The following is a 57,671-nucleotide window of genomic DNA, read 5'->3' as shown; positions in this document are numbered from 1 at the left end:
TAAAAAAGGCAATGTGTTTTTTACCGATCAGCCAAACAACAAGATCTGGAAATATGATACCAATGGCAAGCTTTCTGTTTTCCTGGATAGCGCTGGCCGCTCAAACGGGATGTATTTTGATAAAAAAGGCAACCTCATTAGCTGTGCTGATGCCGATGATCAGCTTTGGTCTATCAGCCCTAAAGGAAAGGTTACTATTTTGCTGAAAGATTATCAGGGGCATAAGTTTAACGGCCCTAATGATGTTTGGGTGCGCCCGGACGGGGGCATCTACATAACAGATCCCTACTATCAACGAGATTACTGGACCCGCAAACAACCCGACCTTGACGGGCAAAAATTATACTTCCTGGCCAAAGGAAAAGCACCGGCTGTTATGGTCGATGATAAGTTTGTACGCCCCAATGGCATCATCGGTACGCCGGATGGTAAGACTTTGTATGTAGCCGATATCGGCGATAACAAAACCTATCGTTACGATATCAATAAAGATGGTACATTATCTAACCGCACCCTGTTTATAGCTACGGGCTGCGATGGCATGACGATAGATGAGCATGGCAATATTTATATGTGCGGCAAAGGCGTTACCATTGTTAATCCCAAAGGCGAAAAGATTGGCCACATCGATATCGATGAACCATGGACTGCCAACATTTGCTTCGGCGGCAAAAACAAAGACGTATTATTTATAACCGCATCAAAGGCAGTTTACACCTTTAAAATGAATGTAAAAGGAGTGGATTGATCCGCTCACTATACTATCAGTATACCCATGACAAAATAAAGTAAGGGTCATGGGTAGCTTGTCGAAGCATGGTGGGCGGGCCTCTGCGCGCGAGTCTTCGACAAGTTCAGACTGACAGGCCTCCTTTGTCATTTCACCTTTGGAGTTCACAGGATTTAAATATTTAGCAAGACAAACACCTGGTGTTCAATTTTTAAAAGTGTGAACACTTCTTGTTTTTGCCTGGATTTTATCCATTGATAATCAATGTGTTATAAATATCAAGAAATGTCCAATGGCGAAATTTGAACATCTTAGTGCTGATACTCAATGTGTTGTAATATTTGGCTTCTGAAAGTTGAACACCCGTTTTTCAAAAATTGAACACCCGCGAAAAAGCCAACAAAAAGCCGGAAATATTTACACTCCCGGCTTTCCTTTTTCAATTACCAATTTCTTATGTTCCCGAAGCACCGGTATCTACCTTAACTTCAAGCGCTGTCCTAACCGCAGTTGGCAGGTTTGACAGTAAGGTATAACCGGTTGCTGTTTCAATATCTTTGATAGTTGTTATGTACTTGGTCCAGTCGGAGTTGATGGTGTTAACATTAGGGGTGTTTACCGCGATAACCCTGGTTGAAGCGGTAACCCTCGCAACGTCGCCGTCACCTTTGGGGATGATCAGGGCGACTTTCCAAACGTTGCTGGGTACATTTACGTGGCCATTATTGATGGTACTGGCAGTCCCGTTTGAACCTGTTCCACCTGTACCGTAACTCCCCATAATGATATAAACTTCGTTGCCGGCTGCCACTTGTTCGCGCAGGTAATTTTCAAGATTGGCCCAGGTTTGCTGGTTATTTTGCGGTGCCTGTGGTATCATATTGGTCATCAGGAAGGTTGATGAGTTAGCGTTGGCTGAACTGGTACGATCGGCCGAGGGACAGTTATGCCCCCTGTCGAACCCGCTGCCCGAATAGCTGTTGCTTTCTACCTGGTACCAGCCGGAAGGAATCCCGCTCCAGCCGGCAAAATTATCCAAACGACCAGTCGCATTGGTGGTATTGGTCGCGTCAAGGTGCCAGCTTACCCAGTTTGGTTCGCCTTTGGTGGCGTTGTATGATTCTACGTAATACTTCTGGTCTATCAGGTAGTTATCCTTAGATGCCAGTGTTGAAAGGGCATTGGAGGGGTTGCCAAAAAGCAGGTTGCTGTTATCGCCGCTTGTAGGCGGGGCGTCTGCACCGGCGGTAACGTCCCTTGGTGTTGCTGAGTTTGATGTGCCGGTAGTATCGCCGCCGCCTGTATCGGGTATGCCAACGGTGATGCCCGGATCGCCGGTACCCTTAAAGGTAATATCGTCAATATTGATGCGGGTTGTGCCAGCTTTTTTGATCTCAAACCTAACTTTACCCGTAACGCTCACTTTAAATGAGTCGGTTACCAGTGTGGTATTGGTTTCAGTAATATCGGTACCTACCTGCGTGTAATTCGCCCCGCCGTCGGTCGACATTAGCAACTGCCAGGTCGATGTGGCATCGCTGCCATATTTACCGTGTTTAATGTATAACGTAGTAAGGCCTTTGATATCAAAATTCATCGCGATATCCCCGGTACGGAGCCTTACAGATTTACTGCCATCTTTAAGGTCGGCAGCGAGATTGCCTATCAGCGCATCGCTAAAATTCCAGCTTCCGGTGCTCAGGGTTACATCGGCTGCTGCATAGGCGGTTTTGCTTCCCTGTTCAAAACCTTCGGTAATGGAATAAGGAACCGGGGCAGGAGGGCTTGCTGTAGTATCGCCGGTTTTGGGCGGGGTAGGCGAGTTTTTAAGGTCTTTGGAACATCCGGCAAAGGTTAAAGCTAAACCCAGGCCAATAAGTAGGTTGTTAATTTTCATAATGTTGTTTTTTATGATAGATAGATACAATACATAGCAAATGCGTTTACGCTGCGTAAATTTTAAAACCGGAAAGATTTAGGGGAACTAAAAGAAACAGGAATACGCATTCACATGCTCCTGTTGGGATATTATTGTGCCATTACAAGGCCGGTGCAGTGCTTGCACGCTAACAGTTAAAACTTAAATATTACCATTACCGGCTTTGGCAGTTGCCATAAGCACTATATCAACCTTTCAAAATTGAACTTTGTGTATTCAATTTAGGTTAAATCAATGTTAGTAAATAGGTTTTGAATGGTAACTTTTCAGTTGCAAAGCAGCGGCATAAATAACACCTGCAGGGTTGGTGCTAAACTGTAAAGGATTGGTTTTTTAAATAAAAATCCCTTATACCGGTTAGGGTATAAGGGATTTATCCGCTTGTTGTTAGGTTAATTTATTGCTTTGGCTTGCCATCAGCATCAAGCTCAACAATCGGGTAGCCCAGTTTTTGCAGGCCCGGATAGATCCTTGCCTTATCGCCAACAACCAAAATGATCATGTTGTCGGGATTGAGGTATTTTGAAGCAAGCCCATTGATCTCGGCGGGAGTAATGGTCGATAGTATCTTGCTTTGCTCGTCAACAAAAGTAGGTTTAAGGCTGTACTCCTGGATGCGCGATAAAAACGCCGCTTTTTGGGCGTTGGTTTCATAACGACGGGCATCACTCTGGCCGATAGAAGTTTGGGTGAACTTCAATTCTTCGGGTGTAATCCCGGTTTTTTGGTAGTTGGTGATCTCCTTCATAAACTCAACCACCGAGCTATCGGTAGCCGTAGCCAATACGCCGGCCGAAGCGGTGAAGTCGCCGCCATATTTACCCGAACTGAAAGATGAACGGGCTCCATATGTCCAGCCTTTTTTCTCACGCAGGTTAAGATTGATGTGACTGTTGAAAGCGCCTCCTAAAATGTAGTTAGCTATGTTCAGCTTATAATAATCGCCTGTTGCATCATAGTTTAGTTTATCCAGATACCCAATACGGATCTCAGATTGTGCCGCGCCTGGGATATCAACCAGGTATAAAGTGGTTTTATCAAATGTTTTACCCTCAGCAGGAGCCGGGATGGTCACCTTTTTATCCTTCCAGGTATTGAGGAAAGCGAGCGCGCTTTTTGCAGATGCCTCGCTAACATCGCCTACCACAACAATTTTGGTTAACGATGGCGAAAAGTTTTTATCGTAATAGTCCTGAACATCCTGCAATGTTATACCTGCAACAGTTTCTTCATTACCGCCCGCGGCGTAAGTGCGTACGTTATCGGTACCATAAAGGATTTTGCTGTAAACTGTGCTGGCTACGCCTGCAGGTTGGGTTTTAGCTTGTTTAAAGCCTTCCAAAGTTTGCTTCTTGATCCTGTCGAGCGCGTCCTGGGTAAATTTCGGGTGATATAACCTTTCTTCGAGCAGGGACATTGTCTTGCCCAGGTTTTTGGTAAGCGACGATACCTCAGCATCAATCTGATCTAAACTGGCATAAAAAGTGATACTGCTGCCCAGTTTATCCAGTTCGGAGTTGAAATCTTCGGCAGTGTATTTCTGGGTTTCTTCATTCATCATACGGCCGACAATACCTGCCAAACCCGCTTTTGATGGGTTGTTGATGGCAAACAAACCACCGCCTTTAATAGAGATCGACATAGATACCGATGGGATCTCGTTATTTTGAGTACCGATGATATTGATGCCATTTGGTGTATTGGCCGACCATATAGCCGGAACTTTAATGGCCGGGTTAGAGCCAACGCCCGGTTTTGCGGCACGATCAAAACTATCTTTAGGCTTGTGATAGGTTAAACCATTATAGCCATAATCCGGTGCTTTGTAACCTGTGGTATCAACAGTAAAATTATCGGGTGCTACAGGTTGCAGGTTACCGCCTTTAGGCAATACGCTTAATATTACCGCCGGTTTACCTTTAATGTACTGGTTATAAACGCGCATTACATCCTCTTTGGTTACCGCCCGGATAGCAGCAAGTTCGCGGCCAATTTGGTTGGGGTTACCGGTAAAGGTTTGTGCCTGCGCCAGTTCAGATACTTTACCGCTTACGCTCGATAAACTGTTGATATAATCGGCTTCGGCAGTGGCTTTAAAGCGGGCCAGGTCATCATCACTTACACCTTTTTTCTCAAACTCGGCTAAGGATTCATCTACCAGTTTTTTTGCATCACCTAAAGTTTGACCAGGGAAAGGTACAACCCGCATGCTGATCTCACCGGCCAGTTCGGTATTGGATGAACTCATGGTGGCCTGTGCCGCCTTACGGGTTTTTACAAAGTTTTTGTAAAAGATAGAGTTACGGCCCTGGCCGATGATGGCCGATAAAGCATCAAGAGGCGACATGTCTTTATCATAGATCTTTACGCCCGGATAGCTTACAGATAACAAGGGGAACTTGGCGTAATTATCCGTGTAGGATACATACCTGTCGGCCTTTAACACAGGTGCAGGTAAAGACATATTCTTTACCACAGGACCTCTTGGGATCCCGCCAAAATATTTGCTCACCCAGGCAAGGGTTTGTTTTGGGTTAAGATCGCCGCCAATGGTTAGCGTGGCATTATTAGGGCCGTACCATCTCAGGAAAAAGTTTTTAAGATCGTTTACGCCTACTTTATTCAGCTCCTCAATATAGCCAATGGTAAGCCATGAATATGGGTGGCCGTATGGATAAAGTGTTTTTGATGCATACTGGCTAACTAAACCGTATGGGCGGTTATCGTAGTTTTGCCCGCGTTCGTTTTTTACGGTTGCACGCTGCACCTCAAATTTTTGTTGGGTGACAGCATCGAGCAGGAAGCCCATCCTGTCCGACTCCAGCCAAAGCATTTTTTCCAGCTGATTGGCGGGTACGGTTTCATAATAGTTGGTACGGTCGCGGTTAGTTGAACCGTTTAGGGTACCGCCGGCTTCGGTGATGATCTTAAAATGATCGCCATTGGCTACATGATCTGACCCCTGAAACATCATGTGCTCAAAAAAGTGGGCGAAGCCTGATTTACCGATCTCCTCACGTGCCGAACCTACGTGATAGGTGATATCCACATGAACCAGCGGATCGGAGTGGTCTTCGGCCAAAATAACCGTAAGGCCATTAGGTAATACATATTTTTCATAGGGGATCACCAGCTCGGTTCCCTTACGGGTAACCTTTTCAATAAGCTTTGGTTGCGCGGCGGTTTGGGCAACCGCGTTAAACGCCAGTACAGCAATTGATGGAGTGATCAATGCATGCTTTAAAAGTTTGATCATTTGTGTTAATTGTTTAAGTATTAGTCAGTCAACCGGTGCTTCGTTTGGTAAACACCGGAACCACTATATTAAGCAATTTATACTACTGGTTAATATTATTGCGATGTAATTTGATTTGTGTAATGGATTTGTGACGGGTGTGGCGTGTATTTTTCAATTCCCTCCCTGAAAGTTTAAGCTCACCCGCAAAATAATGGTCAAATAGCTGTTGCCAATTTAGTAATCAGGTTAGTTGAACCCCTCTGGGGTTCGGATAAGGGTAGGATGCTATTCTACAAACCTTTTCCCCCTCTGGGGGACTTTTACTATTTAACAGACCGGTATTACTTTAGACGCGCTTAAAAACAGGTGCACCAGAGGTGCAAAAGGTTTGTAGCTGAAAAATAGAAATATCCTTTGCCCCAGAGGGGCAAAACAAACGCCTTGCTGATTATACGCAACAATTTTGTGGGCAGAGAGGCGGCGCGCAGGAAAAGAGCGACGGCAAGGGTGTTTCTGCTGCGTGTTTAGCAAAAATGCTGAAACACGCCCTACAACCTCTCAAGAGGGGAATCGCACATTTCCACGCTTTTGATGACCCATAGAAACAAAAAAGGTACCTAAATAAGTACCCTTTTTCTATTAATGTTATCTATCTATTTATCTCCAACCACCGCCCACAGCCTGGTATAAATTAACCGAGCTTAAGAAAATATCCCGCTTAATACCGGCCAGTTCAAGCTCGGCGTCAAGTACGCTGCGCTGGGCTGTGATGATCTCTAAATAATTGGCCCGGCCAACAAGGTACAGATCGTTAGCTACAGACAAGGCATTGTTTAGCGATTGCAGCTCCTGTTGTTTAAATTCAAAAGCGCGGTTAAAATTCTCTATCCCGCTCAAATTATTCTTTACTTCCTGGAAACCGGAAAGGATACTTTTTTGATAGTTGTACACCGCTATTTTCTGTTCAGCTATAGTCCGCTCATATTCGGCTTTGATTGCTTTGCGGTTAAAAATCGGAGCGGTGATGCCCCCTAAAATACCATAAGTAAACGAAGCCGGATCAAACAACAGGTTTGCCCTGAAGCTGTTATAGCCAACATAAGGAGTTAAAGTTAAAGTAGGGAAAAAGTTTGCCCTTGCCGCTTTGATATCCGCGTTCATGGCGGTAAGCTCCAGCTCCGCACTTCGGATATCCGGGCGGTTCAGTAACATTTGCGATGGAACTCCTGTACCAACAACCACCGGTAGTTTCGTTTTCATGATAGAGGTGTCCCGTGTTACCATGCCGGTATAACTTCCGGTTAAAAAGCGGAGTTGATTTTCGGTTTCGGTGATCTGCTGGCGGGTGGTAAACTCCAAACCTTTGGTACGGGCCAACTGCGCTTCAAATTGCTGCACAGCCAACTCCGTAGCGCGGCCACCCAGTTTTTGGATTTTAACGATCTCCAGGGCGTGTTCCTGCAGCCTGATGTTTTTTTTGATGATGCCTAATTCGGTATCGTAAGCCAGTAACTGGTAATAAAGCCCTGCAATTTGGGCAGTGAGGGCTGTTGTTACCAGGCGATATCCGCTTTGGCTGGCCAGGAAACGGGCAAAGGCGGCCTTTTTCTGGTTGTTTAGCTTGCCCCAAAGGTCAACCTCCCACGAGCTTTGAAAGCCCAGGAAATAGTTAGGTACAGGATTGGGGATATGCTGATCGCTATTGATGTTATTTGAAAAATTGGTGTCGTAATTACCTACGCCGTTTTGGGTATAATCACCATATTTTTCAACCCCTGCGTTGGCGGCCAGGTTTATGGTAGGTAAAAGCTTTGAGGCGTTGAACCGTAGATTGGCCCGCGCGGCTTCAACCCTTTGCAGGGCGCTTAACAAATCAGGGTTTGCTTTAAGGGCTGTGTCAATCAGGTTAACGAGCCTCTGATCGGCAAAAAACTGGCCTATTGGTAAGGCCGCAATTGTTACCGTATCAGTACTGTTATTGAATGACGATGGCAGATTAGCAGCCACTTCCTGGCCCGTGACCGGTTTGTAACTTTTACAGCCGGCCATGATCACTACCAAAAGTGCCGTATTAAATATATAGAAAATTGCTTTTTTTAGCATTGCAGATATTAATTAATTATTAACGATATCGAGCTCATGATGAGTTACTTCTGTGCCCGGCTTCTTCTTTTTATTTCGTTCGGCCAAACCGGCGAAGATGACATACAAACCCGGAATAAGGATCAATCCGAAAATAGTTCCCATCAGCATCCCTCCGGCAGCAGCGGTACCGATAGAACGGTTACCCATAGCGCCGGCGCCACTGGCTACGCAAAGCGGGATCAAACCGGCTATGAACGCCAGCGAGGTCATGAGGATTGGCCGTAAACGGGATACTGCACCTTCAATAGCGGCTTTTAGCACGCTCAATCCTTCTTTTTGCCGCTGGATAGCGAACTCAACAATAAGGATGGCATTTTTACCTAACAAGCCGATAAGCATTACCAGTGCCACCTGGGCATAAATGTTGTTTTCGAGCCCGGTGATCTTCAGGAAGAAGAACGCGCCGAAAATACCTGTAGGCAATGAAAGGATAACCGGAAGCGGCAGCAAAAAGCTTTCGTATTGGGCAGCCAGCAGCAGATAAACAAAGATCAAACAGATCACAAAGATGTAAATAGCCTGGTTACCTGAAAGGATCTGCTCGCGCGTCATACCCGACCATTCAAAGGCATAGCCTTTCGGCAGTTTTTCGGCAGCAATACGTTCAATGGCTTTAATGGCATCGCCGCTGCTGAAGCCTTTGTCTGCATCGCCGGTAACCATGGCCGACGTGTACATATTATAGCGGGTAAGTTGTTCGGGGCCAAATACTTTTTCCATTTTAATGAAGGTGGAGAAAGGTACCATCTCGCCTTTATCGTTCTTAACCTGCAGGTTAAGTACATCCTCCGGGCGCGACCTGTATTCGGGCGAGGCCTGTACCATCACTTTGTACATCTGCCCGAAACGGATGAAATTGGAAGCATAGAAGCTCCCCATCAACGTTTGCAGGGTCGACATGGCTTTATCAATCGTAATGCCCTTTTGGGCTGCCGTTTGCTGGTCGACAGAGATCATATACTGCGGGAAGTTAGGATCGAAGCTGGTAAATGCCCCGGCAATTTCCGGTGAAGCGTTAAGCGCATTTACAAAGTTTTTGGTTACATCGGCAGCTTTCTGCAAATCGCCCTGGCCGCTTTTATCAAGTACCCTTATCTCGAAACCGCTGGCGTTACCAAAGCCCGGTACGGTAGGCGGGGGAAAGAACTGAATAGATGCATCGCCGATATTCTTCGTTTTAGCGGTTAGTTCGGCGATGATATCGTCTAATGATTCACTGCGCTCATCCCATGGTTTAAGGTTGATCATGGCCATGCCGTACGATGCACCGGCAATCTCATTCACCAAGCTGTAACCCGAAAGGGTTGAAACCGATTCTATAGATTTCATCGATTTGGTTTTGGCTTCAATCTCTTTCAGCACCTGTTCGGTACGCTCAACTGTAGCACCTGCCGGGGTGGTTACGTTCACGTAAAGCATACCCTGGTCTTCAGTTGGGATAAAGCCCGTTGGCAAAATAGCACTGGTTCCCCAGGTAAGGATAAAGAAGCCCGCCAGCAATATCAAAGTAATACCCCTGCGCGGCGAAAGGTAGGTCATGAAGGTTGCATACCTGCCTTGTAACCTGTTGTATTTATCATTAAAACCGCCAAAAAAGCGCTGCATCAGGTTTTTCTTTTTAGGCGCATGGTTGTGCTTGAGCATGATGGCACAAAGGGCAGGGGTCAGCGTCAAAGCATTGACGCCCGATATCACAATGGAAATAGCCAGCGTAAGCGAAAACTGCCGGTAAAATACTCCAACAGGCCCCGACATAAAGGCGACCGGAACAAACACAGCCGACATGACCAGTGTGATAGCCACAATAGCTCCGCTGATCTCGCGCATGGCGCTGATGGTGGCATCCATGGCGTTCATGTGGTTTTCGGTCATTTTTACGTGCACGGCTTCAACTACTACAATCGCGTTATCTACCACAATACCGATGGCTAACACCAAGGCGAAGAGCGTGAGCAGGTTGATAGAGAACCCCAGCATCTGCATAAAAAACAGTGAACCGATGAGAGCTACAGGTACAGCCAGGGCGGGAATTAACGTCGACCGGAAATCCTGCAGAAAAATGAATACTACAATGAAAACCAGGATGAAAGCCTCAACCAGCGTACGTAATACTTCATGTATGGATGCATCCAAAAAGCGTGATACATCATAGTTTACGTTAAAGGTCATCCCGGCCGGAAATGAGCTTTCTTTAAGCTCGGCCATGCGGGTTTTAATGTTGTTGATCACCTCGCGGGCATTAGAACCGGGGCGTTGTTTTATCATGATTGATGCCGAAGGCTTGCCATCAGTATTGGATACCATACTGTAGGTTAGGGAACCGAATTCAACATCAGCAATTTCTTTCAATCTTAATACCGAACCGTCTTCCTCGGCACGGATCACAATGTTTTCGTATTGTTTTGGCTCAAAGAATTTACCCGGATAGCGCAATACATATTGCAGCATCTGAGGGGTTTTATCTGAGCTTTGGCCGGTTTTACCCGGTGCGGCTTCAACGTTTTGCGCACGGATGGCATCTATCACCTCATCGGTTGATACCTTGTAGGCCATCATCCTGTCTGGCTTAAGCCATACCCGCATTGAGTATTCTTTGGCGCCCATGATCTCGGCACGGCCTACACCATCAATTCGTTTAAGTTCCTGTAAAACGTTGATATCGGTGAAGTTATAGATGAATTTTTCGTCCATGCTGGTATCCTGGCTCATGATGTTCAGGTACATCAGCATACTGTTTACTTCTTTTTCTGTAGTAACACCGGCTTTGATCACTTCTTCCGGCATTTCGTCAATAATGGTGGCTACGCGGTTTTGAACGTTAACCGCGGCTTGGTCGGGGTCAACCCCAACATTAAAGTAGATCTGGATCACCGTTAAGCCATCGTTACTGCAAACGGTCGACATGTAGGTCATGCCGGGCACACCGTTAATAGCGCGTTCCAACGGGGTAGCCACAGCTTTGGCGCACACCTCGGCATTGGCACCGGTGTAGTTGGCCGTTACTGTTACCGATGGCGGTACAATATCAGGAAACTGGGTAACGGGCAGCGTTATCAACGCCAGCACACCCAGCATGGTAATTATCAATGAGATAACAAGCGACAGCACTGGTCGCTTTATAAAAGTTTCGAACATAGTTTGTTAGGGTAAGTGTACAATAAACCCGTGCCGCGCGTTTTACGCAGCCGGAAAAAGGAAACATCAGCAATAAATTATTTCATTGCCAGCAACGAATCTTTTGCCATTTTCCCTGGTTTAATGATCATGCCGTCACGTACGTTCTGCGCTCCCTGGTACAAGATTCTGTCGCCTGCCTTTAAGCCGTCTTTTACAATGTAATAGGTAGAAAAACGAGTTTGCGGCGAAAAGGCTTGCATATGTAGTTTATTATCCTTGTCGACTATGTATACGTAACTTTTATCCTGGATATCAAACACCGACTGCTGTGGCACCATGATCACGCTATCGGCTTTAGTAGAGATAAAAAGTTTACCGGTAGCGCCATGCCTTAACAGCTTGTTAGGGTTAGGAAACTTCGCCCTGAAGTTGATAGAACCTGTTTTTTGTTCAATTTCTGCTTCTACAGTTTCTATTTCGCCCTGGTAGGGGAAGTCCAGCCCATCGGCTAATACCAGTTTAACCTTATCACTTGTTTGGCCCGGTGCCGATTCTTTTTTGCGGATGTATTGCAGGTATTCATTTTCAGGGAAACTGAAATAAGCATACATCGAACTGATATCCGATAAACTTGTAAGTAGGGTTCCCTCATCAATCAAACTACCCGATTTAAGCGGTATCCTGTCGATGATGCCATCAAACGGCGCACGGATGTAAGTGTAAGCCAGTTGGTCTTCGGCGCTTTGCACCATCGAGCGTGCTTCTTCAATAGTTGCCCGGTCAGCGCTCATCTTTGATTCAGCAACTTCCAGTTCTGATTTGGAGATTACTTTCTTGTCAACCAGTAGCTTAACCCTTGCTACCTCGAGTTCAGTTGCTTTGGCAGCAGCCATGGCATTACTTAACGCGGCTTTAGCTTTTGACAGGTTTACTTTAAATTCCTGGTCGTTAAGTTTAAATAAAAGCTGGCCTTTTTTTACCTGCTTTCCTTCATCGATGTATATTTTTTCGAGGAAGCCGCGAACACGTGAACGGATCTCGATGTTTTTCTGTGCCTGGATGTCGGCAACGTATGATTTTTGAAGAACGGTATCTCTTGTATTTAAAGTAAGCACTGGTAATTGCAGTGTATCTGCCGCAGTGGCTTCGTTACTGGTTTTAGCTTTTGATGAGCAACCCGTGACAAGTATACCGGCAGCCATGGCCAGCAGGGGTATATAAATGATGATTCTTTTCATTTTTTTCCGGATAGATTATAGGCATAGCAGTGCTAATCACGTACTATTAGCCAATGTTAAAATTTGATTTATAAAACATGGATTTGCCGCAAAGGGCATCTGAAACGGAAAAGGGATCAGAACGGGCTGAGCCTGAAAAGAAAATTGTAATATGCAGGCAAAAAGCCTTTGATGGATTTATTCTGGTTTTGTCGTTTTTCGACTAATGATATAACATCTGCAAGTGAGGCCTGCTGACCAGGCATTAGTGCCGACGAATAATTTACCCGGCTGGGTAAAAAGCGTATGATGTTACGGTTATGGTGAGCTTCGTTGGTATCCGAATCGGGTGAATCATCCTGTACTTCCTGCTGCTGAATTTGACCGATGATCCTTTGATGGGTACGGGAAATTAAATCGGCAGCCGGGCCGGATTTTTTGTAGTGGGTTAAAATTGATTCGGCGTTAGCAGGGGCTACAGCTATTGCAAGCTGGAAAAAAAATAATGCGAAGAATATTTTTTTTATCGTCGGCGCCATGATTGCGAAAATACTAAAATATTTGAAGCTGTTAAAATAAGTTTGTATTTTTTTTGATATAAAATGACATTATTTTTATTTTTTATCCCTGTTTGTTAGGATTTTATCGTTTTAGAGTTCGTTTTTTATTTCAATTGCGCCCTTGAATGTCTCTGTAACAGATAAAACTATTATTTGTTCATGTTTTCTGAATAAGGGTAAAAAAGTGCGATCTAAATTTTACTCAATCAATAATTGTATTTTAGCTACATGCTGCATCACGTTATTGTTCAATGTACCTGCCTGTTAATAGTTATCCTTTTTGTGGTAATGCTGGGGCAAAAAATCAAAATAGCTTATCCTATATTATTGGTTTTAATCGGTTTACCTCTTGGTTTCGTTCCTTTTCTGAAAGGTATCGAAATACAGCCCGATCTGATCTTTGTTATTTTTCTGCCGCCTTTGTTGTATGAATCGGCGTGGAACACTTCCTGGAAGGATTTCTGGAAATGGCGCAGGGTGATCTCCAGCTTTGCGTTTCTGATCGTTATTTTAACATCATGTTTAATCGCGGTTGTGTCAAACAGCCTGATAGCGGGTTTTACCCTGCCCCTGGGTTTTTTGCTCGGTGGGATAATTTCACCACCTGACGCTGTATCAGCAAGCAATATCCTTAAAAATATTAAAATACCTAAACGCTTTATCGCCATTGTTGAGGGCGAAAGCTTGATGAACGATGCATCAAGTTTAGTGATATTCAGGTTTGCGCTTGCCGCGGTTGTTACAGGCAAATTTGCATTAGGACAAGCCACGCTAAGTTTTGTACTGGTGATTGTAATGGGTATCGTTATAGGATTGGCAGTAGGTTTGGTTTTTTATACCATACACCGATGGTTGCCAACTACTGCCAATATTGATATTATCCTTACGTTTATTACACCGTATGCCATGTATATGGCGGCCGAAGAGTTTCACTTTTCGGGAGTGCTGGCTGTAGTAAGCGGCGGGTTGTTCCTGTCGTCACAACGGCACGTGATATTAAGTTACCGCAGCCGGTTGCAGGGGGTTAACGTTTGGGAAACAGTTGCCTTTGTTTTAAACGGTTTCGTTTTTATACTGATAGGGTTAGAATTTCCGGTGATCATCAAGGCGCTTGGGCCCGAAGGTTTGAAACCGGCGATAAATTATAGCCTCATTATAACCGGTGTACTGATACTGGCCCGTTTAGCCAGTACTTTTGGTGCCTCTGTATTTACCGTATTCATTAGCCGTTACATTACCACTGCCGATCCGAGCCCGGGTTGGAAGGGGCCGTTATTGCTGGGTTGGGCAGGGATGCGGGGTGTGGTTTCACTTGCCGCTGCCTTGAGTATCCCCGAGCTTTTACCGTCGGGCGCTGCCTTTCCTCAACGTAACCTTATTTTGTTTATTACATTCGTGGTGATCATGTTTACACTGGTTGTTCAGGGCCTTACGTTGCCCTTATTGGTGAAGTTTGTAAATATGCCCGATCGCGACTATACCGTTTCGCCGGAACAGCAAAAACAGTTGGTCAGGAAAAAGTTATCGAGGTTAGCTTTACAAATACTTGAAGATAAATATGCCGATAGATTAGACGGCAACGATATGATCAAGGCATTCAGGTTAAGGTTGAGTGCCGATATGGAACTGCTGAAAGACTGGGAAAAAGATGGCAGTGAACAACGCGCCGATAATTTTTATCATGATTACCGCTTAATTTTAAATGATGTAATGGATCAGCAGCGGGCCTTGTTACTTACACTGAATAAAAAAGAAAATATCAGCGATGATATTGTAAAGCAGCAATTAGATCTGCTTGATTTGGAAGAAGAGAAATTAAGGCAGCATTTTGAGGTGGTGTAGCCTATTATTTCTTTCATGCATAATAGCTACTTTTGCCGCTCTATATACATCAAACTATAATGAACTGGGATCAACTGTTATCGGCAAAGCGCTGGGGTTACGAGGATAAATATATTGCAAACCATATCGATGCGCGGTCAGAATTTCAGCGGGACTACGACCGGATAATTTTTTCATCCCCATTCAGGAGGTTACAGAACAAAACCCAGGTATTCCCTCTACCGGGAAGTATTTTTGTACATAACCGGCTTACCCATAGTTTGGAGGTAGCCAGTGTGGGCCGTTCATTAGGGCGGATGCATTTCAACCGGATGCTTAAAGAAGATCCGGATGTAGAAAGGAAATATCCGCTGATCAGTGAGATCGGTAATATGGTGGCTGCCGCCTGCTTAGCCCATGATTTGGGTAATCCCGCCTTTGGTCATTCGGGCGAATCAGCCATTTCACATTATTTTGCGGAAGGAGCAGGTAAGGATTACAAAGACACTGTTACTGCGCAGCAATGGGAAGATCTCACTCATTTTGAAGGTAACGCCAATGCCCTGAGATTATTAACGCATCCGTTTGCCGGTAAAGGCCGGGGGAGTTTGGCATTGACTTATTCAACCATCGCTTCTATTGCAAAATACCCCTGTTCATCTGTAGCCGGGCATAAAAAGGGTATCATCTACCGAAAGAAATACGGATTTTTCGCTTCCGAGCAACAGGACTTTGAAAAGATAGCCAATGATTTGGGTTTGATCAGGGTAGAGGACGATGAACTTATTTACAAAAGGCATCCCCTGGTGTACCTGGTTGAAGCTGCGGATGATATTTGCTACAATGTCGTTGATCTGGAAGATGCCCATCGCCTTAAAATACTCTCCTATGAGGAAGTGAAAGCATTGCTAATACCGTTGTGTACTATTCCCAGGATGGAAGAGCGACTGGAAGAGTTTGATGATACAGATGCCAAAGTTGGCTATTTGAGGGCAATAGCCATAAATACTTTGGTAAACCAATGTTCAAATCTGTTTTATGACAAACAGGAAGAGATCATGAACGGTGATTTTAATTCGGCGCTGATGGATGCGATTGAAGAACCGCTCCGGTCTGCCATGAAAGCAATCGAAAAGGTTTCTGTAAAAAAGATCTACAACTATAGTTCGGTAGTGCAAAAGGAAGTTGCTGGTTATAAGGTAATGGGTGGTTTATTGGAAGAGTTTGTCCCTGCTTATTTAAAAAATAATTCAAAATACCACGAGAAACTGATCGAACTGATCCCTAAACAGTTTTTAACCAAAGCCAATGACGATTATTCAAAGATCCAGACCGTTCTTGACTTTGTTTCGGGCATGACCGATCTGTATGCGGTTGAGTTGTTCAGAAAAATTAAGGGGATTTCGTTCCCGTCAATGAGCTGATATACACGAATGCCCGGACGAGGCGTAATAATTCGTGCAAATAATAGTTATTATTGCCCTATGCCGAAAGATATCCGACCTGTACAGATGCATACCATGGAGCAATTGCTTGCTCCGCTTGGTGTTACCAATCAGTATAAAGGCCTGCATATTATGTCGTTTAATCCGGGGGATATTGAGGTGCCTATTTTGCATCCCTTCCGGTCAGACCATTTTTTTTTAACGCTTGTTCATGAAGGTGAGCTATCAATTAATGCCAACCTTTTGGAGTACAACTTAAAAAAGAATAACATCCTGATGGTAGCGCCCAATACCGTTCGCCAGTTTCTGAATGTTTCGCCAGATTGCAGGCTTACCTCGATCATATTTACCTCGGCTTATCTATCTGCTACCAGTATCCACACAAAAAATGTGGAAGCGTTTGATTTTTTATCATCGCAGGTAAATCCGTTACTGGTTATTGATCAGGAGCCGGCCGATAATCTTATATCAATTATGAAAATCCTTGAAAGTAAAATGGATAATCGTAATGATCTGGCATTCCAGGATGAAGTTGTGCTAAGCATTTTTACCGGTTTTATTTATGAGATCGGTGCACTATATCAAAAGCAACAAAAAATAGCGGAAGTAAAAGGTACGCGTAAGGAAGAACTGACCTTTAGGTTTTTAAAAATCCTTCCGCAGCATTTTAAGGAAGAAAGAAGCGTACAGGCTTACGCTGCCATGCTGAATATCACCCCTAAATACCTTTCGCAAACTGTAAAGGAAATAACCGGCAAAACCGCCGGCGAGTTCATTGACGAGATCGTGATCCTGGAAGCTAAAGTTGCCCTTAACGACCCCTCGTTAACCATAGCCCAGATTGCTGCCTATCTCAACTTTGCTGATCAATTCTTTTTTAGCAAGTTTTTCAAAAAACAATGCGGTACCAGTCCCAGTAAATACCGTCAAACGCCTTTATAAGCCTGTAGCCCTCCCTGGAGAAATTCTTCTCAGCCCAATCTCAAAGATCCATTAAATAATATATTCCGTTATAATTTTAATTGCAAATGAAAAGTATCGTTGCAACACTGTAACTATTATTACCATTTCATTACAATGTTTTTAGTAAAAACGACTTTTTGACATATTGCGCCATCCTTTAAACATTCTGCAAAAACGATAATTGAGCCACTTTTGCCCTGTCATCAGTTGTTGATGCAGCCGGGCGTAATAGTGTGCCCGGTTAAACGCCAGGTTTGTTTATGCCGATAAGGGACACAGGTGCCGAGCAATTAATTAAGGACACCGCAAAACACATTTTTTTTGCCGAGGGGCGGCTCCACGCCAATACCCAGGATATTGCCGACGCGGCCGGTGTAAGCCGCACCTTGTTAAATTACTATTTCCGCACTAAGGATGTTTTAATTGAGCAGGTGTTTAAGGAAGCTATGCTTGCTTTAACAACCCGCCTTGATGCTGTTATGGCATCCGACATGCCATTTAAAAGCAAGGTTGAAAGTTTTATAGAATTGTTTTTAACTGAGGCCAACAATTACCCTTACCAGGAAACTTTTTTGATCACCGAGATCAATTCAAACATCTGTAAGTACACAAACGAGGCCAGGCCTCACCATATCAATAAGTTCATGGAGCAGATCAGCGCCGAAATGGAAGCGGGTAATATTGAACGGATGAACCCCATGCATTTTGTGCTGAACCTGTTTTCGCTGATGTCATACCCGCTTATCATGGGGCCCATATATAAAAAGGCCTTTAACCTGAGCAATGAAAGTTATACCTGCCTCATTAATGAGCGAAAGAAGATGATCTGTAAAATGATTTTCCAGTAAAAAATTTATCCGGTGATTAACGTAATCGTCAAACAAAATAATTTAACACACATCACAATGTCTTCAATATCAATTCACTCCAATAACTACAAGTTTATATTTATGAAAAATACAGTTCAACTGCTAACCGGCTTTGGGGCCGCCTTAATTCTACTGTCGTCATGCGGCGGCAGCCAAAATCAGGGCGGTGCCATGGCTGCGGGAGCTCCCCAGCCACCACAAAGCTACCCGGTTTTTAAAATCAGTTTACATGACGCTACGCTGAACAACGAATACCCTGCCACGCTCCAGGGGCAGCAAAATATAGAGATCCGTCCTAAAGTTGATGGTTATGTAGATAAGATCTACATTGACGAGGGCAGCGTTGTAAAAAAGGGCCAGCTGCTTTTTAAGCTCAGCGCGCCGCAATATGCCCAGGACGTAAACACCGCCACCGCGGCCATCGCTAGTGCCGAAGCTGATGTAAGTGCTGCCCAATTGCAGGTTAACAAAACCAGGCCGTTGGTTGAAAAAGATATCATCAGCCACTATGAGCTTGAATCGGCGGAGTATACATTAAAAGCCCGCAAGGCTACCCTTGCCCAGGCAAAAGCCAGTTTAGCAAACGCCAAAACCAATTTAGGTTATACGGTCATAACCAGCCCGGTTGATGGCGTGGTAGGGGCCATTCCTTATAAATTAGGTAGCCTTATCACCGGTTCAACCGCGCAGCCTTTAACAACAGTGTCCAATATCGGTAAGGTGTATGCTTACTTCGCGCTGAATGAAAAGCAGCTGCTTGATTTTTCGAGAACGGTAAAGGGAAAAACCATGAATGAAAAGCTGGCCAACACGCCTCCTGTTTCACTGGTATTGCCGGATGGCAGCACTTATGCCGAAAAAGGTAAGGTGGAAACCATCAGCGGTTTAATTAATACCGAAACCGGATCGGCAAGTTACCGGGCCGCATTCCCAAACCCTGTTGGCCTGATCCGCAGCGGCGGAAGTGCTACTATACAGATCCCCCAGACTGTAAAAGATGCCGTGCTGATCCCTCAAAAAGCCGCTTATGAGCTGCAGGGAAAGCATTTTGTTTATGTGGTTGACGGCAAAGGAGCGGTTAAAAATACCGAAGTGAGCGTTATGGAGCTCACCACAGGCCAATATTATGTAGTGACCGAAGGCCTTAAGGCAGGTGATACCATTGTTACCGATGGCGCAGGCAGTTTAAAAGACGGCATGGTTATCAAACCGGAAGTACAGGAAAACGCCGCGGTATATAAGGATCTAAAATAATTTTCACAACACCGGCCGGATTCCTTTTTACCCGGCATCAACATAAACAATATGTTACGTACATTCATTGAACGACCAGTACTATCTACCGTAATATCGGTAATTATAGTCATACTGGGTATCCTGGGCCTTACAACCTTGCCCATATCAGAATACCCCGATATAGCACCGCCTACCGTGCAGGTATCCGCATCATACCAGGGCGCTAATGCCGAAGTGGTAATGAAAAGTGTTATCGTACCGCTCGAAGAGCAAATTAACGGCGTGGAAAACATGACCTACATGACCTCTACTGCAAGTAATGACGGCAGCGCTGTTATCACTGTTTATTTTAAACAAGGCACCGACCCCGACCTGGCGGCGGTAAATGTGCAGAACAGGGTGTCAAAAGCCACCAGTTTGCTCCCTGCCGAGGTTACCAAGGCGGGCGTTACCACCAGTAAACGGCAAAGCAGCATGGTGATGGTATTTTCCCTTTCGAGCGATAATAAAAGTTACGACGAGAAATTTTTGCAAAACTACGCCAACATTAACGTGCTGCCGCAGATCAAGCGTATCAGCGGTGTAGGTGACGCGTCCTCATTTGGCATACAGGATTACTCCATGCGTATTTGGTTAAAGCCTGATGTAATGGCCACTTACGGCCTTGTACCGGATGATGTGAACAGTGCCCTGGCCGAGCAAAATATTGAGGCCGCGCCGGGTAAAGTAGGAGAGAACGATAATCAGTCGTTCCAGTACGTATTAAAGTACAAAGGCAGGCTTACCAGCGTGCCCGAGTTTGAAAACATTGTGATCCGCTCATCAACCAAGGGGCAGCTGTTGCGCCTGAAAGATATAGCGCGGATTGAGCTTGGCGCGCAAAGTTACGCCAATGCTACTACCATGAATGGCAAACCTGCGGTAGCTATAGCCATTTATCAAACCGCGGGTTCAAATGCGCATGAGTTAATTAAAAACTGCGAGCAGACTATTGAGGCCGCGTCGAAAACGTTCCCCGCGGGCATTAGTTATACTTCCCTTTTTAGTGTTAATGACTTTTTAGATGCTTCGATAGAAAAAGTTGTGCACACCCTGATTGAAGCATTTGTATTGGTGTTTATCGTAGTGTTCGTATTCCTTCAGGATTTCCGTTCCACACTGATCCCGGCTATCGCGGTGCCTGTGGCTATTGTGGGTACTTTTTTCTTTCTGCAACTGTTTGGTTTTACCATTAACCTGCTCACCCTGTTTGCTATGGTGCTGGCTATCGGTATAGTGGTGGATGATGCCATTGTGGTAGTTGAGGCCGTGCACGCTAAGCTCGATCATGGGGCTAAATCGGCAAAAGCGGCTACAATCAGCGCCATGAATGATATCAGCGGGGCAATCGTATCTATCACTTTGGTAATGGCTGCCGTGTTTATCCCGGTTACGTTCATTACCGGTTCAACCGGGGTGTTTTATAAACAGTTTGGTTTAACGCTTGCTGTCGCGATTTTTATATCAGCAGTAAACGCTTTAACATTAAGCCCGGCATTGTGCGCGCTGTTATTGAAACCGCATCCCGAAGGTGAGCATCATAAAACAGGCCTGTTACAAAGGTTTTATACAGCCTTTAATACCAGTTTTGATACAATTACCCGCAAGTACAAAAAATCTGTAAGCTTTCTTGCGGCCAAAAAATGGCTCTCCATTGCCGGCATTGCGGTTTTTGGGCTGATATTCTGGTTCCTGTTAAAAACAACGCCATCGGGCTTTGTGCCTAATGAAGATCAGGGTTTTATTATTGGTGATATCTCATTGCCGCCAGCCGCATCACTGGAGCGTACGACCGAAGTTATCGACAAGGTATCAGGTATGGTAAGGTCCCTGCCCGAAGTGGAATCGACTATCCGGGTTGCCGGCCAGGGCATACTGAGCGGCGCGGGTGGTTCATATGGCTTAATCATGGTTAAGCTGAAACCCTGGGACAAACGTACGGCCAAAGGATCTGATGTGAACACCGTTATCGGTAAACTATTTGGCATGACAGCCGGAATTAAAGGTGCTACCGTCCTGTTCTTTGCTCCGCCAACCTTACAGGGCTTTGGTAACAGCAGCGGCTTCGAGTTCCAGGTGCAGGACAAAACCGGCGGCGACATTGTGAAATTTGCCGAAATAAACGGTAAGTTCCTGGGCGCATTAAACCAGCGTCCCGAAATTCAATATGCTTCTACGTTTTTCAATACCAACTTCCCACAGTTTTTGGTTGATGTTAACGTGGCTAAATGTAAGGATGCCGGTATTACTGTAAATTCGGTATTAAGTGCCTTACAGGGATATTTTGGCGGTGTTTATGCCTCCAACTTTAATGAGTTTGGCAAGCAATACCGTGTAATGATCCAGGCCGATGCCGCTTACAGGGGTACTACCGGCAGCCTGAACAATATGTATGTACGGAATGCCAATAATACCATGGCGCCTATATCAGAGTTTGTTACGCTGAAAAAGGTTTACGGCCCTGAATCAGTTAACCGTTTTAACCTGTTTACTTCTATTTCGGTAAACGGCGCTCCGAAACCGGGCTTCAGTACGGGCGATGCCATTAAAGCCATACAGGAAGTAGGCGCAAAAACATTGCCTGCCGGTTATGGGTTCGAGTTTTCGGGCCTTACCCGCGAGGAGATTGCCAGCGGTAGCCAAACTATTTTTATTTTCCTGCTGTGTTTGGTGTTTGTGTACTTCTTATTAAGTGCACAGTACGAGAGTTATATCCTGCCATTTGCAGTATTGCTATCACTGCCCATAGGTTTGGCCGGCGCGTTTATTTTCGCTAAGATCTTCGGTATCCAAAACAATATTTATTTGCAGATCACCCTCATTATGCTCATCGGTCTGTTAGCCAAAAACGCCATCCTGATAGTTGAGTTTGCGGTAGCCCGCAGGCGAAACGGCGAAAGCATTGTGCAGGCCGCTATTGATGGTTCGGTTGCCCGTTTAAGACCTATTCTGATGACATCTTTCGCATTTATACTGGGTTTAGTCCCGCTAATGATTGCATCAGGAGCAGGAGCCGAAGGTAACCGCTCGATAGGTACAGGCGCTGTAGGCGGGATGCTGATCGGTACCATATTCGGTGTATTTGTGATCCCGGTACTGTTCATCATCTTCCAGTCGCTCCAGGAACGCATAAGCGGTAAACCTGCCGGGAAAGAAATAGAGATTGAAACCGAAACGGTAGCCTGACCGCAAAATTTTTAAGAACAATAAATAAGCAAAAAAATGATCCATTCATATAAACGGCAAATATTGGCCACGCTGGCAGCAACGGCGGTATTCGCCTCATGTGTTACTAAAAAATACCAGCAGCCGGTAGTAAATACCGATAAGCTATATCGCGATACAACTATCAGCGATACCACATCAATGGCCAGCATGCCGGTAAGCCAGCTATTTTCTGATACCGTTCTGGTAAACCTGATCCAGGAAGGGCTACGTGAAAACCTCGATTTAAAAACTGCCGTACAGCGCATTAATGAGGCCCAGGCAACATTTAACCAAAGCAAGGCGGCATTTTTGCCAAGCCTGGAAGGGAGCGGAACCGTTACAAGGGCAAAAACATCAGCAGCAAGCTTAAATTTTCCGCCGGAGTTTGCCAACTCGTTCAACCTGAAAACAACCACTTACCAGGCGGCGTTAAGTACCAGTTGGGAAGCTGATATCTGGGGTAAATTAAGCAGTTCGAAAAGAGCGGCGCTGGCGTCATTGCTGCAAAGTGACGCGGCAAAAAGAGCGGTTCAAACCCAGCTGATAGCCGATATTGCAAACGCTTATTATAACCTGCTGGCGCTTGATGAGCAATTGGCTATCACTCAGCAAACGCTTACTATACGGGTAAAAGATGTAGAGACCGTGAAAGCCCTGAAGGAAGGTGCTGTTGTAAACGGCGCGGCGGTTGTACAAAGCGAAGCTAACCGTTATGCCGCCGAGGTTACCATACCCGATCTTAAACAAAGCATCCGCGAAGCCGAGAATGCATTAAGCATTTTACTGGCAAGGGTCCCGGGCACTATCAAACGTACAACGCTAAGCGAGCAGAAACCCGTAGCCGACCTGAAAACGGGCATCCCATCCCAACTCTTAAAAAACCGCCCGGATGTGCAGGAGGCTGAGTTTGCCTTCAGGAGCGCGTTTGAGAACACCAACCTGGCACGTACTTATTTTTATCCGCAGCTTACCATTACCGGGCAGGCCGGTTTATCAACCCTGCAGCTGAAGAACTTTTTTGATCATTCCATATTTTACAACTTTGTTGGCGGCATTACCCAGCCCATTTTTAACAAAGGTCAAAACCGGGCGCGTTTAAGAACAGCGCAAGCCCAGCAACAGGAAGCTTATTATGCTTATCAAAAATCATTACTCACGGCGGGGCAGGAGGTAACCAATGCGTTGTTCTCCTACCAAAACGCCATTGAAAAACAAGGCTCAAGGGTTAAACAGTTGCAGGCGCTTGAAAAATCGGTTGATTATACCAAGGAGTTGCTGCGTTACAGCTCGGCAACTAACTATACCGATGTTTTAACTTCAGAACAAAACTTACTTGCTGCCCAGTTAAGCGGTGTTAACGATCATTTGCAGGAATTGCAAGCCATAGTTAACCTTTACCGCGCTTTAGGGGGCGGCTGGAAATAGACGGAATAACCTCCCTGTTAATCAAGAAGCCCGGTTTGCAATTGAGCTGCCGGGCTTTTTTTATAGCCAGTGGTGATTTTGACATATTTTGAAGTTGTTTAAACATTTATTATCTATGTCAACTAATTGATTTTTGTAAAGCCTGTTATCATACAATCATCTAAACCAAATTGATAATTTAATTATGGTTAATTATTTATTAATGAATAAATTAAAGTAAATTTTGCTTGTGATTGAGAGGTTAAAACATGGGAAGTAAAGAACGGATATTGCGGCAAAAGGATGATACCCGCCGAAAGATACTGGACGCTGCGTTGGATATGATCAAGTGTGAGGGATGTGATGCGTTAAGTATGCGGAAACTTGCCGAGCATATCGAGTACACGGCTCCCGCTATTTACGAATATTTTGAAAGCAAGGAAGCTTTGTACACCGAGCTTGCCCGCAAGGGACACCTGAAACTGGCAGCTATGGTGAAGTTGGCAAAAGAGGCACATACAGACGCCATTGAACAGATGGAGGCTATGTGGTTGGCTTACTGGAACTTTGCGATTGCCTATAAGGAGCTTTACCAGTTGATGTTTGCCGTTGGTACAGGTTGCAGCCCGGTAGAAAACCGGATAGCGGAAGCATTGGTTTTTCCGGAGATGGTTTCTGAAGTGATCCGTACGCTATACGCGCCCCGCGAAGTAAGTGACGAAGAGGTTCAAAAAAGATATTACACCTACTGGGCCGTAATTCACGGGTTGATAGCCATTAACATGATCCAGCTCACACGGGATGAAAAAATGAACCAGGAGATCCTGATCGGCGCTATAAGAGGGATCACCGCGTTGATAACTACCTAAGCTATGATTGATAAGGAGCGGGTTTTAAACGGGAGCGAAGCGCTTTTTCTTGAAGCGGGAATAAAAAGCGTTACTATGGATGATATTGCCCGGCATTTGGGGATCTCCAAAAAAACAATTTACCAGCATTTCAGGGACAAAAACGAGCTTGTTACCGCCCTTGTAAAAAAGCGGCTGGCCGATGATGAGGCAATGCTTTGCTCAATTATTAGTGACACCGGTAATATGATGGATGAGATGGTTGAGCTCACCAAATGTACAGGCGAGATCTTTTCGAGGGTAAATCCCGCTGTTTTGTTCGATCTGCAAAAGTACCATCATGAAGGCTGGATGTTATACCTGAAATTTAAAACAGGCTTCATGGTAAATATTATCGGGAAGCTTTTAAAAAAGGGTATCGATCAAGGGTATGTCCGTTCCGAAATTGATACCAGAATAATTGCCATTATGCGGGTTAACCAGATTGAACTTGGTTTTAACGCCTCCGTATATCCTCATGCCGAATTTAATTTATGGGATGTCCAGCTGCAGCTTTTAAACCATCTTAACTATGGCGTTTGTACGTTAAAAGGTATCGCCGTTTTAAATAATGCCGACTGATAGTTACCGTTGAGGCCTTATGGTCCGGATACTATTTTCGCCTGCAATAATTGCCCTGCCGGCCATTTGGTAAAATAAAGAGTGTTCAACAACACCCGGTATCATTTTAACCAGGGTATTTAATTTAACGGGTTCGGGCAGTTCAGTAAATTGTATATCGATCAGCATATTACCATTATCTGATATCAAAGCCCCATCTTTTTGCGTGCTCATACGCTGGGTAAGTGTAGCCTGGGGAAATAGGATTGCCAGTTTTGCCAGTACAATTTGTAAGGCCTGGGGTAATATCTCTATAACCAGCGGATATGTAGCGTTAAGTTGGGCTGAGAATTTTCCCTCATCGCCCAGCAAAATAAATTCATGCGCCATTGAGGCAAGGATCTTTTCGGTAGTATGGATGCCGCCGCCACTTTTCAGTGCGTTTAGTTCGCTGTCAAACTGGTCGCAGCCATCAAAATAGATATCGAGGTTATTAAGCAACGCAGGCGACTGAATGCGCAACTCATGTTTGCTTAACAACTGGGTTGTTTTGAATGATGATGAGGTAAACATTAAGGAAGCCGCAAGCTTACGATCCTGGGCTAACATATTAACCAAATGAGCTATGGTGCTCCCGGCTCCCAAACCAATAGTCTGATTGGGGGTAATCAAGGTTAAAGCGGCTTTAGCTGCTTCCAGTTTATAATCCGTCATGGCGCTAAGATACAGCACCCGCCGCTAATAACCTTTGTTAATTTACTCTTTTAGTCGTCTATGCCCTCCCACAAATGACTATGTGCTGTTGATATGATATGCTTTTTCATGTTATTGTTTATTTGATGATTTTAACCGTCTTTAATAATGAAGACGAATCAAAACCGGGAACATTTTAAAACAGCATAAATTTTTTTGAATCTGTTAGGATGGTATTATCGCATATCAAAATACACCACGTAAGTATTAAAACCTGGTTATAAAAACAGGGTTAGCAGATGCGACGCTAATTTTGCCCTCAGTATTTTTAAAGAATTATTTACCTGCTTTCTAACAGTTAAGGGGCTTATCTCCAATATTTCGGCAATTTCGTTGTGCGACAGGTTTGAATCCCTGCTTAACTCAAATATCAGTTTCATTTTTGGGGGTAAAGAGCTTACTTCGGCCTTAATCAGGGCAATAAGTTCTTTATTTCTTAAATTTTCATCCGTTGTAGATTCGCAGGTTTCCTCAAAGTTAATTAACGAAGTGATGTAGTTGGCTTTTACTTTCTCGTGCTTAAAAACATTTAAAACCTTGTTCCGTACAGCGGTACATAAATAAGCCTGCAAACTACCTTTAATATCAATTGATGTTCTTTGGTCCCATAAATGGATAAAAAGCTCCTGTAAAAGATCTTTAACGGTATCTCTGTCCGGCAATCTTTTATACGCATGCTGATATAACGCTCCGTAATAGCGCGAATGAATCGCCGTAAAAGCAGATATGTCATCTTGCCTTAACAGCGTTATCAAATCGTCGTCACTATATTTACCGTACAAAGCCATTAAAGTTTACATTGATTATAATTTGCAAGCGATATTTATTGATTGCTGACCATTGAGGTCCGGGATAAACGAATCGCCTCAAACGGGCCCCCTGTTTATCTATCGTATAACTGTTGTTACAAATTAAGAGGACTCGAGTGATTTTAAGCGCTAAAGTTCTACGCAACCGTTTGCGTTAATTTAGAAGAATCAGCTTTAACAAAAAGGTTCTTGTCCTCAATGCAAGCACTATATCGCTTTAACCCGCTGATTAAGAACGCTATTTTTAACTGATTGGTAAAGATTTTACCGCCGGGGTAATTAATACAGGCTTTCGATACCAACACTTCGCTGTTATAAAATTCAAAAAACATATTTATGAGCCTTGTTGCGATAAACAAACGTTTGCGTTGAACTTATTTGTGATAAATTCTTATATCTGAAAGCATTAACGATCTTGATCCGGCGACTTGAAATAGCTGAATATAAGCCAGGTGTTCAATAAGCTTTCTTACAATAATAGCAGGTGATACCTTCCCCCAATCTATGATCTGGTAAATTATTTTCAATTTTTTTATTTTCATCTACTCCCTCCCCCCGGTAGTAGTTGTATATGGGGTAATAAGGATGATATATCCTTTAACGATTATGCAACCACAAGACATCGAAGATTTAATAGAACGGTATAACAGCGGCATGACTACTCCGGCAGAGAACGCTTTGGTTGAAAGCTGGTATTTAAAATACAAGCACGGCGATCCTTATTTGTCGCAGGAGCAATTGGAAGAAGATCAGAAAGAGAGCCTTGATAATCTGCTGAATGAAATACAGGGAAGGACAAACAGGATGCGATTATCGCCTTGGGCAATAGCTGCTTCAATACTTTTTTTTATGGCTGTAGGGGGATACTTTTTTAGCATTAATAATAATTCCCGCCGGCAAATAGCTGTAGTTAAGTCTCAAAAACAGGATGTGGCCCCGGGCGGAAACAAAGCCATATTAACATTAGGCGATGGAAGCACTATTGTATTAAATGGTGCAAAGATTGGAAAACTCGCACGTCAGGGTAACATCGTTATAAAAAAAGCCGCCGACGGCCAAATTAGTTATAGGGATGTTGTTGTGGACTTCCATCCGTCAAAGAACATTATATATAACACCGCCACTACGCCGCAAGGCGGGCAGTATCAATTTATTTTGGCCGATGGTACTAAAGTATGGTTAAACGCATCGTCATCAATAAAATACCCGGTAGTTTTTAATGGTAACGAACGTAGGGTAGAACTTACCGGCGAAGCCTATTTTGAAGTTGCACACAATGCCAAAAAGCCGTTCAAAGTTATTTCAAACGGGCAAACCGTAGAAGTATTAGGAACCCATTTCAACATCAATGCTTACAATGATGAGCAGGCTGTTAAAACTACCCTGCTCGAAGGCAGTGTAAAAGTATCGGCCGGGAAAGTGAGTAATATCATTAAACCGGGCCAGCAGGCAAGGTTTGACCACGGCCTGATCGATGTTATGAATGTAGATGCGGATGAAGTGGTGGCCTGGAAAAACGGATTTTTCTTTTTTGAAGACAATAATATTCAGGAAGTAATGCGGCAGCTTTCGCGCTGGTATGGTGTGGAGATCAAATATGAAGGGCAATTACCATCACGGCGGTTTTCGGGCGAAATTTCCAGGAACGTCAATCTTTCACAAATACTGGATATTCTGAGTTTTAAGCAAATACATTACAAAATAGATGGGAAAACAATTATTGTAATGAATTAACACCTGTAATTAACCAATTATTCACCTAAAAAGACGAGAACCATATGGAAAAATAAATACACATCCGGCCTTCAAAATTTAGGCCCATCCCCACAAGGTTAACTCAAAAAAAACGCATCCCGAGGGCAATCGGAATGCGGTTAAATATTGAGTTAACCCTCCCCGCAAAACGGGAATATGTTTAGTGTCTCTAACTATCTGTTAACCCAACTCAGCAAAAGTATGAAATTAAATGCTTTTTTAATGGCCATGCGTTGTCCGTGGCCGCGCAAAATGTTATTAGTTATGAAATTGACTACCTTGGTCATGTTAGTTGCCCTTCTTGAATGTAGCGCAAAAGTGTATAGTCAAAAAATTAACCTGGATGAAACAAATTCCTCACTGAAAAAAGTACTTAACCGGATAAATAAACAAACAGGATATGTGTTTTTTTATGATTCAAAAGATGTACAGAATAAAAGTGTAACCATTCATCTGAAAGATGCCTCAATAGACGAGGCTTTAAAGGAATGCCTTAAAAATCGGTCCTTAACTTATAAAAAGGTTAATAACAACATTGTTCTTCAGCAAATTGAAAAGGCTGCTGATAATGTAGTTACCAGCTTAAATGTAAGCCCGGTTAAGATAAGCGGGCAGGTATTTGATAACAAAAATATACCGCTGGCCGGCGTGACTATTTCAGTAAAGGGAAGTCAAGCCATCACAATATCCGACGCCAGTGGTAAATTCAACATAGAGGTTCCGGATGGGAACGCAACACTTGTTTTTTCATTTGTTGGCTATATGAAAAAAGAATTGCAGGTTACTCCTGGTACACCCATGCTGGTAAAGATGGAAGCCGATGTAAGCGGGCTCAGCGAAATAGTTGTGGTTGCCTATGGTACGCAGAAAAAAGAAAACCTGACAGGTGCAATAGGTGTAATTAAATCATCTGCACTTGAAAACCGCCCTACATCTTCCCCAGCCAATTTGTTGCAAGGTCTGTCACCGGGCGTTACCGTTACTACGCAGGGTAGCTATCCCGGCGCAAGCGCTAATATTAAAATCAGGGAATCCTCTACCTGGCAGGGCGGAACAGACCCGCTATACGTGATAGACGGTTTTGTAAGGGATGCAACAACATTTGCCACCATTAACCCGGCCGATATCGATAATATCAGTATCCTGAAAGATGCCGCATCAACCGCGATTTATGGTATCAGGGGCGGTAACGGTGTTGTTTTGATTACAACAAAACATGGCGTAGCTAATAAAACCTTTATATCCTACAATGCATCATATACAATGAATAACCGTGAAATTACACCACGGAGAATGAACGCTTTTGATGCTTATACTTTTGCCAATGAGGCATTTGCCCAAAAAGGTTTGCCGGCAAACGATCCAAGCTACTATACGCCTGATGAATTAGATTATTTCAAAACACATTCGTACGATTGGTTAAAAGATACCTGGCGTAATCCATGGAACACTTCACATAACTTAGCCGTAAGCGGTGGTTCGCAAGCAGCCAGGTACTACATCTCGGCAGGTTATTTCCAGCAGGAAGGGGCAACCTCAAATTCCTTCCGTAAATATAATTTAACAGCAAAAGTGGATGGACAAATTTCTGAGCGGTGGAGCTATAATTTAAATATCCAAAGCGAATGGAATAACGGCAGCCGTCCGTTTTGGGCCTATGATTATGGGGATTTCAATTTGTCGAACATGTACAACAGGTTGTTAATGGTAAATCCCGGCCGGCCGTCTTTTATTAATGGCCTTCCTGTTGGCAACTTTGATAATACCAATACCGCCAACCTGGCAAAGGGAAATGGTGGCTACACCAAGCCGTCGGGTAACAATATCACCCCGGTTTTTCAATTGAAATATGATATCCCCGGCATAACCGGACTATCAGCAAAGGGTACTTTCGCTTACAATACCACTAATAATTACACCAAAGCATGGCGTAATGCACCTTACATTTATTATTTCCAAACCGGTGGAGACCATAACCACATCGTTACCGATAAATTGGATTTAACACGATCAGGAGGCTATCAGATATTAGACCAAGCCCAGATTTCCGGAATTGGTGCACCTACAGAATTGCAGGAGTCATATTCGCAGTCATCTAATTACCAACTGGATTTGATGTTGAATTATGACCGATCTTTTGGCCTTCATAATATCAGCGCGTTTGCCGGCTATGAACAATCGGCATACAGGGGCCATTATTCAACCATTTGGGATGACAATTACAGTAACCCTAACTATCAGCAAATTAACGGTGGCTCAACCAATAGCACCGACTGGTACATCAGGGGCGATCAGAACCAGCCTACAGGCTTTGCTTCCTATTTTGGCAGGGTCGATTACAATTACGCCTCAAAATATTTGCTTGGCTTTACCATGAGGGCCGACGGTTCTTATATTTTCCCGTCAAATAAGCGTTGGGGATATTTCCCGGCCGTTTCAGCAGGCTGGAATATCGCCAATGAAAACTTCTTTGCAAATTATACTAAAGTCCTTGATGTTTTGAAGCTGCGTTTTTCTTACGGTATAACCGGTACAGATAATACCGCTCCATGGCAGTGGCAACAAACCTACAACTTTAACGCAAACTCAGGTATTTATATAGGATCCGGGCTTCCGCCTTCAACAACGTTGGGTTCAACTATCAACCCTAATATCACATGGGAAAAAAATCATAACTACAACCTGGGTTTAGACTTTGGCATGCCAAAAAGAATCCTTACCGGAACTGTTGATTTATGGTACAAAAAAACCACCGATATCCTTGGCGCACGTGTGGCATCAGTCCCAAGCACGGTTGGAGCAAGCTTGCCTGCAGTTAATTATGGAATAGCATCGGCACGGGGTATTGAGCTATCTCTTAGTCACGAACGGCACATCAATGACTTTTTCTATCGTGTGTCTGGCAACTGGTCATATTCTGCCAACAAATATCTGAAGGTTGACCAGGCTGCATCGGTTCGTGGTTACCAGAACCTGATCGGACAACCCATTAACGGGGTTATATGGGGTTATGTATCCGACGGAATTATCAGAACCCAGCAGGACGTAGATAATATTTTAAAAGCTAACGGCCCTAATTTCACCATATTTGGTAGCAAGCCACAGCCCGGGATGTTGATGTACAAAGATATCAGGGGCCCGCTGGGTACCGATTCGCCCGATGGGAAAATTGACGGGAACGACCAGCAAATCATTTCAAAAAACGGGGTACCCCGTGTTAATTATGGCTTCAACTTCACATTTGGCTGGAAAGGGCTTAACCTCACTGCTGTATTTGCCGGTTTGGGTCGTTACGACATTATGCCTACCGATGTTTACTACAGACGGCCTTTGCCTGGCAATGATAATTTAACCATCTGGAAAAATGCATGGACTCCGCAAACAGCCTCTAGTGCCACGATGCCAAGTCCTATCATGACCGACTGGCAAGGCACAAGCAATAGCGAGGTGTCATCTACATTCTGGTTAAAAAATGGCGCTTTCCTGCGGTTAAAGTCCTTAATTGTTGACTACAGTTTGCCGGCAAGCTTGTTGGCGAAAATAAAAGTTAAAGCTGTGAAAGTTTATTTCAGCGGCGAAAACCTGTATCAATGGAACCATGTAAGCGATTGGGACCCTGAACTGGGCGGCGATTTCAGAATGTACCCGGTATTAAGAGGGTTTACCTGCGGGCTTAATGTAACACTTTAAACATTAAATTATTAGATCATGAAACTTAAATTCAATATACTATTCGTTTTATTGGGGATGATTGCTTTAACAATATCCTGTAAAAAGGTATTTGATGTTGATCATCCGGGAGGCCCAATTACGCCGGAGCAGGAATGGGGCAGTCCTGATTTTGTAAAAGGATATGTAACCGACTTCTATAATATTTTACCTTCCTGGAACAGGAACGAAGAACTGGCCGGCGAGGCTTATTCTGGCGGCAGTGGCGGCAATGGGCTTAACTCTTTTCTTAAAGGCACCTATACAAGCCAAAGCGGTTATCCCGACAGGGTTTGGGACTGGGGAAGGGTAAGGTCTATCAATAACTTTTTTGCGAATATTGATAAAAGTAAATCTGCTCTATCTGATGCTGATTATAAAAGCCTGAAAGGCCAGGCATACTTCTTCCGCGCATATTTATACTACAGGATGGTAAAGGTATTAGGAGGAGTGCCGATCATTACCGCGGTTCAGGACCCAACGGCCGACATAAATACTTTACTGGTAAAAAGGAATTCATCACTTGAGTGTTTTGATTTTATTGGCAAACAGTTGGATAGCGCAATTAATTTATTGCCGGCTACCTGGGGCTCAAATGATATTGGCCGGGTTACCAAAGGCGCGGCTATGGCAGTAAAAGGCGAAGCCCTGTTATTAAAAGCAAGCCCCCTGTTTTGCAAAACACCTAATGCCACTTATTGGAACGACGCTTATAGTGCTTTGTTGACTGCTAAAACTGAGTTAGACGCTGATGGTTATGGCTTATATGCCGATAATACTGCAAAACCAAATGAAAACATGTGGTATGATAAGGCAGGGGCTGCTAAGGAAATGGTTTTGAGCTTACGTTATCATTATCCCGAAAAAACAAATGGCTTTCAACAGGGGCAAAGGCCTTTAACTGAAACCTCTGGCGCTGCAGGCTCCTGCGATCCAACCTGGGAAATGGTGCAGGCCTATCCCATGAAAAATGGTCTCCCAATTTCCGACCCGGCTTCGGGATATGACCCTGCAGAGTTTTGGAAGGACAGGGATCCGCGCTTCTATCAAACAATTGTGTATAATGGCGCCAGGTACGACTTTGCGGACATAACACCTCGTGTGCAGTGGATTTTTAACACGATAGCCGGCGATGATGCCTACAAAGCCACACCCAATTATAATATAACTGGTTTTTATTGCCGTAAGGGGATTGATACCACATTGGGTTCAAGCGTTTGGAACCGCCAGGCTTTTGATTGGCCTATCATCAGGTATGCTGAGGTTTTACTTAACCTTGCCGAGGCTGCTAATGAAGTACAACACCCGGCTGAAGCGAGGGCCTATATTATTCAAATCCGCCAAAGGGCCCATGTCACAGCAGGAGCAGGAAATTATGGATTGGCTGCCTCGGTTGGTTCTGATTATCAGGCCACGTTGAACGCTGTTATGACCGAACGGGCGATAGAGTTTGCTTTTGAAGGAAAACGATTTTGGGATTTAAGGCGCAGACGGATGTTTAACGTACTAAATAGCATGGGCACGCTGCATGCTTACGGGCCGTACTTTAACAGCGCGGCTGCATCCTCTCAATATGGTATTGATATTACGCAAAGCAATAGCGGGATTGCTGCACAGCTTTCTAACCTGATAGTTAATTCACCTGCATCGTTTGATCGTAACGCTTTTCTTAAGGCTATTACCAATTACAAATATGAGCCGATAGATCCTGGTGCCACCAGTCAAATCAATATACCCGATGCCTATTATTTCGGTCCTATTGATCCGCAGTATATTTTACAAAACAAAAATCTGCAGCAAAATATAGGATGGGATGGCGGAACATTTAATCCGGTAATACAATAGGTGCCGAATGTGTTTTATTTTTTAAGTGTACTTCCGGTAATGAGACTACCTGAGGTTTAGTTGAAGAGGCGTCCCTGTATGGTGGTACAGGGCGCCCTCTTTTATCATTGATCGGAATGCGGTGCTTAGAAATTGGAAATGCTTTTTAGTTGATTATATATGAGTTTTTATAACATGATAAATAAATTGAACACAGGTTTTTTAGTTCTCCTGGCGTTCAGTATGATGCTGGTAATTCACCCGCAGGCAGATGCACAAACCATAACTTTAAACACAAAGTTTGTTACGCTTAGTATAAACAAACATGGGTTCATTACCAGTATTAAGGATAAATCATCCCATAAAGAATATTGCCCTGCCGGTAAAGTTTCTGCATTGCTTAGTCTGTACAAAGGAGAAAGTTATATACTGCCAGTAGCTGCTGCATTTAATACGCTCAATAAGCGCATAACGCTACACTATCCTAATGGTTCGGTGGCAACGGTACAAACTGATGAAAAAGGGGAGTATGTACGATTGAAACTGGTATCGCTTAAGCCGCGAAACGGGGTTGATAATATCGTTTGGGGGCCTTATAAATTAACTATCTCTAAAACAATAGGAGATATCCTGGGCGTAGTGAGAGATGATGATTTCGCATTTGGCATACTGGGTTTAAATGACAATACCACCGGCGGCCCTCCAACAGGAGGCGATATGTCTTTCATGTATTATTTTATTCATTCGCCTGATCCTCTGAAATACCCCTTGCCTCCAAATCTTAAGGAAGGTCAAACTTTCACAATCGGCGGAGATGGGATAAATGATGTGGCGTTTTATTCACATCCGGAAGAGTATTACCGGATGAATTACGGAAACGGAGCAAGACTTGAACCCGCTTTTGGTTCTACAGTTTGCATGCACTCAAGAGACCGCAGAAAGGAACAAATGATACGCTTCCCGGTGTTACCCGATAATTTGGATGGGAAGGTAAATTCGGCCAGGTACCAGTTGGTGCCGCCGGTAAATGCCGATTTTATCGGATCTTCGGTTGCTTTGCTGGCCTGCCCCGATTCTGTCGGGCTCCGCACTATCGAACAAATAGTTTTAAAGGAAGGGCTGCCGCATCCCGAAATTGATGGTCAATGGATCAAAGACCCTAAAGCATACCGCCCTGACATCGCGTGGCATGGCGCTCATGACAGCCTGATCACCTATGCTCATCAATTAGCCATCAAAGGCGTACAGGACGAAGGATGGGGCGAATATTATCCCAACCCGCAAAATCGCTGGACAAATAGAAAAATAAATTTCAACAACGCGGCTCCCATGAACATTCCGGACTACGGCGCATTGATGAAGAAAAATGGGATCAGGTATGGACTGCATACCCTGTGCGAGTTTCTGCAGCCTGATAATAACAGCGATGTGGCCCCGGTACCAAGCGATAGCCTCGCCATTATGCAGCGCACTTTGATAACCAAAGATCTTACTGATCAGGACACGGTTATAACGGTGGCCGACAGGGCTTATTTCAACGAGTTTGGCGGGTGGGAAGGTAACCATACCAATGTGCTGAAAATAGGGAAGGAGCTTATAGAATACAATGGCATTAGCGAGAGCAAGCCTTACACCTTTTTACATATCAAAAGAGGGCTTTATGGAACAAAAAGAGGTACCTATAGAAAGGGTACCACAATAGTAAAGCTGCAGCCTAACTGCTATCGTGGTTTTGTTCCGGATATGAATTTGCAAAAAGTATATGCAGATTATTATGGCAAGTGGCTAACAGAAGGAGGGATGGATTATATTGATTTTGATGGCCTGGAGAGCTGTATGTACCAGGGGCAAGGGCAGTACTCCTTTAAGCAGTTTTTCAGGAAGTTATTTGATACCTACGCAAAAAATGGAGGTGATTATCTCCGCGTAATGGGGAGCGCGGTTTATGAAGGCAACTGGCATTATATGAGCGTTTGCAATGTTGGCGGCGGCAATAATATGTTTAATCCGGTATTGAACCAATGGGGAATAGAGGGAAAAGATATGCGATATGTTTTTGAGGGCAGTTATTTACCTGCAACATTCGGAATAGTTGATTTGCATAGTGATTGGAGTTTATACGATGCTGAAAACCTGGAAGCCAAATCAATTGGATGGAATGCAACCTACATGCTTGGTTTGAGCCAGCATGCTGTTGAAAATTGCCCGGAAAAGAATAATATTTTCAAGGCATACCGCGCCTGGGAAAATGCCAGGGCATTGAATATTTTCACCAAAACAGTAAAAGAGCGTTTAAAAGATTTAAATTATAAATTTCACCTGGTGCAAAACGGCGAAAAGTCTTTTGTTTTATATCCTGTACGTGAAACCCGCTTTCGTGACCAGCAATACACTATCGAGAAAAATACCTGCCGGTTAAATAATGAATTTGATGCGCAGCCGCTGGATTGTGCGATACGGATATCATCTGCCGAAAAAGACGGATATGCTGACGGGATCAGGATCACTTTTCAGGATGGTACAGAACTTTCAATAGACAAAAAAATTACCAATGGCGAATTTATTATCCTGAAGGATAATACTTGCTATGTAGCGGATAAGAACAGAAAGAAGATCGCTGAAATTCCTACTCAGGGCAATTTGACCCTTCCGCATGGGCTATCATCAATCCAGGTTGGCGCTCTGCATAATAGCAATCAAAAAGTAAATATGGAACTGCTTGTTTCATCTGTAGGACAGGGTATAGCACTTTGATGATTTAACATGAACATTAACAAAAAAAGCTGCCTTTCCGCATTCATAATTTATACATGTTTATTAGGCATTGCCCATGCGCAGGGAGTAAAAAAGCTTATAGCCCCAGATTTTTTAAAAGCTGTGCATGGAAGTATGCATGTAAGCGCTATCCAATATGAGGGTACCAAAGCATTAAATAAATTTGAGTTCGGGAACAATAGCCTCACAACAGACAGTGCCCAGTGGTTGCTTAACTTAACCGCAAAACAGGGTGCAAGCGCCGGGATATTGGATATCACCGCCGATATTAAGTTAAATGAAGGCCATGCAGCTGCCACGGCCCTGGAGGTGTCTTTTGACTTCAGCCGCTGGAGCAGGAAGAATTATGTTATGGTGCCTGCAAGTATGTATAACGGAAACAGGTATCCTGCTATTGGCAACGGGTACAATCCACCCTACGCCAGGGATATGTACTATAACTCCAAAGTACCGCTAACCATTTCAAATAACCCCAGGTTATCCGCAGAACCCGATAAAGCATCGCTGGTGCAGTTACAAACCGGCAACGCGGCAACTCCGGCAATGTGCTTTTTTTCACCATCATTAAAGAAAGGCTTTATCCTGTTGTCCACCCAGCAGACCCAGTTGGGCAATAGTGGCCTTACCATTGCAGAAAATGCAAAACAAGATAGTTGCAGCTTTAGCATTTTGGCACCGGCGGTGCGCAGACTGGCGCCCGGGTTTGGGGATTTTCATGAAAGTGGCGATAAAGCACACGACTGGAAACCCGGCGACCATATAACCATCGCGATGAGGTTATATGTATTTGATGCCGGCAGCATTCCCGATTTGCTTATGAAATTTATGCAGGTACGTAAGGATATAACCGGGCCAAATAGTCCCCGCAATATATTACCTATGAGTAAGTTACTTGCAGTAGGTTCGGCAATATGCAGCGGCAATTTTATACATGTTCCTGCAGGCAATTATTACAAGCCTGAAAATAATGACGATTTTCAGCTGGGTTGGGTGAGCGGAATGATGAATACCTATCCTATGCTGGCGCTTAATAATGCAAAAGAACGTGAGCGGGTGACGGAGGAGATCGACTTTGTCGTGAATAAACTTCAGGGGAAAAGCGGCTTTTTTTACGGTGGAATCGAAGCTAATGGCCGCCTGCTTTTTGAAAAAATGCACCCTGATTTCGCGGAAGGCCAGGCTATGGTACGCAAAAACAGTGACGCTTTATTGTGGCTGATGAAACATCTGTTGCTGTTGAAAGCGCAGGGTTTTGGAAATATAATTAAGCCTGAATGGGAATCGGCAGCAAGAAAACTGGCCGAAGCTTTTACAAATACCTGGAAAAAATACGGCGAATTTGGGCAGTACATTGTGCCCGAAACAGGGCAGATAGCAGTGTTCAACTCTACGGCTGGGGCGATAGCACCCGGCGGATTGGCCATTGCTTCAAATTATTTTAACCACCCGGAGTGGCTTGTAGTAGCCAGGGAAGCGGCAAATTATTATTACCAACGCGATGTGGTAAACCAGGGTCTTACCGGCGGCGACTGCGGGGATATTAGCATGGACGCCAATTCAGAATCGGCATTTGGTTTTTTAGAATCATTGATGGCCTTATACAACGTTACCGGCGATAAAAGCTGGTTGCAAAAAGCTGAGGTAGAAGCGGCGCTTTGCTCAACCTGGGTGTTGTCCTATGATCCTGTTTTTCCATCCGGCAGCCAGATCGCGAAGTTGAACTGCCATATGGCCGGGGCGGTTTGGGCCAGCATTCAAAATAAACATTCGGCTCCGGGTATTTGTGAAGCCTCGGGCGATTACCTGTTCAAATTATACCGTGCTACGGGTAACAAATTATATGCAGATTTAATAAGGGATATTCAACATGCGCACGCCGAAGCAGTAAATATGCCAGGTCATTATACTACCAACAACCTTATCGGATCAAGCATGGAACGGATTCAACCCAGTGATGCCGAAGGCCGTGGCAGTGTTGGCAATTTTATAAACACCCGGAATTCGTGGACGGAAACAAACGGCATGTTAATGGCCATTGAACTGCCCGGAATTTATCTTCAGACAGATAAGGGAAAACTCCTGGTTTTTGATCATGTGGAAGCTGCTGTTTTGAAGAAGGATAAGAAATTGACCACACTGCTGCTGAGCAACAACACCGGGTATGATGCCAACGTAGCCGTTTTTGCAGAAAGCAGTGCCCAGGCTCAGAAGCCGCTTCCGTATACAGCGTTTTTACATTGGCCTAAAGTGATGGTAAAAACAGGACAAAAAGTACAGCTGCAAATCACAGCCGGCAACAAAATTTTGGCCGTTAAAACACTTAACTAAAAACATGACAAACACTGTCGACTCAAAAAAAAGGCGGGACCTGGTAAAGGGGATAGGGCTGCTCGCCATATCATTGCCATTAGGAGTAAAACGCGAACCGAATGCTTTGGCCGGTCCGCATGAAAAGAAACGGGTATTAAGGATAGCACATATTACAGATGTACATATCCGCCCCGAATACAATGCGCCGGAACGTTTCGGGCGCTGCATTGAAGAAATAAAGAAACATAAGGTCGATTTTTTTCTAAACGGAGGTGATTCCATATTCGCTGCCGACTACAATAACATTACCCGTGAACGGGTCAACGAACAGTGGGCGATATGGAAAAACGCCCGTGAAAGATTTAAGGGATATGAAGTATACAGTTGTTTGGGCAATCATGATATGTGGTGGGCTTGCCCTGACAAATCCGACAGCATGTATGGCAAACCGCATGTTATCGCTCAACTTGAAATGCCGGGCCGCTTTTACAGTTTTGAAAAGCATGGGTGGCATTTTATCATTCTCGACAGCAATAATGATAATGCAGGTTCATTAGATGCCGAACAGCGAAAGTGGCTGGAGAACGACCTGGCGTCACTGCGGCGCGGCACCCCCGTTTTGTGTATGAGCCATTACCCGATTTTGGGCGTAAGCACCATAATGGAAGGAGGCAACCATACAGATGCAAGATATATCACTAATTTATTTAATAAACACTGGGACAAAACAATCACTTGTATAAGCGGCCATATCCATTTACTTGATGAGGCCGGTTATGATGGCGTTCGCTACTATTGTAACGGCGCCTTAAGTGGATTTTGGTGGGAAGACGGCGATAGTGATTCGGCGGCTAAATGTTATTACCGCGAAACCCCGCCTGGCTATGCTATATTAGATTTATTTGAAGATGGAAGCGTAAGTAACCGCTATTATCCGCATTCGTTCTGACTGAACAGGTTGCCCGTATAGTGTTGCTTTTAAAATATTGAACAAATTGAAAAGAAATAAATGAAAAGAAAGCTGTTTTTTTCGACGATTGCTTTTTGGGGCATCATCAACATCGCCAGTTCACAAGAAGCGAATAATAAATTACCTGTCTGGAAGGAAAATAACAGGCCGATCCTTTCTCAGGATTGGCTGGTAAACCCGGTTCAGCAAAAAGCCGATGTTTATGCTGATGGTAAAAACATTATTTTGAGCAATGGTTTAGTAAAAAGGACCTTCCGGATTCAGCAAAATGTGGCCTGCATTGATTACAGCAATATGAGCAACGGCCAGCAATTGCTGAGGGCTGTAAAGCCCGAAGCAAAGTTAACCGTTGATGGCAGGGAATATAATATCGGGGGCCTTTACGGGCAAAAGGAGAATGCCTATCTGCTGCCCGAATGGGTTAGCGGATTCAAAGGCAATGAAAATGATTTTCAGTTTCAATCCTTTTCGGTAACGGATATTCCTCCTTACATCCGCTGGAAACCGAGGGGATGGGCATTAAATACTGTTCCCGGCTCTGGTAAAATGTTGTCATTTGCCTATAAATCAAATGTCGACGGTTTAAAAGATCTGCTTGTTACTGTACATTATGAACTGTATAGTAACATTCCTCTTATTGTAAAATGGCTTTCGGTTCAGAATAAAGGAAATAAAGCGATAACGTTAAACAGGGTTATAAATGAGGTGCTTGCAACGGTAGAGGAGGAGAGTGCCGTAGTTGGTTCGCCTGTGCAAATGGAAAAACAGCATGGCCTTTATCTGGAGACTAACTATGCCTTCAATAACTCTATGCGATATGATATCAGCGACCAAACTACCCATTGGAAAGCCGATAGTAATTATACATCACAGGTAAATTATAATTATCAGACCCCGTGTTTATTAGAGGTATATCCGGAAAAGGCTACTGGTATAGCGTTGGGAAAGGGGCAGGTTTTTAACTCGGTTCGCACTTATGAGTTACTGATGGATAGTTATGACCGCGAAAGGCGGGGATTGGCTATCAGAAAAATGTACAGCACCATAGCTCCATGGACGACCGAAAATCCCATTTTTATGCACCTCGTAAGCCGTAACGATGATGATGTAAAAAAAGCTATAGACCAATGCGCGGAGACAGGGTATGAAGCCCTGATCCTCAGCTTTGGAAGCCATTGCAATATGGAGGATAGCTCGATCACCAACATACAACGCTGGAAAGTATTATCCGATTATGCACACAGTAAACATATCATGATAGGGGGCTATTCTTTATTTAGTTCGAGGCGGATCAGCGATGAAGATGATGTGATTGATCCGGTAACAAAAAAGCCGGATGCAGCTGCGTTCTTTGGTAATGCCCCTTGTTTGGGCAGCAAATGGGGCCTGGCCTATCTGGATAAATTAAAATACTTTATTGGTAAAACCGGGTTCGACATTTTTGAAAATGACGGCCCTTATCCCGGCGACGTTTGTGCTTCAACTACACACCCCGGCCATAAAAACCTGGATGATAGCCAATGGCAGCAAATGGAGTTGCAAAAAGGTTTATATCATTGGTGCAATGAGCATGGTGTTTATGTGAACGCTCCCGACTGGTATTTTTTGGATGGCACCAACAAAATTGCCTTAGGCTACCGGGAAGTTAATTTTTCTTTGCCGCGCGATCAGCAAATGATCCTGAACCGTCAGAATATTTTTGATGGTACCTGGGAAAAGACCCCTGCAATGGGCTGGGGATTTGTGCCGCTTACCCGGTATCAGGGCGGTGGCCCCGAAGCCGTGCTGGAACCGCTTTCGGATCATTTGAAAGATTATGAACAATTGATGGTGCAATATTACGGGGCGGGAGTCCAGGCCTGTTACCGCGGCCCAAGATTGTATGATACCGAGGCTACCCGCAAGATGGTGGTAAGTGTAATTGACTGGTATAAAAAATATCGCAGCATCCTTAACTCCGATATTATCCATCTTCGCCGGGCCGACGGCAGGGACTGGGATGGTTTGCTGCATGTGAACCCGAAACTAGGTACAAAAGGAATGATCATGCTTTACAACCCGCTTAAAGTTGCGATCACAAGAACCATTAAGGTACCCCTGTACTACACAGGTTTAACAAGTTCGGCCCTGCTCAGGGAAAAGAGAGGGGTAGCTAAAAAGTATCCTGTTGACAGGAAATATGAGATCACGCTAACCTTCAATATTGCGCCCGAGAGTTATACATGGTTCACTATTGAATAAATGGCTACGGATATGGTTAAAACCACCGGCGAAGCAACAAAATTACCCCTCCAGTTTTCTTAATTGTTATTTACAACCACATCGAAATTCATTTGAATGATCTCAACAAAAAAATTAATCACGTACATCACGTTCTTTGTTTTAATACAATCGGGCCTGCACGCCCAGGTGAATAATATTGCGCCGAATATCATACCGGCGGTTCATCAATGGCAGGCAGGTAACGGTAGTTTTATTATCAGCGCTGCTACGGTATTTAAATTTAAGCCATCTGTATCAACACAAAAAACTGTTGCAATATTCCTTGAAGACCTGGCTGCGTTGCGAGGCAAGGAGCAACAATCCGGGTTACAGGCAAAAGGAGGGAAGAATGATATCATCATAAAAATCAAACTGCAGCGTCATTTAACCCAACTCCAAAAAGAATCTTATCACCTGGAAATCAAACCGGATAAGATTATTATAAAGGCAATGGACGAGGCGGGTGTTTTTTATGCTACCAGGACTTTGCTGCAGTTAATTGAACAGAGTACCGATAAGCAAAGCATCCCTTGTTATATTATTTCAGATATCCCTGCCTATCCTTTTAGGGGATTTATGCTGGATGTTGGGCGGAAATTTTTCCCGGTATCGCAGCTGAAAGATTACATATGCCGCATGAGCTGGTATAAAATGAATCAATTACAATTACATTTAAACGATCAGGCTTTTCACGGCCAGCATTATGCAGCTTTCAGGGTCGAAAGTAAAACATATCCGCAGCTAACAGCAACAGATGGATTTTACACACAGCAGGAAATTAAAGATTTGATACAATATGCCTCAGATCGTAATATAAATATTATCCCGGAAATTGATGCGCCCGCCCATGCCATGAGTATTTTGGATATTGCCCCCGAGCTAAAAAATGAGAAGTTACAGGACGGGCAACTGGATGTATTAAATCCCAAAACCACCGCCATAATGGAAAAGATCTTCGATGAATTTGTGCCCTTATTTCCATCGCCCTATTTCCATATCGGAACTGATGAGTACAGATTTAAAAAGGCTACTACGACAGAAGACCGCAAGGCTTTTGCAGCAGGCTTTTGTAACTATATCAATCATTTCAACAGATACATAGGTGTTAAAGGGAAAAAAGTAATGATATGGTCCGGATACAACGAAATGCCGGGATTTACCCCTATTGATAGCAATATAATGATTGATATGTGGTTGGGTAATAATGCGAAGGAGGAGATTAAAGCGGGTCACCAGGTGGTACAATCAACGGACGGGTGGCTGTATATTGTTCCGGGTACAAATTACTATGGCGTAGATAATAAGTTTTTATATGAAAAATGGGCACCGAATGATTTCGGGCCAAACCAGCAGCTAAACCCGGGCGAACCTGATTTGTTAGGGGCGAAGCTGCATGTATGGAATGATCTTGGGCCAATGGGTTTTACCTATCATGAAACGGCAGACGAGGTTGCGGTGACTTTACCCGTAATGGCCGAAAAGCTATGGGGCAATAAAATGTCACCCACTCTTGATGAATTTATAAAGAGAGTTGACGGCCTGAAAAACGTACCACAAGTAAATGATACAAGGCTACTTGATGCTTCCAAAAACAGTGATCCAATCATTGACGTCGATTTCAAAGAAAATACTTTACCCGACGCTCTAAATAAACACCTAATAAAACCGTTAACCGGTTATGAGTCAAAATCTGTATTGGCGCTTGATGGGCATGATTTTGTTCGGCTAAACTTACCAGCCGACGAGTTAGAACAACCCTGGACATTGAGCTTCCGGGTTAAAAAAACAGATACCCGCGATACAACGACGGTGCTGTTCGAATCGCCTTACGGAACAATTTTCCTGAACCTTAAAGATAAAAAATCGGGCAAGACCGGTTTAGGTATTGCCCGGACTGTTGGCTATAAAGAGTACGCAGGTGAGGGTGAAGATTTTTACCGGCAGGTATTTACCGGCATTGTCCCTGTAAATAAATGGACGCAAATAACTTTGACCGGCTGGCATAATACCTGTACTTTGTATATCGATGGCAAAGAAACAGAATCAGTCGAAAAGCAATTCGTTTGTCCGCTAAAAACAATAGGCAGCAGCTGCGGCCATCTTTCAGCTTCATCATTTTTAACTAACATAAAAGTGTTTGGCCGGATATTGAACAGAGATGAAATAATGGCATTGTATTTAAATGCTAAGCTATTAATCGATTAATTAAAGAAAATAGGTTACCATTCCAAATAGCTGGTATTGATTGTTTATAGCCAGCCGTTTTAATTTGATGATAAGGTAGAACGAAATACAGCTTACTATTGGCTGGGGTGTAAAAAAGATGAGCCTCTGATGCTAAATTGGGTTTTCCTTATACGCAGGTTATCCATACAGTGCGAAGATATTAGAACAACTATTAACCTTTTTGTTGTACCGATGAAGGTTTAATTGAAAACGGCTTAGAAATTTTAGATCGACCGCAATCATCAAATAGAACGGCAACTGTTTCAGATCATCTAAAAATTGGTTCGTGAGGCGATCGGGATTGAGTACGAAAAGAAAAATAGTAAGTTGAACGTATGTTTTGCTTACGGTTTTTTTATTGTTGAAAATCTTAAGTTTACTTAAAATTAATTCGTTCTATGCTGTCACAGGAACACGATTTTGAAGAATTTAAAAGTCAATGTGTAACACATCTAATGTCGTTACAACCTGAATTTATGAAGTTGTATGATATTGATAGTTATGATGAATGGTTTTACGACCATGGCGTTGGTGCATTTCATTTCAAATCGGACAATGAAAGAAATTTGTATTTTAAATACGTTGATGTCGGTTCATTTTCAACCAAAGACAACACCTGGAAATGGGCTTGGGATAACATTACCACCCCCAAACACGTCAGCCGTTCTTTGGAAAAAGTGAAAGCTTTCGGATTAGAAAACGATTTTGAACAGCTTATTGAAGGTCTGTTTGAAGGGGATGAATATACAGGTTGGGAAATGACCGCGATTTCGGCAAAATTGTTAAACGCGATTGGTTCATATCGCATACCGCACGGTCATCTGTTTATGTATTTTATTTTTACTAATGAACTAACACAAGCAGAATACAACGATCTCAAAAATAAGTATATCGATTGTGAAACACATGTGTCTGATCGTGTTGCATTTGTCTGTCAGCATTTAATTAGTAATAAATCTATTGGTTTCCATGAGGCTTTCGATTCCCATCCATCATTTGATCCTGATGATGACTATCAGGCATGGTGTGATGAGTGCGAAAAGATCAGGCTCAGAGACGGCGAGTGGACTGATAACGCAATGGCTTTCGCAGACATTAAAGTTGTTTGCAATCAATGTTATTTTGAAATTAAAGACAGGAACCAGAGAGATTGAATAACTCCATTGTACATTCATAGGTTGAGCTTACTGTAGAATGGATTTGAATATCCGGCTTGACTCTCTCTGGAAATACTTTGAAGCGCACAGATCCAACAAATACCTCCATTTTTTCCACAAATACTCCCGGCACTGCAGATGATCGCTATGCTTATTTCACGCAATGAGATGAAAAAGCGGCTGAATGCTTACATTTGGCTATCTGACTATGAAAACGATCTTACTAGCGTATCCTTGCGTCTTTATTTTGGTATGCTGTGCTTTCGTACAGCAGGAGCCGCTCCGCCGCTTCGAGCTGAAGGGGTATGCACAAGGTACCACATATGGTATCGTGTATTATGCGCCCGACAGCCTGGTGAATACAGCGCAAACGGATAGCCTGTTAAAGCATTTTGATCAGTCGGTGTCCCTATATCAGCCTAATTCGCTTATCTGCCAGTTCAACCGTTCTGCAAAAGGTATCCGTATAGATGAAATTTTTCGTGTGCTGATCACCCGTGCGCTGCAGATCAGCCACGCAACCGGGGGGCTGGTTGACCCCACAGTGAAACCTTTGGTTGATGCCTGGGGATTTGGTGTAATTAAACCGGCACATGACCCCGACCGGGAAGAAGTGCAAAACCTCCTTCATCATGTAGGAGCGGATAAAATCAGTTTGAAAGGTACTTTTTTACACAAAACCCAGCCGGAAGTACAACTGGATCTCAACGGCATCGCGCAGGGCTATTCTGTCGATCTGCTGGCTTCGTTATTGGAACAGCATTCCATTCATAACTACCTCATCGAATTGGGTGGCGAACTGCGCATTAAAGGCCATAAACCCGGAAACGAACCGTTTAAGGTGGGCATTGAAGGCATCAGTGGTGATGACCTGAACCCGGCCCCGATGCGTAAAGTGATCGAACCGGGGGATGGCGCCATTACTACATCCGGCAATTACCGCAAACATCATGAAGCAGGCGGCAAACAGGTTTCGCACCTAATGGATCCGTTAACAGGTTACCCAATTCAAAACGAAATGATCAGTGTTACCGTTTATGCAAAGGACGCAATAACAGCGGATGGCTATGATAACGGGTTTATGACAATGGGATTAAAACGCACGTTGAACTTTCTGAAAAACCGGAAGGATCTGGGTGCTTATATTGTATACCGGAAGCCGGATGGCCGTATAGCAGATACGGTTACTGCTTACTTTAAAGGATATCAACAATAAAACTGGATAAATGGAGAGAAGAACTTTTTTGAAAAATACAGGCCTGCTAACAGGCGGACTATTGCTAAACCAAAACCTGAGCGCAATACAGCCCGGGGCCGATCCCGTTAAAATTGCAGTTGTAGGCTGTGGCGACCGTGGTACCGGGATTATGAATATCCTTAACGGAATGCCCGATCAGTTCCGCATTACTGCCTTGTGCGATGTGCTCGATTTTAGGCTGACAGCAGCACAAAAACTGGTTAAGCCTGGTTCGGTAAAAATATATACGGATTACCGTAAATTAATTGATGATAAGCAAGTGGAGGCGATCATCATCGCTGTTCCGCTGTACCTGCACTACGCTGTGGCTGCTGATGTTATCCGCTCGGGCAAACATTTATACCTGGAAAAAACGATGACCTATACCATTGACCAAGCGCTTGAGCTTGTAAGCCTGATGCATGGGCGCGGCAACCAGGTGCTGCAGGTTGGTCACCAGTACCGCTATTCGCCTTTATATTACCGGGTTAAAGAGATGATCAATAAAGGCTACCTGGGCAAAGTAACGCAAGTAGATTGCCGCTGGGACCGCAATGGCAACTGGCGACGCCCGGTGCCTGATCCTTCACTGGAACGGGCCATCAACTGGCGCATGTACAAAGAATATTCGGGCGGACTGGCGGCCGAACTGCTTTCGCACCAGATTGATTTTATTAACTGGGTTTTTGATACCCATCCGCAGGAATTTTTTGCCACCGGTGGAATAGATGTGTTTAAAGATGGCAGGGAGACCTATGATAACGTACAATTGATGTTACGTTACCCAGACCTGGGCCTGATCGGTAATTTCGGCGCGATGTGCGGCAATGCGCATGACGGCTATCTTTTCAAGATTAAAGGTACCCTGGGTACTGTATCCCTGCTAACTGATCAGGGCATGTTTTACCCCGAGAAAAAACTATTGAAAGAAAAAGGGACAGTAGACGGCGTAACCGGTGCAACACGTATTGTATGGAATAAAGAAGGAGGCACACCCATTCTGCCCGAGGCGACGAAAGATGGTACCTGGTATGCATTCAACGATTTTTATCAAAAAATACAGCATAATGAGCTACCGGATAGTAATGTATTCACGGGAGCCCGCACCGCCATCAGTGTGCACCTGGGCAACCAGGCGCTGTACAGCAAAAAGATCTGCAACTGGGATAACAGTTATAAAATAGGATAATTAGAAGCCCCGATATCGCAGATATCGGGGCTTTGTGTTTATAACTAAAAAAATCAAAATAAATTTGTGAAACCAATTAGTTGCGCATATATTTGCAACCAATCAGTTTCTTATTTAAATAAACCAAACCATGAAAACTAAAATCCTATTTGTTTTATGCCTGTTAACCGGGCTAATGTTTATCAACGCCGGTTGTGACAAATTTTTTCATTACATGCCCATGCCTAAAGAAATGCCCGAAAAAATGGTGAAAGCGGGGCAGGCCTTTATGCAAATAGGCTGGCTAATGCCGCTGGTGGGTGCCATGGAAATCCTTGGCGGTGTATTATTGATCATCCCAAGAACCAGGGCGCTTGGTGCTGTAGTACTCGTACCTCTTTTAACCGGTATTTTATTGGCTAATATCAGTATGGCCCCGTCAGGTTTGCCTATTGTATTAGTATTGATCGCAATTGTTCTTTGGGTAATCATTGACAATTGGGAAAAATACCTGCCTATGATCAGGAAATAGTTTTATAGGGCTTGATTTTTCATTCAAGCCGGTACATGATTAACACTTCAATGAGAAGAGATATTTTTCAGGCTGTTGCCGACCCTACACGGCGGGCTATCATCGCCTTAATTGCGTTACAGGCAATGACACCTAACGCCATCGCCGAGCATTTTGACACTACGCGGCAGGCGATTTCAAAACACCTGAAGGTTTTGACCGAATGCGAACTGGTGAAACAGGAACACCAGGGGCGTGAGATCTACTATCAACTGGAGATTGACAAAATGAAAGAAATAGACAAATGGCTGGAGCAATTCCGTAAGATTTGGGAAACTCGGTTCCTGCAACTCGATAACCTTTTAGCTACCTTAAAAAAACAACAAAAATGAAAAATAACTTGCACTTTGATTTTATTGCCGACAAAGTAAAAAATACGCTGACCATCAGACGTGAGTTTTTAGCCGACAGACCATTGGTTTGGGACTGTTATACTAAAAGCGAATTGCTCGATCAGTGGTTTGCGCCAGCGCCCTTAACCACCAAAACCAAATCAATGGACTTTAGCGAAGGTGGCCACTGGCACTATGCCATGGTGGAGCCTAACGGCACAGAATATTGGGGATGGACAGATTATCTGAAAATCAAACCTATTGATTACTATACATCATTAGATGCTTTCTGTAATGCAGAAGGTGAAATAAATAAGGATCTTCCCCGTGCGGAGTGGCTTGTAACTTTTACCGATAAAGGAGAAAACGCTTTGGTAGAAACCATTGTAACTTACAAATCGCTTTCAGATTTGGAAACTGTTATCCAGATGGGCATGGAACAGGGAATGATGGCAACCCTTGAAAAGCTTGACCAATTATTATTAACCTTAAAAAAGTAAAAAATGAGCAACAAGATCACCGTTACCGCTATGGTAAATGCAGATACTAAAAAAGTTTGGAATTATTACACCAATCCCGAACACATTACAAAATGGAACTTTGCCGATCCTTCGTGGCAATGTCCTTCTGCATCAAATGATATGCGGGTAGGCGGAAAATACTCGGCAAGAATGGAAGCGAAAGACGGAAGCTTCGGTTTTGACTTTGAAGCAACTTATGACGAAATTGTTGATGGCGAAAAGTTTACCTATACCATGCCAAACGGCAGGCAGGCCTCTGTTGCCTTCAAAGCGCATGGCGATCAAACCGAAGTTGAGGTAGCTTTCGATCCTGAAGATCAAAATCCCCTTGAAATGCAGAAAAACGGCTGGCAGGCGATACTCAACAACTTTAAGAAATACGCCGAAGAAAATTAACGTGCTCAGGAAAGTTGTCGTTAATGATAGTTTTACAAAAGCTGGATGGAAACATTCAGCTTTTGTGCTTTTTATTACATGTTAGTATTGTTACACTCATTAAGCTGTATATTTTATACATTGTACAGGTAAATCAATCATGTTATGTTGTTTAAGATCAAAGTGCTTTGTGTCGGCATTACATTATCGTTATGCTCTTTGCTTTCATTTGCGCAGCAAATAAATTATCCTCCTGTTGATAAGGTCGGCGCTGATTTTAAAAAACTGCTGGAAAGGCCTCGTGTTCCGTTAAGTCCATCTTTTACTATCACTCGTACAGATTCAGTTATTATAGAACACGGTTTTATCTATAGCGAAAAGAATGAGCGGGTACCTATCCTGATTTACAAACCTGTTGCCGGCACGAAATTATATCCCGCTGTAATTTTTTTGCACGGTACAGGCGGTAAAAAGGAGGACAACAAAAAGATATTGTACCAATTGGTTAAAAGAGGGATCATGGGCGTAGCCATTGATGCCCGCTTTCATGGCGAACGCATTGCCGGAGGCGCACATGGCTCAAAGGAATACGTAGCAGCTGCCACCGCTGCCTGGGAAAATAAGGACAAAGCACATCAAGCCCATCCATTTTTGTTTGATACCGCTTTTGACCTTTGGCGGGTAACCGATTACCTGGCAAGCAGGCCTGATGTAGATGCTAACCGCATCGGTATGGGCGGCATATCCATGGGAGGGATGGAAACATGGCTTGCGGCATCAGTAGATAAGCGGATAAAAGTAATTGTGCTGGATATTGCAGTCCAAAGTTTCAAATGGTCGTTAGATAATGATAAATGGCAGGGGCGTGCAGGTACTATCCGGGAAGCGCATTTGCAGGCAGCTAAAGACCTTGGCGATTCGGTCTTAAACAGGCGTAATGTACAGGCTGTATGGGATAAACTATTACCCGGTATCACCGGCGAGTTCGACTGTCCGTCGATGCTGCGATTAATGGCTCCGCGTCCATTGTTGATTGTAGGTACAGAAAATGATTCTAATTGCCCCTTGCCGGGTGCAAATATAGCTTACGCTTCGGCCATGCAAGTATATAGATCGAAAGGGGCAACCGATAAGATTATGCGCGATGTAACGCCAAAGCTATTCCATACATCTACGCCGGAACATTTTAAAATGACGTTGGATTGGTTTAGCAAATGGCTGTAGGTATGTATGTCACTGCAATGTTAATGGAAGCTTCAGTCAGAATATCTATCTAAAAAAATAAAATTAACAAAAATTTGCTAAATCGATTTTATTATATAATTTGGTCGTGCAATAACCAATTAATAAATACCGGTCAATTTTAGTTCTGACGGTTTATCTGTCCTAAAAAACTTACGGTAAACTAAACTTTCTATCCGGTACTACTATTATGAACATAACTACGCTGCCAGCCTTAAAAAAATGTTTAATAACCGTATTTGCCACGGGTATGTTGTCTATTCCGGCAACAGTGCTGAAAGCGCAAAATGCGGCTTCCTATGTTAATCCTTTTATAGGAGCCAGCACCAGCGCCGATGGAGCAGGGGTTTACCATGGCTTAGGTAAAACGTTTCCGGGCGCTGCCTCACCTTACGGGCTTGTACAGTTAAGCCCAAACACCATAACCGGAGGTGACAATGGCTCGGGCTATAGCTATGAACATAAAGGTATTGAAGGCTTTGCCTTTACTCAAATGAGTGGCATTGGCTGGTATGGCGATCTGGGGAATTTTTTGGTAATGCCCACAGCCGGGCCAATTAAAACCAGTGCCGGTAAACCAGGCACTACCGGGGTTGGATATCGATCAGCTTACGATAAAAGCAGTGAAAAAGCATCAGCGGGCTATTACAGTGTTCTGCTAACTGATAATCATATCAAAGCCGAAGCCACTGCTGCCCCTCATAGCGGCATGTTGCGCTTTACCTTTTCTCAAAATAAACAATCGCGTATCCAGATTGATCTGGCCCGAAGGGTAGGGGGAACGTCAACGCTGCAATATGTAAAAGTAGTTGATGACCACACTATTGAGGGCTTTATGAAATGCACCCCAGACGGTGGCGGATGGGGCAATGGTGATGGACATGCAGATTATACAGTGTATTTTTATGCACAATTCAGCAAGCCGCTTAAAAACTATGGTATCTGGAGTGCCGATATTCCAAGCGATTGGAGCCGTAAGCTGGACGACGTTACCGGCGATAAATACCAGGAACGCGTAGCTAATGCTGAGATCCTTAAAGGATTGAAGGAAAAGCAGGGAAAGCACCTTGGTTTTTATAGCGAATTTGCTACCAAAGCAGGTGAACAGGTATTGCTTAAATCGGGTATTTCATTTGTGAGTATAGCCGGTGCCAAAGCCAATTTGCAAGCCGAAATAAAAGACTGGAATTTCGATGCTGTTCATCAGCATACCGTTAACCTCTGGAATAACGCCTTATCAAAAGTAAGTATCCGGGGGGGCACTACAGAGCAAAAAACGGTGTTTTATACAGCATTGTACCATACCATGATCGATCCCCGCATTGTAAGCGATGTTACCGGGCAATATATGGGTGGTGATGGCAAGGTTCATCATACTACAACATTTAAAAAACGCACCATATTTAGCGGGTGGGACGTTTTCAGGAGCCAGATGCCTTTACAAACCATTATTAACCCTTCGCTGGTTAATGACCTGGTTAATTCGCTGGTTACGCTTGCGAATGAAAAGAAGAAAGATTACCTGGAGCGCTGGGAACTGCTGAATGCATATAGCGGTTGTATGCTTGGCAACCCGGCTGTAGCTGTATTGGCCGATGCTTATGCCAAAGGCATCCGTAATTATAATATACCAGATGCCTATAAATTAGCGGTGAGCACTGTTGAAAAATTTGGCAATGGCGATAAGGGTTTTACTCCGGGTGGTGGCAGCATAAGCTATACGCTTGAATACGCCTATAACGATTGGTGCGTTGCACAGCTTGCAAAAGCGCTTAACAAAACAAAAGACGTAAAAAAATACGGCGAAAGGGGAGAGGCATTTAAAAACATCTTTGATACGGATAAAGGTTGGTTCCGGCCTAAGGATAGTACCGGCAACTGGCTTCCATGGCCTGCAGAGGGGCGGATTAAACAATGGTACGGCTGTATTGAGAGCAACCCTTATCAGCAGGGATGGTTTGTGCCGCAGGATGTTGATGGTATGGCAAAACTGATGGGCGGCCGCGACAAGGTGATAGCTGATCTGAACAATCTTTTTGAAAAAACGCCCGATAACATGATGTGGAACGATTACTACAATCATTCCAATGAGCCTGTGCACCATGTTCCATTTTTATATAACAGGTTGGGCGCTCCATGGCTTACCCAGAAATGGACCCGTGAGATCTGCCGCCGGGCTTATAAAAACTCGGTAGAGGGTTTAGTAGGCAACGAAGATGTGGGGCAAATGTCGGCCTGGTATGTATTGGCAGCGAGTGGTTTGCATCCGGTTTGTCCCGGCGATACCAGGCAGGAGATCACCAGTCCGGTATTTAATAAAGTAACGTTAAAGCTTGATCCTAAATACGCAAAGGGTAAAACCTTTACCATCATCGCCAATAATAATTCGGCAAAAAATATTTATATACAGAGAGCAAAGCTTAACGGCAAAACCTATAATAAATGCTATATCGATTATAAGGATATTGCGGCAGGCGGCGCCCTTGAACTAAGTATGGGCGCAACACCCAATAAAAACTGGGGGATCTGATAATTTAGGATATGCGTGAAGGAAAGATGAGCAGGTTTTTTATATAGAATTGCTAAATCGATTTTATAAATTAAATGATTGACAGCACTAACCAAACATCAAACCAAATTATAAATCAAACCAAATTATGAAAACAAACCTGTTCACCTGTACCATGACGGCCATGGCCTTGCTGGCCTCATGCAGCAAACAAGCTGCCGTTAAGTACCCCAAACCTTTTGTACGCACAGATTCTGTACAACTAACCAGCGGATCGCCGGTAAGCTCATACGGAACCTTTTTCATCACCAACGTGTTAAGCGGTAAAGCTATTGAAATTAATAGCAGCGGTATGCTTAATGATGGCACCGGTGCGCAGCAAAACCAATACTCGGGCAGTGGTACGGCCACGGCCCCCAACCAAAAATGGATAATTGTACAACAGGGCAGCGGCGCTATAACCAGCACTACCAAATTTAAGATCATGAATGTAGCCAGCGGTAAATATCTGGAAGTACCCTTAGCCACCACGAATCCCGGTACGGGCCTATGGCAGGATAAAGCCAATACTAACAATGCCCAGCAATGGTATATCCAGCCGGTTAGCACCGGTGTTTATAAAATTATTAATGTGGGAAATGGCCTGGCAGTTACTAATCATGGGTCATCTGCCACTAATGGTACGCCTATTACCCAGGAGGCTTTTGTTGCCGGCAATACGGCGCAAACATGGCTGCTTAACGGGCTTACAGCCGAGGCTTACCGCGACGATGATGTCGTGAACTTTTTTCACCGTACCAATGGCACCGTGGCTTTTGATGAGGGAAAAAGTATCCCGCTTACCTATGGGGCCAACAACGGAAAAGTGCTTTGGATAACCGAAGATGCCTATGAATCGTCACAGCTTCAAAGTAACGGACAGTTATATTGCCAGTTTTTTAAATATCATAATTCGGCCCTGCTGCAGCCGGCCAGTCACAGCTGGGATCAATCACTTACGCCAAATATCACTACCAATAATTCGCCGGTAAACAGCATGGAGATCATTGAAAGCCCGGGCGATCATAACTCAACCTATCGCTGGCCCGGCGCAGGAATTGAGGCCGGTAGCCACGTTTATCTTTACACATTTGAATCGGCCAACGGATCTACACCCGAAAACCAGGTGCTTTATGACTTAACTCAAAACACATCCGGACTTAACTGGGGTACAGCCGCGCGGTTAACACCTGCGGGTATGTCGGGCCAAACAGAAACCGGGTTTTCAAACGGGATGGTTAAAAACGCTACTAACGACTCGGTATATGTTTACGGAAGCAAAAGCGTTTTCTTCAATACGTCCAATGTATTCCTGGCCCGCTTCCCGGTAAGTAACCCGTCTAACTGGTCGTTCTGGACAGGCTCTTCATGGTCGTCAACCCGTACAACCGCTTCGGCGGCAGCTATAAACGTAGGTGCGGGCAATACCACGCAGCAAAATGTGACCATATCAAAAGTGAACAATAAATATGTAATGATGCAAATGGACCTGGGCTATTTTTGTGATCCGGCGAGCCATAACATTTATATTTCAACGGCCGATAGTCCTAAGGGGCCTTTCACTGCGCCTAAAATGGTTTTCACCATCAATGATGTTTACCAGGGCCATTTGGCAAAGTACTATACCCCGGCCATCCACGCTGAGTTTATAAACGGACATAACGAATTGCTTGTTACCTATTGCCTTAATTATAATGGTGATGGCGGCAGCTGCAGCACAACCACCTGCGTAAATAATAACCAGGATCCTAACTTTTACCAGGTAAAAGCAGTAAGGGTTCCGTACAGCCTGGTGGGTTTATAGTTTGAATTTATTTTTTGCTGAACACATTATAATTAACAGTTAATGAAAAAGTTGATTTTATTATTAGTACTGATAGCAGCCCGGGGAGCAGTAACTGCCCAAAACATAGCGCCATTTCGCGCGGGCGACCGGGTGGCTTTTGTTGGCAACAGTATTACAGATGGGGGCCATTACCACTCGTACATCTGGCTGTATTATATGACCCGTTTCCCTAACATGCGGATAACCTGCTATAACGCCGGCATTGGCGGCGATGTTGTAGGGCAGATCAACGACCGTTTCGAAGATGATGTGTTCAGCAAAAAACCAAATGTGTTAACCCTTACCTGGGGCATGAATGATACTGGTTATTTTGAATGGTACCGCCCCGATGCACAGGATGTTATGGATAAAAGGATCCAGGGCTCATACGATAACTATGCACTGCTGGAAAACAAACTAAAGCAACACCCTGAGATCCGTAAAATTTTTATTCTTGGTTCGCCTTATGACGAAACCAGCAAGTTTACTACCAAAAACATCTATCCTAAAAAAAGTGCGGCTTTTTCAAAGGTGATCGATTTTCAGCAAGCAGCAGCGAAAAGAAATAACTGGGGTTATGTTGATTTCTATCATCCCATGACAGAGATCAACCTGCGTGAGCAAGCCAAAGATTCCACCTTCAGCTTAACGCCCAATGACAGGGTACATCCTGACAATGACGGGCACCTCGTGATGGCTTATCTTTTTCTAAAGGCGCAGGGCTTCAGCAATAAGGTAGTGGCTGATGTGGCTGTTGATGCAAAAAGTAAAAAGACCATTAAGGCGGTGAATTGTAAAGTAACTAACGTGGTTTCTTCGGCAGATTCCGTATCGTTCAATTACCTCGCAAATTCATTGCCGTACCCCATTGATACCATTCCGCGTGGCTGGGGAAACCGAAAAAAACAAGCCGATGCGCTTAAGGTTGTGCCGTTTACCAAAGAAATGAACCAGGAGTTGCTTGCCGTTAAAGGGTTAAAAGCAGCTAATTATAATGTCCTTATCGATGGAGAAAAAATGGGTAGCTGGTCGGCTGAGCAATTGGGCGCAGGTATCAACCTGGCCGAGATCACTATAACACCGCAATATCAGCAGGCCATCCAGATCAGGGAACTGAACGAGGAACGTTGGGACATTGAAAGGCGTATCCGCATGTATACCTGGATGCAGTTTGACTTTTTAAAAGGCAAAGGCTTGTTATTCCATGATACCAACGCCGCTATGGATACCATAAGCAAGTATGCCAAAAAAGACATTTTTGTTAACGGAAATAAAGATAACTATACCCGTGCCCGTTACAAAAGCCTGCGCGATGCCTGGCAAAAAGAAATGGATGTACTTACCGACCAGATCTACACCATCAATAAACCGCAAAACCATCACATCACCATCATCGCGTCAAAATAAAATCACTATATACTAATGAATATTAAAAAGTTACTATTTATTCCATTATTTATTGGCTTTGCAGTCTGCAGTTTGAAAGCTGCCGCCGCAACGGTTGATACGGTGCTGACTCACAGTGCCATAATGAACAAAGACATTAAGGCTGTGGTGATCAAGCCTGCCGATTATTCGAGCACCAAAAAGTACCCGGTATTATACCTGCTGCATGGCTTTAGCGGCAATTACAGCGATTGGATTAAAAAAGTCCCTGCTGTTGCCGGTTTGGCCGATACTTATCATTTTATTATAGTTTGTGCCGACGGCGATTTTGCGGGCTGGTATTTTGATAGCCCAACCATTAAGGATTCACAATACGAAACCTATGTAGGTACCGAACTGGTGAACTGGGTTGATAAGCATTATTCAACCATAACCGACCGGAAGGGGAGGGCCATAACCGGTTTGAGTATGGGCGGACATGGCGCGTTGTATATAGCGTTTAAGCATTTAGATAAATTTGGTGCTGCCGGGAGCATGAG

General features: G+C 44.0%; 38 protein-coding genes (2 of these 38 only partly in view). 30 read left to right on the top strand and 8 right to left on the bottom strand.

Going from position 1 to position 57,671, the window contains the following annotated elements; translation table 11 throughout:
- Positions 1–748, top strand: partial view of an SMP-30/gluconolactonase/LRE family protein gene (locus tag IEX80_RS07650; RefSeq protein WP_188832553.1) — the 3' portion only. The gene continues 146 nt to the left of window position 1, outside the view; the window shows 748 of its 894 coding nt (coding positions 147–894); its start codon lies off the left edge, out of view; its stop codon occupies positions 746–748.
- Positions 749–1,184: 436 nt separating this feature from the next.
- On the opposite strand, the gene IEX80_RS07645 is transcribed toward IEX80_RS07650, so the two are convergent.
- The 6 genes from IEX80_RS07645 to IEX80_RS07620 all read right to left on the bottom strand — a co-directional run bounded on the left by IEX80_RS07645 (position 1,185) and on the right by IEX80_RS07620 (position 12,925).
- Positions 1,185–2,627, bottom strand: a complete 1,443-nt coding sequence (locus tag IEX80_RS07645) for a DNA/RNA non-specific endonuclease (RefSeq protein WP_188832552.1) — start codon at positions 2,625–2,627, stop codon at positions 1,185–1,187.
- 439 nt (positions 2,628–3,066) lie between these two features.
- Positions 3,067–5,925 carry a M16 family metallopeptidase gene (locus IEX80_RS07640; RefSeq protein ID WP_188832551.1) on the bottom strand — a complete coding sequence of 953 codons (2,859 nt, stop codon included), beginning with the start codon at positions 5,923–5,925 and terminating at the stop codon, positions 3,067–3,069.
- 639 nt (positions 5,926–6,564) lie between these two features.
- Positions 6,565–8,010 carry a TolC family protein gene (locus tag IEX80_RS07635; RefSeq protein WP_188832550.1) on the bottom strand — a complete coding sequence of 482 codons (1,446 nt, stop codon included), beginning with the start codon at positions 8,008–8,010 and terminating at the stop codon, positions 6,565–6,567.
- A gap of 12 nt (positions 8,011–8,022) precedes the next feature.
- Positions 8,023–11,187 (bottom strand): efflux RND transporter permease subunit, encoded by a 3,165-nt coding sequence (locus IEX80_RS07630; protein ID WP_188832549.1) that lies wholly within the window; start codon positions 11,185–11,187, stop codon positions 8,023–8,025.
- Positions 11,188–11,264: 77 nt separating this feature from the next.
- Complete coding sequence (locus IEX80_RS07625; protein WP_188832548.1) at positions 11,265–12,407, bottom strand: efflux RND transporter periplasmic adaptor subunit; 1,143 nt, start codon at positions 12,405–12,407, stop codon at positions 11,265–11,267.
- Between the two features lie 116 nt (positions 12,408–12,523).
- Entirely contained in the window at positions 12,524–12,925 is a 402-nt protein-coding gene (locus IEX80_RS07620) for a hypothetical protein (protein WP_188832547.1), read from the bottom strand.
- 249 nt (positions 12,926–13,174) lie between these two features.
- Between IEX80_RS07620 and IEX80_RS07615 the strand changes: the two genes are divergently transcribed.
- The 9 genes from IEX80_RS07615 (at position 13,175) to IEX80_RS07575 (ending at position 25,399) form a co-directional block, all read left to right on the top strand.
- Complete coding sequence (locus IEX80_RS07615) at positions 13,175–14,788, top strand: Na+/H+ antiporter (RefSeq protein ID WP_188832546.1); 1,614 nt, start codon at positions 13,175–13,177, stop codon at positions 14,786–14,788.
- Positions 14,789–14,847: 59 nt separating this feature from the next.
- Positions 14,848–16,191 (top strand): deoxyguanosinetriphosphate triphosphohydrolase, encoded by a 1,344-nt coding sequence (locus tag IEX80_RS07610; RefSeq protein ID WP_175489983.1) that lies wholly within the window; start codon positions 14,848–14,850, stop codon positions 16,189–16,191.
- 60 nt (positions 16,192–16,251) lie between these two features.
- Positions 16,252–17,154, top strand: coding sequence for a helix-turn-helix domain-containing protein (locus tag IEX80_RS07605; protein ID WP_188832545.1), 903 nt, complete (start codon positions 16,252–16,254; stop codon positions 17,152–17,154).
- Between the two features lie 281 nt (positions 17,155–17,435).
- Positions 17,436–18,023, top strand: a complete 588-nt coding sequence (locus IEX80_RS07600) for a TetR/AcrR family transcriptional regulator (RefSeq protein WP_188832544.1) — start codon at positions 17,436–17,438, stop codon at positions 18,021–18,023.
- Between the two features lie 102 nt (positions 18,024–18,125).
- The gene (locus tag IEX80_RS07595; RefSeq protein ID WP_188832543.1) at positions 18,126–19,298 is read left to right on the top strand and encodes an efflux RND transporter periplasmic adaptor subunit; all 1,173 of its coding nucleotides are present in this window, start codon (positions 18,126–18,128) and stop codon (positions 19,296–19,298) included.
- A 51-nt stretch (positions 19,299–19,349) separates the two neighbouring features.
- Complete coding sequence (locus IEX80_RS07590) at positions 19,350–22,505, top strand: efflux RND transporter permease subunit (protein ID WP_188832542.1); 3,156 nt, start codon at positions 19,350–19,352, stop codon at positions 22,503–22,505.
- 36 nt (positions 22,506–22,541) lie between these two features.
- Positions 22,542–23,951 (top strand): efflux transporter outer membrane subunit, encoded by a 1,410-nt coding sequence (locus IEX80_RS07585; protein ID WP_188832541.1) that lies wholly within the window; start codon positions 22,542–22,544, stop codon positions 23,949–23,951.
- Positions 23,952–24,199: 248 nt separating this feature from the next.
- Complete coding sequence (locus IEX80_RS07580) at positions 24,200–24,799, top strand: TetR/AcrR family transcriptional regulator (protein ID WP_090527202.1); 600 nt, start codon at positions 24,200–24,202, stop codon at positions 24,797–24,799.
- A gap of 3 nt (positions 24,800–24,802) precedes the next feature.
- Positions 24,803–25,399: a TetR/AcrR family transcriptional regulator gene (locus IEX80_RS07575; protein ID WP_188832540.1), complete on the top strand. Its 597-nt coding sequence runs from the start codon at positions 24,803–24,805 to the stop codon at positions 25,397–25,399.
- A 3-nt stretch (positions 25,400–25,402) separates the two neighbouring features.
- Here IEX80_RS07575 and rpiA read toward each other — a convergent pair whose 3' ends face one another.
- Together rpiA and IEX80_RS07565 are read right to left on the bottom strand one after the other, a co-directional pair.
- Positions 25,403–26,092 carry a ribose 5-phosphate isomerase A gene (gene rpiA / locus IEX80_RS07570; RefSeq protein WP_188832539.1) on the bottom strand — a complete coding sequence of 230 codons (690 nt, stop codon included), beginning with the start codon at positions 26,090–26,092 and terminating at the stop codon, positions 25,403–25,405.
- A 257-nt stretch (positions 26,093–26,349) separates the two neighbouring features.
- Positions 26,350–26,919 carry an RNA polymerase sigma-70 factor gene (locus IEX80_RS07565; RefSeq protein WP_090527209.1) on the bottom strand — a complete coding sequence of 190 codons (570 nt, stop codon included), beginning with the start codon at positions 26,917–26,919 and terminating at the stop codon, positions 26,350–26,352.
- Positions 26,920–27,546: 627 nt separating this feature from the next.
- Here IEX80_RS07565 and IEX80_RS07560 point away from each other — a divergent pair.
- The 20 genes from IEX80_RS07560 to IEX80_RS07465 all read left to right on the top strand — a co-directional run.
- The gene (locus tag IEX80_RS07560; RefSeq protein WP_188832538.1) at positions 27,547–28,674 is read left to right on the top strand and encodes a FecR family protein; all 1,128 of its coding nucleotides are present in this window, start codon (positions 27,547–27,549) and stop codon (positions 28,672–28,674) included.
- A 306-nt stretch (positions 28,675–28,980) separates the two neighbouring features.
- Positions 28,981–32,385 carry a SusC/RagA family TonB-linked outer membrane protein gene (locus tag IEX80_RS07555; RefSeq protein WP_188832537.1) on the top strand — a complete coding sequence of 1,135 codons (3,405 nt, stop codon included), beginning with the start codon at positions 28,981–28,983 and terminating at the stop codon, positions 32,383–32,385.
- 18 nt (positions 32,386–32,403) lie between these two features.
- Positions 32,404–34,248 (top strand): RagB/SusD family nutrient uptake outer membrane protein, encoded by a 1,845-nt coding sequence (locus IEX80_RS07550; protein ID WP_188832536.1) that lies wholly within the window; start codon positions 32,404–32,406, stop codon positions 34,246–34,248.
- 174 nt (positions 34,249–34,422) lie between these two features.
- Positions 34,423–36,981 carry a hypothetical protein gene (locus tag IEX80_RS07545; protein WP_188832535.1) on the top strand — a complete coding sequence of 853 codons (2,559 nt, stop codon included), beginning with the start codon at positions 34,423–34,425 and terminating at the stop codon, positions 36,979–36,981.
- A 9-nt stretch (positions 36,982–36,990) separates the two neighbouring features.
- The gene (locus tag IEX80_RS07540) at positions 36,991–39,330 is read left to right on the top strand and encodes a hypothetical protein (protein ID WP_188832534.1); all 2,340 of its coding nucleotides are present in this window, start codon (positions 36,991–36,993) and stop codon (positions 39,328–39,330) included.
- A gap of 4 nt (positions 39,331–39,334) precedes the next feature.
- Positions 39,335–40,261 (top strand): metallophosphoesterase family protein, encoded by a 927-nt coding sequence (locus tag IEX80_RS07535; RefSeq protein ID WP_188832533.1) that lies wholly within the window; start codon positions 39,335–39,337, stop codon positions 40,259–40,261.
- Between the two features lie 60 nt (positions 40,262–40,321).
- Entirely contained in the window at positions 40,322–42,523 is a 2,202-nt protein-coding gene (locus IEX80_RS07530) for an alpha-galactosidase (RefSeq protein WP_229701558.1), read from the top strand.
- A gap of 96 nt (positions 42,524–42,619) precedes the next feature.
- Positions 42,620–44,749, top strand: a complete 2,130-nt coding sequence (locus IEX80_RS07525) for a beta-N-acetylhexosaminidase (protein WP_188832532.1) — start codon at positions 42,620–42,622, stop codon at positions 44,747–44,749.
- Positions 44,750–45,168: 419 nt separating this feature from the next.
- Positions 45,169–45,924, top strand: coding sequence for a DUF6882 domain-containing protein (locus tag IEX80_RS07520; RefSeq protein WP_188832531.1), 756 nt, complete (start codon positions 45,169–45,171; stop codon positions 45,922–45,924).
- Positions 45,925–46,135: 211 nt separating this feature from the next.
- Positions 46,136–47,143, top strand: coding sequence for an FAD:protein FMN transferase (locus IEX80_RS07515; RefSeq protein ID WP_188832530.1), 1,008 nt, complete (start codon positions 46,136–46,138; stop codon positions 47,141–47,143).
- Between the two features lie 10 nt (positions 47,144–47,153).
- Positions 47,154–48,353 carry a Gfo/Idh/MocA family protein gene (locus IEX80_RS07510; protein ID WP_188832529.1) on the top strand — a complete coding sequence of 400 codons (1,200 nt, stop codon included), beginning with the start codon at positions 47,154–47,156 and terminating at the stop codon, positions 48,351–48,353.
- A gap of 130 nt (positions 48,354–48,483) precedes the next feature.
- The gene (locus IEX80_RS07505; RefSeq protein ID WP_188832528.1) at positions 48,484–48,864 is read left to right on the top strand and encodes a MauE/DoxX family redox-associated membrane protein; all 381 of its coding nucleotides are present in this window, start codon (positions 48,484–48,486) and stop codon (positions 48,862–48,864) included.
- A gap of 50 nt (positions 48,865–48,914) precedes the next feature.
- Positions 48,915–49,235: an ArsR/SmtB family transcription factor gene (locus IEX80_RS07500; RefSeq protein WP_090527244.1), complete on the top strand. Its 321-nt coding sequence runs from the start codon at positions 48,915–48,917 to the stop codon at positions 49,233–49,235.
- Complete coding sequence (locus tag IEX80_RS07495; protein ID WP_188832527.1) at positions 49,232–49,735, top strand: SRPBCC family protein; 504 nt, start codon at positions 49,232–49,234, stop codon at positions 49,733–49,735. Before IEX80_RS07500 ends, IEX80_RS07495 begins: the two co-directional genes overlap by 4 nt.
- Positions 49,736–49,738: 3 nt before the next feature.
- Positions 49,739–50,152 (top strand): SRPBCC family protein, encoded by a 414-nt coding sequence (locus IEX80_RS07490; RefSeq protein ID WP_188832526.1) that lies wholly within the window; start codon positions 49,739–49,741, stop codon positions 50,150–50,152.
- Positions 50,153–50,296: 144 nt separating this feature from the next.
- Positions 50,297–51,355, top strand: coding sequence for an alpha/beta hydrolase family protein (locus IEX80_RS07485; protein ID WP_188832525.1), 1,059 nt, complete (start codon positions 50,297–50,299; stop codon positions 51,353–51,355).
- A 208-nt stretch (positions 51,356–51,563) separates the two neighbouring features.
- Positions 51,564–53,903 (top strand): GH92 family glycosyl hydrolase, encoded by a 2,340-nt coding sequence (locus IEX80_RS07480; RefSeq protein ID WP_229701557.1) that lies wholly within the window; start codon positions 51,564–51,566, stop codon positions 53,901–53,903.
- A gap of 127 nt (positions 53,904–54,030) precedes the next feature.
- A complete protein-coding gene (locus IEX80_RS07475; RefSeq protein WP_188832524.1) occupies positions 54,031–55,725 on the top strand; it encodes an RICIN domain-containing protein in 1,695 nt (564 codons plus the stop codon).
- A gap of 42 nt (positions 55,726–55,767) precedes the next feature.
- The gene (locus tag IEX80_RS07470; RefSeq protein WP_188832523.1) at positions 55,768–57,153 is read left to right on the top strand and encodes an SGNH/GDSL hydrolase family protein; all 1,386 of its coding nucleotides are present in this window, start codon (positions 55,768–55,770) and stop codon (positions 57,151–57,153) included.
- A gap of 15 nt (positions 57,154–57,168) precedes the next feature.
- Positions 57,169–57,671: the 5' portion of an alpha/beta hydrolase gene (locus IEX80_RS07465; RefSeq protein WP_176627391.1), read on the top strand. The gene runs 328 nt beyond the window's last position; the window shows 503 of its 831 coding nt (coding positions 1–503); the start codon lies at positions 57,169–57,171; the stop codon falls past the right edge of the window.

The organism is Mucilaginibacter rubeus, assembly GCF_014643835.1.
In the GTDB taxonomy this organism is placed as follows: domain Bacteria; phylum Bacteroidota; class Bacteroidia; order Sphingobacteriales; family Sphingobacteriaceae; genus Mucilaginibacter; species Mucilaginibacter rubeus.
The sequence above is the reverse complement of the archived record's forward strand: the minus strand, read 5'-3'. Positions and strand labels throughout refer to the sequence as shown.

Bases quoted from the DNA above. Each gene is read 5' to 3' on its own strand.
- IEX80_RS07645 (WP_188832552.1), bottom strand. From the start codon at position 2,627: ATGAAAATTAACAACCTACTTATTGGCCTGGGTTTAGCTTTAACCTTT.
- IEX80_RS07640 (WP_188832551.1), bottom strand. From the start codon at position 5,925: ATGATCAAACTTTTAAAGCATGCATTGATCACTCCATCAATTGCTGTA.
- IEX80_RS07635 (WP_188832550.1), bottom strand. From the start codon at position 8,010: ATGCTAAAAAAAGCAATTTTCTATATATTTAATACGGCACTTTTGGTA.
- IEX80_RS07630 (WP_188832549.1), bottom strand. From the start codon at position 11,187: ATGTTCGAAACTTTTATAAAGCGACCAGTGCTGTCGCTTGTTATCTCA.
- IEX80_RS07625 (WP_188832548.1), bottom strand. From the start codon at position 12,407: ATGAAAAGAATCATCATTTATATACCCCTGCTGGCCATGGCTGCCGGT.
- IEX80_RS07620 (WP_188832547.1), bottom strand. From the start codon at position 12,925: ATGGCGCCGACGATAAAAAAAATATTCTTCGCATTATTTTTTTTCCAG.
- IEX80_RS07615 (WP_188832546.1), top strand. From the start codon at position 13,175: ATGCTGCATCACGTTATTGTTCAATGTACCTGCCTGTTAATAGTTATC.
- IEX80_RS07610 (WP_175489983.1), top strand. From the start codon at position 14,848: ATGAACTGGGATCAACTGTTATCGGCAAAGCGCTGGGGTTACGAGGAT.
- IEX80_RS07605 (WP_188832545.1), top strand. From the start codon at position 16,252: ATGCCGAAAGATATCCGACCTGTACAGATGCATACCATGGAGCAATTG.
- IEX80_RS07600 (WP_188832544.1), top strand. From the start codon at position 17,436: ATGCCGATAAGGGACACAGGTGCCGAGCAATTAATTAAGGACACCGCA.
- IEX80_RS07595 (WP_188832543.1), top strand. From the start codon at position 18,126: ATGAAAAATACAGTTCAACTGCTAACCGGCTTTGGGGCCGCCTTAATT.
- IEX80_RS07590 (WP_188832542.1), top strand. From the start codon at position 19,350: ATGTTACGTACATTCATTGAACGACCAGTACTATCTACCGTAATATCG.
- IEX80_RS07585 (WP_188832541.1), top strand. From the start codon at position 22,542: ATGATCCATTCATATAAACGGCAAATATTGGCCACGCTGGCAGCAACG.
- IEX80_RS07580 (WP_090527202.1), top strand. From the start codon at position 24,200: ATGGGAAGTAAAGAACGGATATTGCGGCAAAAGGATGATACCCGCCGA.
- IEX80_RS07575 (WP_188832540.1), top strand. From the start codon at position 24,803: ATGATTGATAAGGAGCGGGTTTTAAACGGGAGCGAAGCGCTTTTTCTT.
- rpiA (WP_188832539.1), bottom strand. From the start codon at position 26,092: ATGACGGATTATAAACTGGAAGCAGCTAAAGCCGCTTTAACCTTGATT.
- IEX80_RS07565 (WP_090527209.1), bottom strand. From the start codon at position 26,919: ATGGCTTTGTACGGTAAATATAGTGACGACGATTTGATAACGCTGTTA.
- IEX80_RS07560 (WP_188832538.1), top strand. From the start codon at position 27,547: ATGCAACCACAAGACATCGAAGATTTAATAGAACGGTATAACAGCGGC.
- IEX80_RS07555 (WP_188832537.1), top strand. From the start codon at position 28,981: ATGTTAGTTGCCCTTCTTGAATGTAGCGCAAAAGTGTATAGTCAAAAA.
- IEX80_RS07550 (WP_188832536.1), top strand. From the start codon at position 32,404: ATGAAACTTAAATTCAATATACTATTCGTTTTATTGGGGATGATTGCT.
- IEX80_RS07545 (WP_188832535.1), top strand. From the start codon at position 34,423: ATGATAAATAAATTGAACACAGGTTTTTTAGTTCTCCTGGCGTTCAGT.
- IEX80_RS07540 (WP_188832534.1), top strand. From the start codon at position 36,991: ATGAACATTAACAAAAAAAGCTGCCTTTCCGCATTCATAATTTATACA.
- IEX80_RS07535 (WP_188832533.1), top strand. From the start codon at position 39,335: ATGACAAACACTGTCGACTCAAAAAAAAGGCGGGACCTGGTAAAGGGG.
- IEX80_RS07530 (WP_229701558.1), top strand. From the start codon at position 40,322: ATGAAAAGAAAGCTGTTTTTTTCGACGATTGCTTTTTGGGGCATCATC.
- IEX80_RS07525 (WP_188832532.1), top strand. From the start codon at position 42,620: ATGATCTCAACAAAAAAATTAATCACGTACATCACGTTCTTTGTTTTA.
- IEX80_RS07520 (WP_188832531.1), top strand. From the start codon at position 45,169: ATGCTGTCACAGGAACACGATTTTGAAGAATTTAAAAGTCAATGTGTA.
- IEX80_RS07515 (WP_188832530.1), top strand. From the start codon at position 46,136: ATGAAAACGATCTTACTAGCGTATCCTTGCGTCTTTATTTTGGTATGC.
- IEX80_RS07510 (WP_188832529.1), top strand. From the start codon at position 47,154: ATGGAGAGAAGAACTTTTTTGAAAAATACAGGCCTGCTAACAGGCGGA.
- IEX80_RS07505 (WP_188832528.1), top strand. From the start codon at position 48,484: ATGAAAACTAAAATCCTATTTGTTTTATGCCTGTTAACCGGGCTAATG.
- IEX80_RS07500 (WP_090527244.1), top strand. From the start codon at position 48,915: ATGAGAAGAGATATTTTTCAGGCTGTTGCCGACCCTACACGGCGGGCT.
- IEX80_RS07495 (WP_188832527.1), top strand. From the start codon at position 49,232: ATGAAAAATAACTTGCACTTTGATTTTATTGCCGACAAAGTAAAAAAT.
- IEX80_RS07490 (WP_188832526.1), top strand. From the start codon at position 49,739: ATGAGCAACAAGATCACCGTTACCGCTATGGTAAATGCAGATACTAAA.
- IEX80_RS07485 (WP_188832525.1), top strand. From the start codon at position 50,297: ATGTTGTTTAAGATCAAAGTGCTTTGTGTCGGCATTACATTATCGTTA.
- IEX80_RS07480 (WP_229701557.1), top strand. From the start codon at position 51,564: ATGAACATAACTACGCTGCCAGCCTTAAAAAAATGTTTAATAACCGTA.
- IEX80_RS07475 (WP_188832524.1), top strand. From the start codon at position 54,031: ATGAAAACAAACCTGTTCACCTGTACCATGACGGCCATGGCCTTGCTG.
- IEX80_RS07470 (WP_188832523.1), top strand. From the start codon at position 55,768: ATGAAAAAGTTGATTTTATTATTAGTACTGATAGCAGCCCGGGGAGCA.